At 58.1% G+C, this 56,401-nt stretch carries 53 protein-coding genes, 1 tRNA gene and 1 pseudogene (1 of these 55 cut by a window edge); 36 read left to right on the forward strand and 19 right to left on the reverse strand.

Going from position 1 to position 56,401, the window contains the following annotated elements:
* Window positions 1-566: 566 nt before the first annotated feature.
* Together FZZ85_RS02620 and FZZ85_RS02625 are read right to left on the reverse strand one after the other, a co-directional pair.
* Window positions 567-1,184, reverse strand: a complete 618-nt coding sequence (locus tag FZZ85_RS02620; RefSeq protein ID WP_226412463.1) for a DUF2939 domain-containing protein — start codon at window positions 1,182-1,184, stop codon at window positions 567-569.
* A 115-nt stretch (window positions 1,185-1,299) separates the two neighbouring features.
* A complete protein-coding gene (locus tag FZZ85_RS02625) occupies window positions 1,300-1,413 on the reverse strand; it encodes a hypothetical protein (RefSeq protein ID WP_370631116.1) in 114 nt (37 codons plus the stop codon).
* Window positions 1,414-2,347: 934 nt separating this feature from the next.
* Here FZZ85_RS02625 and FZZ85_RS02630 point away from each other — a divergent pair.
* The gene (locus FZZ85_RS02630) at window positions 2,348-3,043 is read left to right on the forward strand and encodes a ParA family protein (protein WP_226411986.1); all 696 of its coding nucleotides are present in this window, start codon (window positions 2,348-2,350) and stop codon (window positions 3,041-3,043) included.
* A gap of 76 nt (window positions 3,044-3,119) precedes the next feature.
* On the opposite strand, the gene FZZ85_RS02635 is transcribed toward FZZ85_RS02630, so the two are convergent.
* Window positions 3,120-3,575: a cupin domain-containing protein gene (locus FZZ85_RS02635; protein ID WP_226411988.1), complete on the reverse strand. Its 456-nt coding sequence runs from the start codon at window positions 3,573-3,575 to the stop codon at window positions 3,120-3,122.
* A 1,529-nt stretch (window positions 3,576-5,104) separates the two neighbouring features.
* Between FZZ85_RS02635 and dapF the strand changes: the two genes are divergently transcribed.
* The 5 genes from dapF to dacB all read left to right on the forward strand — a co-directional run bounded on the left by dapF (window position 5,105) and on the right by dacB (window position 9,972).
* Complete coding sequence (gene dapF / locus FZZ85_RS02640) at window positions 5,105-6,211, forward strand: diaminopimelate epimerase (RefSeq protein WP_226411990.1); 1,107 nt, start codon at window positions 5,105-5,107, stop codon at window positions 6,209-6,211.
* Window positions 6,198-7,370 carry an aminotransferase class V-fold PLP-dependent enzyme gene (locus FZZ85_RS02645; protein WP_226412467.1) on the forward strand — a complete coding sequence of 391 codons (1,173 nt, stop codon included), beginning with the start codon at window positions 6,198-6,200 and terminating at the stop codon, window positions 7,368-7,370. The genes dapF and FZZ85_RS02645 overlap by 14 nt, the downstream gene beginning before the upstream one ends.
* 12 nt (window positions 7,371-7,382) lie before the next feature.
* On the forward strand, window positions 7,383-8,099 hold the full coding sequence (locus tag FZZ85_RS02650) for a DUF1995 family protein (RefSeq protein WP_226411992.1): 717 nt from the start codon (window positions 7,383-7,385) through the stop codon (window positions 8,097-8,099).
* 104 nt (window positions 8,100-8,203) lie between these two features.
* On the forward strand, window positions 8,204-8,668 hold the full coding sequence (locus FZZ85_RS02655; protein ID WP_370631117.1) for a DUF4330 domain-containing protein: 465 nt from the start codon (window positions 8,204-8,206) through the stop codon (window positions 8,666-8,668).
* Entirely contained in the window at window positions 8,665-9,972 is a 1,308-nt protein-coding gene (gene dacB, locus FZZ85_RS02660) for a D-alanyl-D-alanine carboxypeptidase/D-alanyl-D-alanine-endopeptidase (protein WP_226411996.1), read from the forward strand. The genes FZZ85_RS02655 and dacB overlap by 4 nt, the downstream gene beginning before the upstream one ends.
* On the opposite strand, the gene FZZ85_RS02665 is transcribed toward dacB, so the two are convergent.
* Window positions 9,917-10,936, reverse strand: coding sequence for a hypothetical protein (locus FZZ85_RS02665; RefSeq protein WP_226411998.1), 1,020 nt, complete (start codon window positions 10,934-10,936; stop codon window positions 9,917-9,919). The genes dacB and FZZ85_RS02665 overlap by 56 nt on opposite strands.
* A gap of 1 nt (window position 10,937) precedes the next feature.
* The gene (gene coaD, locus FZZ85_RS02670) at window positions 10,938-11,429 is read right to left on the reverse strand and encodes a pantetheine-phosphate adenylyltransferase (RefSeq protein ID WP_186493222.1); all 492 of its coding nucleotides are present in this window, start codon (window positions 11,427-11,429) and stop codon (window positions 10,938-10,940) included.
* A 71-nt stretch (window positions 11,430-11,500) separates the two neighbouring features.
* Between coaD and FZZ85_RS02675 the strand changes: the two genes are divergently transcribed.
* The 7 genes from FZZ85_RS02675 to FZZ85_RS02705 are packed head-to-tail and all read left to right on the forward strand — an operon-like array spanning window position 11,501 to window position 17,612.
* On the forward strand, window positions 11,501-11,983 hold the full coding sequence (locus FZZ85_RS02675; protein ID WP_226412000.1) for a flavin reductase family protein: 483 nt from the start codon (window positions 11,501-11,503) through the stop codon (window positions 11,981-11,983).
* A gap of 9 nt (window positions 11,984-11,992) precedes the next feature.
* Window positions 11,993-13,978, forward strand: coding sequence for an excinuclease ABC subunit UvrC (gene uvrC, locus FZZ85_RS02680; RefSeq protein WP_226412002.1), 1,986 nt, complete (start codon window positions 11,993-11,995; stop codon window positions 13,976-13,978).
* Window positions 13,975-14,262 (forward strand): hypothetical protein, encoded by a 288-nt coding sequence (locus FZZ85_RS02685; RefSeq protein WP_226412004.1) that lies wholly within the window; start codon window positions 13,975-13,977, stop codon window positions 14,260-14,262. The genes uvrC and FZZ85_RS02685 overlap by 4 nt, the downstream gene beginning before the upstream one ends.
* Before the next feature lie 2 nt (window positions 14,263-14,264).
* On the forward strand, window positions 14,265-15,761 hold the full coding sequence (locus FZZ85_RS02690; protein WP_226412006.1) for a cryptochrome/photolyase family protein: 1,497 nt from the start codon (window positions 14,265-14,267) through the stop codon (window positions 15,759-15,761).
* A 35-nt stretch (window positions 15,762-15,796) separates the two neighbouring features.
* Window positions 15,797-16,369, forward strand: coding sequence for a protoporphyrinogen oxidase HemJ (gene hemJ / locus FZZ85_RS02695; RefSeq protein WP_115023060.1), 573 nt, complete (start codon window positions 15,797-15,799; stop codon window positions 16,367-16,369).
* A 13-nt stretch (window positions 16,370-16,382) separates the two neighbouring features.
* Complete coding sequence (locus FZZ85_RS02700) at window positions 16,383-17,030, forward strand: PHP domain-containing protein (protein WP_226412008.1); 648 nt, start codon at window positions 16,383-16,385, stop codon at window positions 17,028-17,030.
* 27 nt (window positions 17,031-17,057) lie between these two features.
* A complete protein-coding gene (locus tag FZZ85_RS02705) occupies window positions 17,058-17,612 on the forward strand; it encodes a hypothetical protein (RefSeq protein WP_226412010.1) in 555 nt (184 codons plus the stop codon).
* Here the strand turns inward: FZZ85_RS02705 and cobN are convergent.
* Window positions 17,602-21,330 (reverse strand): cobaltochelatase subunit CobN, encoded by a 3,729-nt coding sequence (gene cobN / locus FZZ85_RS02710; protein WP_226412012.1) that lies wholly within the window; start codon window positions 21,328-21,330, stop codon window positions 17,602-17,604. The two genes, FZZ85_RS02705 and cobN, sit on opposite strands and share 11 nt — an antisense overlap.
* Window positions 21,331-21,396: 66 nt before the next feature.
* Here cobN and FZZ85_RS02715 point away from each other — a divergent pair, with 66 nt between their 5' ends.
* From FZZ85_RS02715 to FZZ85_RS02725, 3 genes are all read left to right on the forward strand, one after another.
* A complete protein-coding gene (locus tag FZZ85_RS02715) occupies window positions 21,397-22,311 on the forward strand; it encodes a branched-chain amino acid transaminase (RefSeq protein WP_226412014.1) in 915 nt (304 codons plus the stop codon).
* A 63-nt stretch (window positions 22,312-22,374) separates the two neighbouring features.
* Window positions 22,375-26,001: a methionine synthase gene (gene metH / locus FZZ85_RS02720; RefSeq protein ID WP_226412016.1), complete on the forward strand. Its 3,627-nt coding sequence runs from the start codon at window positions 22,375-22,377 to the stop codon at window positions 25,999-26,001.
* Window positions 26,002-26,047: 46 nt separating this feature from the next.
* Window positions 26,048-26,320, forward strand: a complete 273-nt coding sequence (locus FZZ85_RS02725) for a DUF4090 family protein (RefSeq protein WP_226412018.1) — start codon at window positions 26,048-26,050, stop codon at window positions 26,318-26,320.
* 34 nt (window positions 26,321-26,354) lie between these two features.
* Here FZZ85_RS02725 and FZZ85_RS02730 read toward each other — a convergent pair whose 3' ends face one another.
* Window positions 26,355-26,585: a hypothetical protein gene (locus tag FZZ85_RS02730; protein ID WP_226399776.1), complete on the reverse strand. Its 231-nt coding sequence runs from the start codon at window positions 26,583-26,585 to the stop codon at window positions 26,355-26,357.
* Window positions 26,586-26,696: 111 nt separating this feature from the next.
* Here FZZ85_RS02730 and FZZ85_RS02735 point away from each other — a divergent pair, with 111 nt between their 5' ends.
* Complete coding sequence (locus FZZ85_RS02735; protein WP_226412020.1) at window positions 26,697-27,092, forward strand: DUF2237 family protein; 396 nt, start codon at window positions 26,697-26,699, stop codon at window positions 27,090-27,092.
* Here FZZ85_RS02735 and FZZ85_RS02740 read toward each other — a convergent pair.
* Entirely contained in the window at window positions 27,074-27,802 is a 729-nt protein-coding gene (locus FZZ85_RS02740; protein WP_226412022.1) for an SDR family oxidoreductase, read from the reverse strand. The two genes, FZZ85_RS02735 and FZZ85_RS02740, sit on opposite strands and share 19 nt — an antisense overlap.
* Before the next feature lie 76 nt (window positions 27,803-27,878).
* On the opposite strand from FZZ85_RS02740, the gene FZZ85_RS02745 reads away from it, so the two are divergent.
* From FZZ85_RS02745 to FZZ85_RS12145, 4 genes and pseudogenes are all read left to right on the forward strand, one after another.
* A complete protein-coding gene (locus tag FZZ85_RS02745) occupies window positions 27,879-28,559 on the forward strand; it encodes a SpoIID/LytB domain-containing protein (protein WP_370631119.1) in 681 nt (226 codons plus the stop codon).
* On the forward strand, window positions 28,556-28,762 hold the full coding sequence (locus FZZ85_RS12140; RefSeq protein ID WP_370631120.1) for a hypothetical protein: 207 nt from the start codon (window positions 28,556-28,558) through the stop codon (window positions 28,760-28,762). The genes FZZ85_RS02745 and FZZ85_RS12140 overlap by 4 nt, the downstream gene beginning before the upstream one ends.
* Complete coding sequence (locus FZZ85_RS02750; RefSeq protein WP_226412024.1) at window positions 28,752-29,597, forward strand: DUF4922 domain-containing protein; 846 nt, start codon at window positions 28,752-28,754, stop codon at window positions 29,595-29,597. The genes FZZ85_RS12140 and FZZ85_RS02750 overlap by 11 nt, the downstream gene beginning before the upstream one ends.
* A 606-nt stretch (window positions 29,598-30,203) precedes the next feature.
* Window positions 30,204-30,344, forward strand: a pseudogene (locus FZZ85_RS12145) (sigma factor-like helix-turn-helix DNA-binding protein); the annotation flags it as partial.
* Here FZZ85_RS12145 and FZZ85_RS02760 read toward each other — a convergent pair.
* Complete coding sequence (locus FZZ85_RS02760; protein WP_226412026.1) at window positions 30,329-30,514, reverse strand: hypothetical protein; 186 nt, start codon at window positions 30,512-30,514, stop codon at window positions 30,329-30,331. The pseudogene FZZ85_RS12145 and the gene FZZ85_RS02760 sit on opposite strands and share 16 nt — an antisense overlap.
* Before the next feature lie 155 nt (window positions 30,515-30,669).
* On the opposite strand from FZZ85_RS02760, the gene FZZ85_RS02765 reads away from it, so the two are divergent.
* Entirely contained in the window at window positions 30,670-32,196 is a 1,527-nt protein-coding gene (locus FZZ85_RS02765) for a DUF3370 family protein (protein WP_226412028.1), read from the forward strand.
* Window positions 32,197-32,274: 78 nt separating this feature from the next.
* Window positions 32,275-33,222 (forward strand): molecular chaperone DnaJ, encoded by a 948-nt coding sequence (locus FZZ85_RS02770; RefSeq protein WP_226412030.1) that lies wholly within the window; start codon window positions 32,275-32,277, stop codon window positions 33,220-33,222.
* A gap of 255 nt (window positions 33,223-33,477) precedes the next feature.
* Here the strand turns inward: FZZ85_RS02770 and FZZ85_RS02775 are convergent, their stop codons facing one another.
* From FZZ85_RS02775 to FZZ85_RS02785, 3 genes are all read right to left on the reverse strand, one after another.
* On the reverse strand, window positions 33,478-33,606 hold the full coding sequence (locus tag FZZ85_RS02775; protein ID WP_226412032.1) for a YqhA family protein: 129 nt from the start codon (window positions 33,604-33,606) through the stop codon (window positions 33,478-33,480).
* Window positions 33,599-33,748 carry a hypothetical protein gene (locus FZZ85_RS02780; protein WP_226412034.1) on the reverse strand — a complete coding sequence of 50 codons (150 nt, stop codon included), beginning with the start codon at window positions 33,746-33,748 and terminating at the stop codon, window positions 33,599-33,601. The genes FZZ85_RS02775 and FZZ85_RS02780 overlap by 8 nt, the downstream gene beginning before the upstream one ends.
* A gap of 591 nt (window positions 33,749-34,339) precedes the next feature.
* Window positions 34,340-34,834: an allophycocyanin subunit alpha-B gene (locus tag FZZ85_RS02785; protein ID WP_226412036.1), complete on the reverse strand. Its 495-nt coding sequence runs from the start codon at window positions 34,832-34,834 to the stop codon at window positions 34,340-34,342.
* A 100-nt stretch (window positions 34,835-34,934) separates the two neighbouring features.
* On the opposite strand from FZZ85_RS02785, the gene rlmD reads away from it, so the two are divergent.
* Complete coding sequence (gene rlmD / locus FZZ85_RS02790; protein ID WP_226412038.1) at window positions 34,935-36,332, forward strand: 23S rRNA (uracil(1939)-C(5))-methyltransferase RlmD; 1,398 nt, start codon at window positions 34,935-34,937, stop codon at window positions 36,330-36,332.
* Here the strand turns inward: rlmD and pheT are convergent.
* Window positions 36,322-38,745, reverse strand: a complete 2,424-nt coding sequence (gene pheT / locus FZZ85_RS02795) for a phenylalanine--tRNA ligase subunit beta (protein WP_226412040.1) — start codon at window positions 38,743-38,745, stop codon at window positions 36,322-36,324. The genes rlmD and pheT overlap by 11 nt on opposite strands.
* A 126-nt stretch (window positions 38,746-38,871) precedes the next feature.
* Here pheT and rpmG point away from each other — a divergent pair, with 126 nt between their 5' ends.
* From rpmG to FZZ85_RS02810, 3 genes are read left to right on the forward strand one after another with little or no spacing between them, the layout of a single operon-like run.
* On the forward strand, window positions 38,872-39,072 hold the full coding sequence (gene rpmG, locus FZZ85_RS02800) for a 50S ribosomal protein L33 (RefSeq protein WP_028952014.1): 201 nt from the start codon (window positions 38,872-38,874) through the stop codon (window positions 39,070-39,072).
* A gap of 38 nt (window positions 39,073-39,110) precedes the next feature.
* Window positions 39,111-39,332: a 30S ribosomal protein S18 gene (gene rpsR / locus FZZ85_RS02805; RefSeq protein WP_006041316.1), complete on the forward strand. Its 222-nt coding sequence runs from the start codon at window positions 39,111-39,113 to the stop codon at window positions 39,330-39,332.
* Between the two features lie 10 nt (window positions 39,333-39,342).
* Window positions 39,343-41,373: a ribonuclease catalytic domain-containing protein gene (locus FZZ85_RS02810; RefSeq protein ID WP_226412042.1), complete on the forward strand. Its 2,031-nt coding sequence runs from the start codon at window positions 39,343-39,345 to the stop codon at window positions 41,371-41,373.
* Here FZZ85_RS02810 and FZZ85_RS02815 read toward each other — a convergent pair.
* A complete protein-coding gene (locus FZZ85_RS02815) occupies window positions 41,361-43,148 on the reverse strand; it encodes an FAD-dependent oxidoreductase (RefSeq protein ID WP_226412044.1) in 1,788 nt (595 codons plus the stop codon). The two genes, FZZ85_RS02810 and FZZ85_RS02815, sit on opposite strands and share 13 nt — an antisense overlap.
* Before the next feature lie 86 nt (window positions 43,149-43,234).
* Here FZZ85_RS02815 and metG point away from each other — a divergent pair, with 86 nt between their 5' ends.
* Both metG and lptC read left to right on the forward strand, forming a co-directional pair.
* Entirely contained in the window at window positions 43,235-44,779 is a 1,545-nt protein-coding gene (metG, locus tag FZZ85_RS02820; protein ID WP_226412046.1) for a methionine--tRNA ligase, read from the forward strand.
* A gap of 7 nt (window positions 44,780-44,786) precedes the next feature.
* On the forward strand, window positions 44,787-45,932 hold the full coding sequence (lptC, locus tag FZZ85_RS02825) for an LPS export ABC transporter periplasmic protein LptC (RefSeq protein WP_226412048.1): 1,146 nt from the start codon (window positions 44,787-44,789) through the stop codon (window positions 45,930-45,932).
* Here the strand turns inward: lptC and FZZ85_RS02830 are convergent.
* Window positions 45,877-46,527, reverse strand: a complete 651-nt coding sequence (locus FZZ85_RS02830; protein WP_226412050.1) for a cofactor assembly of complex C subunit B — start codon at window positions 46,525-46,527, stop codon at window positions 45,877-45,879. The two genes, lptC and FZZ85_RS02830, sit on opposite strands and share 56 nt — an antisense overlap.
* A 47-nt stretch (window positions 46,528-46,574) precedes the next feature.
* Here FZZ85_RS02830 and FZZ85_RS02835 point away from each other — a divergent pair, with 47 nt between their 5' ends.
* The 6 genes from FZZ85_RS02835 (at window position 46,575) to FZZ85_RS12150 (ending at window position 51,045) form a co-directional block, all read left to right on the forward strand.
* On the forward strand, window positions 46,575-46,997 hold the full coding sequence (locus FZZ85_RS02835) for a tellurite resistance TerB family protein (protein WP_226412052.1): 423 nt from the start codon (window positions 46,575-46,577) through the stop codon (window positions 46,995-46,997).
* Between the two features lie 33 nt (window positions 46,998-47,030).
* Window positions 47,031-47,702, forward strand: coding sequence for a photosystem II repair protein Psb32 (psb32, locus tag FZZ85_RS02840; RefSeq protein WP_226412054.1), 672 nt, complete (start codon window positions 47,031-47,033; stop codon window positions 47,700-47,702).
* A gap of 13 nt (window positions 47,703-47,715) precedes the next feature.
* Window positions 47,716-48,864, forward strand: coding sequence for a proton extrusion protein PcxA (gene pxcA, locus FZZ85_RS02845; protein WP_226412056.1), 1,149 nt, complete (start codon window positions 47,716-47,718; stop codon window positions 48,862-48,864).
* Between the two features lie 13 nt (window positions 48,865-48,877).
* A complete protein-coding gene (gene cobU, locus FZZ85_RS02850; RefSeq protein ID WP_226412058.1) occupies window positions 48,878-49,435 on the forward strand; it encodes a bifunctional adenosylcobinamide kinase/adenosylcobinamide-phosphate guanylyltransferase in 558 nt (185 codons plus the stop codon).
* A complete protein-coding gene (locus FZZ85_RS02855) occupies window positions 49,432-49,923 on the forward strand; it encodes a tRNA (cytidine(34)-2'-O)-methyltransferase (protein ID WP_226412060.1) in 492 nt (163 codons plus the stop codon). Before cobU ends, FZZ85_RS02855 begins: the two co-directional genes overlap by 4 nt.
* A 501-nt stretch (window positions 49,924-50,424) precedes the next feature.
* Window positions 50,425-51,045 carry a peptidoglycan DD-metalloendopeptidase family protein gene (locus FZZ85_RS12150; protein ID WP_370631121.1) on the forward strand — a complete coding sequence of 207 codons (621 nt, stop codon included), beginning with the start codon at window positions 50,425-50,427 and terminating at the stop codon, window positions 51,043-51,045.
* A gap of 62 nt (window positions 51,046-51,107) precedes the next feature.
* Here the strand turns inward: FZZ85_RS12150 and FZZ85_RS02865 are convergent.
* Together FZZ85_RS02865 and FZZ85_RS02870 are read right to left on the reverse strand one after the other, a co-directional pair.
* A tRNA-Met gene (locus FZZ85_RS02865) sits at window positions 51,108-51,181 on the reverse strand.
* 48 nt (window positions 51,182-51,229) lie between these two features.
* Window positions 51,230-51,538, reverse strand: a complete 309-nt coding sequence (locus FZZ85_RS02870) for a hypothetical protein (protein ID WP_226412064.1) — start codon at window positions 51,536-51,538, stop codon at window positions 51,230-51,232.
* 121 nt (window positions 51,539-51,659) lie between these two features.
* On the opposite strand from FZZ85_RS02870, the gene FZZ85_RS02875 reads away from it, so the two are divergent.
* Window positions 51,660-52,262 (forward strand): peroxiredoxin, encoded by a 603-nt coding sequence (locus FZZ85_RS02875; RefSeq protein ID WP_226399823.1) that lies wholly within the window; start codon window positions 51,660-51,662, stop codon window positions 52,260-52,262.
* Window positions 52,263-52,266: 4 nt separating this feature from the next.
* Here the strand turns inward: FZZ85_RS02875 and FZZ85_RS02880 are convergent, their stop codons facing one another.
* Entirely contained in the window at window positions 52,267-55,050 is a 2,784-nt protein-coding gene (locus tag FZZ85_RS02880) for a UPF0182 family protein (RefSeq protein ID WP_226412066.1), read from the reverse strand.
* On the reverse strand, window positions 55,047-56,401 hold the 3' portion of the coding sequence (ftsH, locus tag FZZ85_RS02885) for an ATP-dependent zinc metalloprotease FtsH (RefSeq protein ID WP_226412068.1). The gene runs 445 nt beyond the window's last position; 1,355 of the gene's 1,800 nt are visible here — the last part of the coding sequence; its start codon lies beyond the right edge, outside the window — the gene reads right to left on this strand; its stop codon occupies window positions 55,047-55,049. The genes FZZ85_RS02880 and ftsH overlap by 4 nt, the downstream gene beginning before the upstream one ends.

Here is a 56,401-nt window from a genome sequence, read left to right on the forward strand (position 1 = left end):
CCTTTGGACTGCTGTGGGTGGCAGACAGGACCAACCCAGCGGTGCATGCCTTTGACATGTCAGTGCTCGCAGCACTTCATGTCGAGTGGCTTGCTCCAATGATGGGGATCGCTTGAGTAGCCAACCCCATATCAAAGGGGGAGCCGAAGTTGAATAATACTGCCGGAAATAATTCTTTGGTAGAGGCGCATTTTAGACATGCTATTGTAACTGGTGTTGTACCTAAGCATTGAATAAAATCGCTGTTACTATTTCTGCCTCTGCATTAATTTTAGGAATTGCCGGGTGCGCCCAGTTGGATCAAAGCATTGCCGACTGTAATAATTTGAGAGAAGAAATTATTGAGCTATCTGAAGAGGATAGGCAGTCGCGAGGGTTTGCACTCGTTAAAATCAGACAGCCCAAGACATTGTCTAAATCTGACCATTTAATATCTTGTAGCGGCTCGGCTCTATGGACCGATGGAGACAAAACTTCCATTACTTATAAGAGTTACATCGATGAGGACGGAGATCGAATGATTGAATATGAGGTTAATTGATGTTCAGATTTCCGACTGCAGGCCACTAATTATCCATCAATCTTTCCACTAAAGAGTTGGGAAGTCTGATCCCGTTAACCTTCCAATCTCCTAGGCCTTTGCGTCGCATGTAGAAGGAAACTGATTCATTGGGAATATCTGAATCACTCACTTGAACTTCAAATTCATTGATGCCAACGTATTCAGATTTTACTTGGATGCTTTGGACGACATCCATCTCTCGATTTGTATCGCTACTATCACCAACAAAAATCAAGTGTTTTGCTATTGAGCCAATGTCTTTCGAGGCTTCGTCTGTTCCTATTGACATTTCTCGGTCAAAGAAAAAGAGCTGAAGCCCAGCTGGAGAAATTACTTGATCAATAATTGGATCCACAATGGCATTTGCCATCATTATTCCCATCGCAGCGAAAGGGTTGCCTTCAAGTTCGATTGCTGCACTTTTCGTCACGGCAGCCTTTGCAGTTATTTTGATATCTTCTCTTAATTCAGGAAAGTCAACAAGCTTTTCAATTTTTCTAGTGTCTTGATCTTTAAATGCTTGCGTCAAATCTCTCAATGCAATCCATGGGGATGCAAATGCGTAGCAGCCAGTAATGACACTAGCTGTGATGGCTGAGTACCCAAAGATCTTTTTGATCATGCTCAAGGGCACTTTTACTTCCTCAGCATTTTAATCCAAACGAACCAAAGGATCCCGACTGGCACAACGATGACCAGTAGCTGAGCAATCACAAGCCGTTGAACCTCTGGATCCATTACTGCCCTACCGCCCAAGGACACTTATAGGCATACCTCCAGTAGATCTTGGCGTGACCGGTGGCGACCATCTCTTGCTGAACGTTGATCGTCCCAAGGAACAGCTCTGCCACGGTTCGTCTGTAGCGGTCTTCGGTGATCCGACGGATCCAACCTTCTTGCCCACCACTAGACCTCTCAGATGGTCTCGAGCAGCTCTGGCTGGCACCAGCTCAGCTCTCTTCCCAACCAGTTCAGGAGTGTCGATGCAGGCGAGTCGAACCCGCTCTCCCGTTGTCGTAGTGCAGGTATCGCCGTCGTAGCAGTTTGCGATCACAACGGATGCAAGAGCAGCAAAAAGCATCAGTGACGTAGGTGGGTGTGACCAATGACTGGTTCACCTCGACAAGGACCTTTGAATCCTTTATCAGGGGAGGACCCTGCGGAGCATCCGCTGTCTATTCGGTCTCTCTACGTCTTGATTGTCGTAGTCCTCAGCGCATGGGTGCTGGGAGCTGCTCTCCGTTTGAGCTCTGAGTTGGCCGGATGATGAGTCCGCTGAGCGACGGCGGCTCTGTCTTTGGGTGCCCGTGGCGGCATCTACATCCTTGGCGGTGCGGAGGCGAAGGATCGACCTGTTGCCTCATCTATCAGCACAGGGATGACAGGAGGCAGAGATGGGGTGATCAGCGATATGGGCGCATAGCTGAATAGGGTCCCCAGATCTTGGGTCCAGCTAAGCCGTGGTCAAGAACCCCATCTTTCAAAAGGCTTGGAAGGTCATCACCTGGCGGTGGAGGTTGCAGCTGGCGATCAATGCTCCCTTTGGACTGCTGTGGGTGGCAGACAGGACCAACCCAGCGGTGCATGCCTTTGACATGTCAGTGCTCGCAGCACTTCATGTCGAGTGGCTTGCTCCAATGATGGGGATCGCTTGAGTAGCCAACCCGATAACAACGCAGGACCCGAAGCTGGGGGGCACTGACAGGTCTAAAGCAGTATTAAACGCAAGTATTGCCTTCCAGAGAAAAAACGCGATCCTGCGAACAAGTCATTAGCTGCTGCCTGATGTTCATTACTGTTTTTGGTCAGAAAGGTGGTGTTGCAAAAACATGTAGCAGCGTTCACATAGCCGCCAGCTGGAGCAATCAGCAAAAACGGGTCGTCCTGGTTGATGCCGACCGCAACAGATCAGCCACTGCCTATGGCGCCAGAGGACTTTTGCCTTGTCCAGTTGTACCGATTGAAGCAGCAGCTAAAGCAACTCGATTGGCTGAGATTGTTATTACAGACGGGCAAGCAAGTAGCAATGAAGAAGAACTGAAGAACTTAGTAGAAGGTGCCGACTTTATTTTGCTTCCTACCACTACACAAAGTAGATCAATTGAATTGACAATTGAGATGTCGCAGACAATAAACAAATACAAAATACCCTATGCTGCGATTCTTGTAAAAGTTGACTCCCGCAAAGAAGCTGTAGTTAAAAACGCCAAAGAATGTCTTGAAGGATTCGACATCAAGGTCCTCGACGCACAAATTCCATTGCTAAGCGCATTTGAACAAGCAGAAACAGAAGGAGTCACTGTTGATCAAGCGATTGACAAACGCGGGCGTGCAAATCCACGCCGAATGGCTGGATGGTCTGCTTATTGCTCGGCCTGCAAAGAGATCGAAGATCTATACGAGGAGCACAAAGAACTGAATCCAATTCAGTCGCCGATTGGATGGGACTTCACACCCATGGAACAGCGTATTGCCGCTTGAGGATAGCTGGCACCTGAAATCTGATAAGAATTGATTTTGGGTTGAGTCAGTATTTAATTAGACCATGACGGTGAATTCAGTCAAGGAACACTGTTGTTGGCATGTCTTCAGCAGAGGTCACTGTCACCCAAAGGATAGTCGGCTTGTTGCCAACGTTCTCACTGTAGTGAGGCGTATCAACTCCTTTTAAAAAGGCTTGGCCAGGCTTGAAAATATTCTTGATTTCGCTTCCATCGGACATCACTCGAGTATTCCTCAATGAGCCGGAGTTCACTCCTTGCACATAGACCATCATCGGAGCTGGATGCTTGTGCAGCGGAATCTTTCCACCAACTGGAATTTCAACTCGATAAAGTCGCATCTCTGCCTTGCCATCAGGATATTTGAGAAAAGCTCCCTCAAGCGTTTTAGACGCCGTAAGAATCTCATTAATTACAGGCTTCCCCGAAGTAACTCCAGGCTCAGTCGATTTGTTCGGACTGCAAGCAGACACAAGCAAAGAGATCATTCCAAGTGCAATTGCGCGCTTCATGTGGTCAATTCTTAGAGGGGTGTCCATGATTCTGACCACATTCGCCCATAAGACCACACCTTGTAATCAAGGAGAAGGGGAGCTGTCTCCTGCCTTGTAGGCAGTACAAATTTCTAACTCGACTTCAACGCCAATTTTTCTGTTTCCATGCGCCACTCAACGAATCCCGACAGAAATTTCATAACCCCTTTTACGTATAGACACGGCTGCAAAGATCCCCATACCCCCTTCCGCTCTATGGCTCAGAAGAAGCTCCCCAGCCAGGATCCACTGTTGCCATCCAACATGATGCAATTCCTTCTAGAGCTGATCCGCAGCGCCCCACGTAGGCGCACATTCAGCCTTGAGGTGTGGTGTCTGTAGAGATTGCGTTCTGCACTCCTGCTGATATTGGGAGCTGCTCTGCGTTTGAGCACTGATCTCAATGCCTTTCCCAGGAATGACCGTGGTTCTTGCTGTTTGGGCTACTTCTCGACACCACCGCAAATCTCAGGGCTCCGATTTGGAACCGATCGATAGATCAAAAACAGACCCCCAACGACAACAGCCGTGATTGCAGTTACAGCACTTAGCTGGATCAATGCCAGCAAAAGAATGAAGTCGCCAACCATTTGCTCTCCTTGCCTCTCCTTCATCACTAGACACGAACGTCGCCTGTCAGGGCAGTGGCAACCGAACTTCACACTCAGATTTCACAGAACTATCTCAAGCTCTTTTAAGGAGGACCTAGGACGCTGCAGCCCCAAACCCCTTTCGCAGTAGTGCTCATATCTCCCACAGGATTCACGAACCAGTGATTGCCTAAAAGCCCCTTCGATCGGTTGGGCTGACTTCCAACAGCCTTAACCGAAGCAATGACGTGGGGCGACGGAACCGCGAGGAGAACAGCGTTCTCCCCGAGCGATACGGTATCCGTCTCAGCAAGCTCGCTGCGATACACAGGCTTGTTGCAAATGCACTAACTCTCTTCGGAGATCTGAAGACCGCAGAAAGCTCCACCTGGCAATCGCTCGTGCCAAGGGAGCTATTTCTGCCAGTTACCAGGTCGCTCTCCCGGTACTGCCTGGACAGTGACACGTGATCCGCATCTGCTGCCTGGGCACCAAATATGGGGGCAAGCGTCGATTTTGGCAGCGGTTTGTCCAGGATTTCTCAGTCCCCTGAAATTCCAGTTTGAGAACATGCGCTCTATGTCGCTGACACCCGACGAGACGGCTCACGGTTTATTCGAGAGAGCTTTCAAACGTCGATCAGGTTGGGCGTTTTACAAATTGCGTGCTGCACTCCTGCCGGAACTGCTGCAGAACCAGTCCTTGTCTGGCTTCTTTTGGCTCAGTTGGTATAGAAGGTCAGAAGGGTTGGTATCAAAGATTTTTTAAACTGGATGCACCACCGGATTGAGCGGCGCGGTCGAGTCGACAGCCGGTATGCGTGAACTCAGCTCACGCGATCTGTTGAAGGCCATAAGCGCCCGATACAAACCAAATACCAACCGCTCAAAACCCTCCTAATCCCAGCCATATAAACAAATGCTCCAGTTCAGCAAATATCAGGGGCTTGGCAACGATTTCCTGATCCTTGAAGGGCGACAGGGACAACTGCCCGATGCCATCAGCAATCCGGATCCCACCTGGGTGCGGCGCATCTGTGATCGACGCTTCGGCGTGGGCGGCGATGGTCTGATCCTGGCGCTTCCCCCACAGACGCAGGGGGAACTGCGGATGCGGATTCTCAATGCCGATGGCAGTGAGGCCGAAATGTGTGGCAACGGCATTCGCTGCCTGGCCCGCTACCTCGCCGACACCGACGGTGATGCGCTCGGCCGCCGTTGGGACATCGAAACCCTGGCGGGAATGATCCGCCCTGAACTGATGGCCGATGGCCGGTTGCGGGTGGACATGGGCCCGCCCTTCCTCACTTCCGAAGGCATCCCCACAACTTTGATGCCCGAAGACGGTCTGCCGCAGGGAGTGCTGCTGCTGGAGGGCGAGCAGCTGAAGGTGGCTGCCGTTGGCATGGGCAATCCCCATGTGGTGGTGCCCGTCGACGACCTCGCCAGCGTTCCCTTTGATGCCTGGGGTGCTGCTCTGGAGGTGCATCCGGCCTTCCCGGCCAAGACCAACGTTCATTTCCTCCAGGTGCATAGCCGTGAGCGGCTAGAGATTCGGGTCTGGGAAAGGGGTGCAGGACCGACCCTCGCCTGCGGCACCGGTGCCTGCGCCACTCTCGTGGCGGCAGTGTTGTTGGGCCTCGCCGATGACTGCGCCGAGGTGCTTCTTCCCGGAGGACCGCTGATAATCGAATGGCGAGATCGTACCGGTTCCGTGCTGATGACAGGACCCGCCGAAGCGGTGTTTGACGGGGTGCTGACGCCCGATCTGGTGCCTGCAGGTCCATTGACGGCGTCGATCAGCGAAGCCCCTTCTGCTCCACCTGCGCAGACGGCCGCAGCCGATTTCGATTGCTCGAGGGATTGCGCTGACGAATGTCAGCGCCCCGACCGCTGCCTCCGCGATGAGGCGCAGCAAAAGGTGCAGGCCTTCCTCAGCAGCACGTCCCTCGACTCGATGCTCAATCTCGCCAGTGAGTCCCTGGAGCAGCGCACCAAGGCGCGGTTCGAGCGTGGAACACCCTGAGATCTATCTGGATGCAGCTGCCACGACACCGCCCCTGCCGGCGGTGATTGCGGTGATGCAGCAGCTCCAGCAGACAGCCTGGGCGAACCCAAGCAGCCTTCATGGGGCCGGGTTGGCAGCTGCGGAAGCTCTCGAGCGTGCCCGTTGGCGCATTGCCGAGCGCTTTGCTGTCAGTCCTGATCAGTTGATCGTCACTTCAGGGGCGACGGAATCCGTTCACCTCGCCCTGCTCGGCAGTGCCAATGGTCTTGTCCCGGGCCGGTTGGTGATCTCTTCCGTGGAGCATCCGGCGGTATTCGCTGCGGCCCACCAACTCGAAGCGCTGGGCTGGAGCATCGCTGAATGGCCTGTTGATGGCCAGGGCATTGTGCGGCTCGACCAGCTCGAACAGCTGTTGTCTGCTCCAACCCGGCTGGTCTCCCTGATCGCAGCCCAGGGCGAGGTTGGTGCGTTGCAACCAGTGAGCAGGATTGCAAAGGCCTGCCGCGAGCGCGGCATCTTGATCCACAGCGATGCCACGCAACTGGTACCCCAAGGTTGCTTCCCTTTCGAGCGGCTTGGGGTTGATCTGCTGACCCTCTCGGCCCACAAGTTCTGTGGTCCCCGGGGTGTGGGCCTGTTGATTCGTGGCCCTGGTGTGGCGCTTTCACCCCTCCAGGGCGGTGGCGGTCAGGAACACGGCCTGCGCTCTGGCACCGAACCCGTTGCTTTGGTCAGCGGCATGGCCGAAGCCCTGATGGCCCTCCCCAGCTTTGACCCCGCCAGTCACCCTGTCCCCCCGGGCTGCTCGTTGCAGATCCGTCGTCAACGGGATCAACTGCTCGAACGCTTACTCGAGCTGCCCCAGCTTCAGCTCTGCGGCCCTCCTCTCGATCAGCGTCTGCCTCATCACATCGCGCTGATAGCAACCACCGCCGATGGCCAGCCCCTGCCGGGACGCGATCTCGTGCGACGGCTGGCAGCGGCGGGAGTGGCCTGCAGCAGTGGCAGTGCCTGCAGCAGTGGGAGCAGTACTGACAGTGTTGTGCTCACAGCCATGGGAGTTCCCGGGATCGCACGAAAGTCGGGCCTGCGGTTGTCCCTTGGCCCCTGGCTATCGGATCAGGATCTCGATGCTGTTCCCGACCGTTTTGCATCCGTGCTGCAGGCTTTTCCCTGACATGCTTTGGCGATGACTCAATCCGATACTCCCTGTCTCGCCCTACCCGCGGATCTGCTCGCGGCCGAGGAGGCCATGCTGCAAGCCGCCCTGGCAGCCGTTGGATCCGGCGACGGTCAACGCTGGGCCGCAAGCCTGCGCTTTGAGGGGCTTCGCCTGCTCCCGGTGGCGGTGCGTTTGGCCCGCGCGCTGATCGATGCCGGTCAGCAGTTGCTGATGGTTTGGCCCGATGCCGGTGCTGCCGCCCTGGCCCGGCGTGATGCGGAAGACCTCAAGGAGGTCATATTCGATTTCAATCAGCTCAAACGTGCGGAGAGCGACGTTCCAGACACCCGCCTGTTACTTGCGGTGAACCCCTCCCCTGCCGATTACGAGGAGTTCCAGGCGTTGTGTGAGAACCACTCCGGAGTGGTTTTGATGCTGAATGGGCGTCTTGAAGACGCCGCCGTTGGCATCGGGAGCGTGGCCCGGGAGCGCCGTAAGGGTTTCGTGGCCAGCTGGCAGCAGGCCTATTGGCTTCAGCCCTTGGAGGGAGGAGCGCTCATGCGCAGCTTCCCCGATGACTGGCGTCTCTATCGCCAGGATCCCGATGGTTACCGGCAACTTGAGGTGCTTCCCGAACGTCCGGATCCCGACACCACAGCAGCGCTTCTGGCCGGTGAAGATCCTGACAGCATCAAGCAACAGCTTTACGGAGTCGACCGCTTCATTGATGGTCTGCGCAATTGACCCGCGCCTGGCTTGATCCAGGCTCAGACTCTCTATAAGGTTCGAGCTCAGGCTCCCTCTCGACAGTGCTCCACAGGCTGCGATCCCTTTCACCCATCGATGCCGTGGCCGGAGTCGTTGCTCTGGCAGCGCTGGCTGGGGTGATCTGGTCCCCCAAGCTCTCAAATGCGGTCGCTAAGGCCACGGGTGCCGTGAAGCCTGTGCAGGTCAGTGTTGATGTGCATCGTCTCTACAGCGCTGATCCCGAGCAGCTGTTGAATTCGGCCAGAGAGGAAGCGGGCCTCAACATCGTGATCCGCAATCAACCGGCCGGTCGGGTGACCCTCGTGTCGGTGGATGACCTCACCAACCCCCTGACGGCGGTGCAGCCCGATGGTTCGGTGGTGCTAGCGGATGCCCCCAGCACGGCCCTGCCCCGGCATGCCCGTTTTGTGATGGAGGCCCAAGCCGAGATCAAACCCTCCGGCGTTGTGATTGGTGGCACCAAGCTCAAGGTGGGAGTGCCCGTTGAGTTGGAAGGACGCCTTTACCGCTTGAACGGTGTTGTAAGCGGAGTCATGCCTCTGTGATTCGTTCTGCCCTGGTCACCCTGCTGGTGCTGGCGCCCCAGTTGCCCCTCAGGGCTGCCCCTCCACTGTTGGCACCACCTCCGGTGGACCAGCGTCAGGGCCAGGCCATGCTCAGCGGCGGTGCGCTTTGCCCGGCCTTGCAGACGGCCTTGAAATCAGCGGTGGGGACGGAAGAGCGGCTCTGGAGCGTCAGCGTTCTCGATCAACGGGGGCAGTTGCTGGCTGATCTGAACGGGGGAATCCCCCGGATCCCTGCATCGAATCAAAAACTGGTTAGTACGGCCTTTGCCCTGGATCGCCTCGGCCCCGACTTCCGTTTGAAGACCCAGCTGTTGCGTCACCCCGACGGATCACTGGAGGTCGTGGGGGAAGGCGATCCCGACCTGAGCATTGCCGAGATCCAGAAGTTCGCCATGGTGGCTCTCGGCCAGGGCGGCTCACGCAGCACCACCAGCCTCGCCGCAACACCTGTTCAGCTGATGGTTCGGGAGGAACCGCGTCAGCGCTGGTGGCCCGCCGATTGGGATCCAGCGGATCGGTCCTACGCCTACGGCGCTCCGATCACCCGTCTTGCCCTCACCAGCAATGCTCTGCACATGGCGGTGATGGATCCAGCGGCACGGCTACAGCGCATTCTCAACTCCACAGTCCGCCAGCAGGGAGGGCAGATCCATCTGCAAATGGTTGATCAGCAGACCCGGGAAGAGGCCCTTGCGCGGAGTAGGGGAACGAGCGCAGTTCTGCACAGCGAGGATTCCGCACCGATGCACGCCCTGCTCAGCTTGGCCAACACGGAGAGCCATAACTTCACCGCTGAGGTGCTGATGCGGGAGGCGGCCGAGGTTTGGGATGTGAATCGTGCGTCCATCGCCACCACCCGCTGGTTGCAAGCCCAGGGGGTCCCGATGATGGGTCTTCGGCTGCGGGATGGCAGCGGACTTTCACGGGGCAACCGTCTCACCAGCCGTTCCTTGTCCGTGCTGCTGTGGCGCATGGCGCAACACCCCCTGGCGGCCTACTACCAGGCCTCAATGGCGATTGCTGGCCAAAGGGGAACGCTGCGCAACTATTTCCGCGGCAGCTCGCTTCAGGGTCGCTTTTGGGGAAAATCCGGAACTCTCAGCGGCGTTCGTTCGATCTCCGGCATTCTTGAAACCGGCGATGGACCGCGTTACGTGAGCATGATTGCCAACGGGTCCTATGCACCCAATTCCGTGATGGGCCAGATCCTGCTGGCCAGCCAGCGGATCAGCCGTTGCCCCGCATGGACCGCAGCCGGGACGCTGCCCGGTGGGCCCGACTGAACGGCACGGTTTTGGCGTCGTCGGCAGCGTTGGCGGCAGGGGACGCTGAGCGAATCGTCTGAATCTTGGAGAGCTCCTGACGGCCGGCCATCACCACCTGGGCCATTTCCTTGAGGCGCACTTCCAGCTCACCCAGCGTCTGTTCGGCGTAACGGTTGGCGCCGTCCTGGACTCCGGCGGCCTCCTGGCGGCTGCGTTGGATCAGAGACTCACATTGCTGTTGGGTCTGCTGGCGGAACTGCAGTGCATCGTTGTGAATCCGCTCGGCCTCGTCCCGGCCTTCCTTCTGAATCCTCAGGGCTTCACGGCGAATCGTCTCCAGATCCTGCAGCGCCTGCTGCCGGTTGGCTTCATGCTGCTCAGCGTGATGGCGCTTGAGCTCTGCTGCGTTGGCCTCGATCTTTTGCATTTGCTGTTGGGCCTGTTGGCGGCTTGCTTCGAGTCGCTCAGCGTGTTGACGCTTCAGCTCAATCGCCTCCTGATCCAGTTGTTGGCGACGCTCCAGGCCTTCCTGCTCCAGCTGCTGGCGGCGTGAGGCGAACTGCTGCTCCAACTGGGCCAGCTTGCTTTGCATCTCCTGTTCCAACTTCGCCCCCTGCTCCCGCGTTTTCTGCAGCAGCTGCTCACACTGCTGGCGGGCCTGCTCCCGCATTTCATTCACTTGCCGTTCCGCTTCCTGGCGGATGGCGACGTTGTTCACCAGCTGTTCGCGCTGACGCTGGGCCTGCTCAACGATCTCTTCGGCGTTCCTGCGGGCGGTGTTGATGAACTCGTCACGGCGATCCAGCAATTTGACCGCCCGCTCCAACTCCTTGGGCAATTCGTCGCGGACGGCATCCAGCAGCTCAACGGCATCGGTTTCGTTCACCAGACGTCCGCCGGTGAAGGGCATCCGGCTGCCCTCCAGCACAACTTCCTCCAACTGATCGAGTTGATCGAGAACGGAGAACCGGACGTCGTTCATATCAGCTGGCAGGGAAAGCCGAATTAAAGAGCCTGTTGAGGTCCTTCGCCACCTCTGGCGGGACCATGTGGTCGATCGATCCGCCAAAGCGGGCCACTTCCTTCACCACGGAGCTGCTGAGAAAGCTGTGGCGTGCCGTAGTGGCCATGAACACCGTCTCCAGATCGTCCGCCAACGAGCGGTTGGTGTGGGCTATCTGCAGTTCGTATTCGAAGTCACTCATCGCTCGCAGGCCCCTCAGGATCAGGTCGGCGCGATGGGTGACGGCACAGTTCACCGTGAGGCCATCAAAACTGATCACCTCAACTCCGGAGAGATGGCGCGTCGCCGTGCGGATCTGTTCGATCCGTTCGTCGACACTGAATGCAGGTCGTTTGCTCGGATTGCTGAGCACTGCAACGACCACCTCGCCAAACAGGCTCACCGCCCGCTCGATCAGGTCCATATGACCGTTGGTGAGGGGGTCGAAACTGCCGGGGTAAAGCGCCCGCATCGGGAATCAGCGATGGGGGCGGATCCTATTCAGTGGATCGCTGTTTAGATTTCAACCAACGCATTCGTGCCATGAGCCTCGACGCCGACGCCAAGAAGATCCTGCTCCGCAAGATCCCCCACGGACTCTTCATCTGCGGCGTGCGTAACGGCGATGAGGTCAACGGTTTCACCGCCAGCTGGGTGACCCAGGGATCGTTCGAACCACCGTTGGTGGTGATGGGTGTTCGGGCTGACAGCACCAGTCACGCCATCATCGAGGCCACTGGCAAGTTCTCCCTAAATGTGCTGCGGGCCGATCAGAAGGACCTCGCGGCCGTGTTTTTCAAGCCCCAAAAGGCGCTCGGTGGTCGCTTTGAAGCGGCACCCTTCGAAGAAGGTGAGCTTGGCCTTCCCCTCCTCACCGACGCCGTCGGTGGTGTGGAGTGCGCGCTCGTGGGTTCGATCAAGCACGGTGACCACACAGTTTTTGTAGGCGAAGTGAAAACGGCGCGTCTGATTGCCGATGGCGAGGCCCTGAACCTGGCCAGCACCGGCTGGAATTACGGCGGCTGAGCTGGCCTGGTGGATGCCACCTCCGGTGCACCGCTGCTGACGCAGCCCGAGCGTCTCGAACGCCGCCTCAAGGAGATACCCGCTGAGCCTGGTTGCTATTTGATGCGGGACGGCGACGACCGGATCCTCTACGTCGGCAAGTCGAAGGCGTTGCGCAGTCGGGTGCGCAGCTATTTCCGCAGCCGCCACGATCTGTCACCACGGATCCGGCTGATGACGCGCCAGATCTGTGAGATCGAGTTCATCGTCACCGACAGCGAGGCTGAAGCCCTCGTGCTCGAGTCGAACCTGATCAAGAACCATCAGCCGCACTTCAACGTGTTGCTGAAGGACGACAAGAAATATCCATACCTATGCATCACCTGGAGTGAGGCCTACCCAAGGATTTTCATTACCCGTCGCCGCCGTTTCCGCAGTCCCCTGGATCGCTTTTACGGGCCCTATGTCGATGTCGGGCTGCTGCGTCGCACCCTGTTCCTGGTGAAGCGGGTGTTCCCGCTGCGGCAACGGCCACGTCCGATGTACTCCGACCGGACCTGCCTCAACTACAGCATTGGGCGCTGTCCGGGGGTCTGTCAGGAAAAAATCAGCTCGGAGGACTACCACCTCACCCTGCGCAAGGTGGCGATGGTCTTTCAGGGCCGCAGTGATGAACTGCAGCAGCTGCTGCAGGAGCAGATGGAGCGGTACGCCGAGCGGATGGACTACGAGTCGGCGGCCCGGATCCGCGATCAACTTCAGGGGCTGGATCAGCTCACCGCCGATCAGAAGATGAGCCTGCCGGATTCCTCGGTGAGTCGGGATGTGCTGGCCCTTGCCTTTGATGAACGGTTGGCGGCCGTCCAGCTGTTTCAGATGCGCGCCGGGAAGTTGGTCGGACGTCTTGGCTACACCGCCGACGCTTCAGGCCTGGAACCAGGACTGATCCTGCAACGTGTGATTGAAGAGCACTACAGCCAGGTGGATTCCGTTGAGGTGCCCCCTGAGCTGTTGGTGCAGAACGCTCTGCCCCAGCAGAAACTCATGGAGGACTGGCTCTCGGAACAGCGGGAGCGTCGGGTGCAGATCCACTGCCCTCAGCGCCAGCAAAAGGCCGATCTGATCGAACTGGTTCAGCGCAATGCGGAGTTCGAGTTGCTCCGCGCCAAGCAAGGCCAGGAGAAGCAGTCGTTGGCCACGGAAGATCTGGCGCAATTGCTGGAGTTGCCGACCCCGCCGCGGCGAATCGAGGGGTATGACATCAGTCACATTCAGGGCAGCGATGCCGTTGCTTCCCAGGTGGTGTTTATTGACGGATTGCCCGCCAAGCAGCACTACCGCAAGTACAAGATCCGCAGCAGCAGCATCCGCGCTGGTCACAGCGATGACTTCATGGCGATGGCAGAGATCATGCGCCGCCGTTTTCGGCGCTGGGCCCGGGCCAAGGCGGAGGGGGTGGATGTGGGTGCCCTGCGTCATAAAGGCGGCAGCGCCTTGCAGACCGACGGCCTCAACGACTGGCCCGATGTTGTGATGATTGACGGCGGTAAAGGTCAGCTCTCGGCCGTGATGGAGGCCCTGCGGGAGCTGGATCTCCATGAGGATCTCAACGTCTGCTCCCTCGCCAAGCAGCGCGAAGAGGTGTTTCTCCCCGGCGAAAGCCAGCCACTGGAGAGTGAACCGGACCAGCTCGGGGTGGTGCTCCTTCGCCGCTTGCGGGACGAAGCCCACCGTTTCGCCGTCAGCTTCCACCGCCAGCAGCGTGGTGAGCGGATGAAGCGTTCACGCCTGTCGGACATCCCTGGGGTCGGTCCCAAGCGGGTTAAGGATCTATTGGCCCACTTCCACTCGATTGATGCCATCCAGCTGGCATCGCTTGAGACCCTGTCCAAGGCCCCTGGCGTCGGCCCGGCGCTGGCCCGCGACATCCACGATTTCTTCCACCCGTCTGAAGACGACACCGACGCTGATGCCAGGGCTGCTTTAGAAGAGCAGCCTCAGGAACTCTCCGCATGATCCGTCATCTCTGCATGGCTTTGGCAGGAGTGCTTCTGCTCGCCAGTCCGGTCTGGGCGTCCCCAGGCCTGTGCACGGGGCCCGTGTGTGCCGATGGCATGACCCGTAGTGCCAAGAACCACTGGCAGTTGGTGCTGCGGCTCAACGATCAGCAGGGCCATCGAGAAAAAGTGGTGATGAATTGCAGGGCCGGCCAGCTGAGCCCCATGGCAGGACCCGTAGATCGCGCCTATGCCACCGCCCTGGGCCGTCGTGCCTGCCGCCTTGCTGGGGAGGACAGCTGACCGTGGATCTCAGTCTCGTTTTTCCCCATCAGCTGTTTGAGCACCATCCCGCGATCCAGCCGGGGCGTGCCGTGGCACTGATCGAGGATCCGCTGCTGTTCGGTTCCGATCCCCGTTGGCCAATCCAGGTGCATCGGCATCGCTTGCTTCTGCATCGGGCGTCTATGAATGCCTATGCGGAGATGCTTCAGGCCAAGGGTTTCTCTGTGCTGCGGATCCTGCAGGGTCAGGCGGCCAGCACTGGTGTGATCCTCTGCGGGCTCCTCGATCAGGGCTACCGCTCATTTCATCTCGCGGATCCGGTGGACGATGTTCTGACCCGACGGATCTCCGCCTTCGCATCTCGCCATGACTGCGGTCTGGAGATCGTCCCCACTCCGATGCTGCTCACCCCAAAGGTCGTTATCGATGACCATTTTGCCTCCGGTAAGAAGCCCCTGATGGGTCGCTTCTACGAGATGCAGCGCAAGCGACTGGATCTGCTGATCGATCCTGATGGTGGCCCTGTCGGCGGCCGCTGGAGTTTCGATGCGGACAACCGCAAGAAGCTTCCAAAGGGAATCCTTGTCCCTGAGCTTCCCGCCGTACGTACGAGCGGCTCGATCGCCATCGTCGACACCGCTCGGCAGCAGCTGATCGAGGAGGGGGTTGCCGGCATCGGCAGCTGGGAAGGGTTCCATTACCCCGTCACCCATGGCGATGCAGCCCGTTGGTTGGATCAATTTCTCGATCAGCGGCTGCGCCAGTTCGGGGCTTACGAAGATGCGATCAGCACCCAGCACCAGGTGATGTGGCACAGCGTTCTCACGCCGATGCTCAACATCGGCTTGCTCACGCCGCAACAGGTGCTGGATCGAACGCTGGAACGGGCCGAGGCAGGTGATGTCCCCCTCAATTCATTGGAGGGATTTCTGCGTCAGATCATCGGCTGGCGAGAGTTCATGGCTGCGATGTACCGGCGCCATGGTGTTGAGATGCGTAACGGCAATTTTTGGGGCTTTGAAGACCGACCAATCCCTTCAGCTTTTTACACCGCATCCACGGGACTTCCTCCGATTGATGACGCTATCCGCCATGCCTTAGAGACCGGTTATTGCCATCACATCGAACGCCTGATGCTCCTGGGCAACGTGATGCTCCTCTGCGGATTCCATCCAACCCGGATCTACACATGGTTCATGGAGCTGTTTGTGGATGCCTACGACTGGGTGATGGTGCCCAACGTTTACGGCATGAGTCAGTTCGCCGATGGCGGCATCTTCACCACCAAGCCCTATCTCTCCGGGTCGAACTACGTGCGCAAAATGTCGGACTACCGCAAAGGTGAGTGGTGTGACACCTGGGATGGCTTGTTCTGGAGTTTCATCCATTGCCATCAAGACTTCTTCCGGCGCCAATACCGCCTTGCGATGATGGCTCGCAACCTGGATCGCATGCCATCCGATGTTCTAGTGGCCCATCAGCGTCGGGCCAGCGATTTTCTTGACGCTCTCACCTGAACCCTGCGTAATGTCGCTCCAGAGCAGTTGTGTTGATGACGTTTTCGCCCGAGGCCTACCTCTGGTTCAAGACCCTGCACATCGTTGGAGTTGTGGTGTGGTTTGCAGGCCTCTTCTATCTGGTGCGCCTGTTCATCTACCACGTTGAAACCGAGGAGCTGGCGCCGGAATTGCAGCAGCCGTTCCGCGATCAATACACCTTGATGGAGAAACGTCTCGCCAACATCATCACCACGCCCGGTATGGCGGTGGCGGTGTCGATGGCCATCGGGTTGCTGCTGGCCCAGCCCTCCTGGCTTCAGCAGGGCTGGATGCACGCCAAGCTCGCCTTCGTAGCTGCTTTGCTTGCTTATCACGTGTTTTGTTACCGGCTGATGGGCCAACTCCACGCCGGCACCTGTGCTTGGTCGGGCAAGCAGCTCCGCGCCCTGAATGAGCTGCCCACGCTGCTACTGGTGATCGTGGTGATGCTGGTGGTCTTCAAAACGCAGTTCCCCACCAGCGCAGCGACCTGGTTCATCGTCGCTCTGGTGGTCTTCATGGCGGCGTCAATTCAGTTTTATGCCCGTTGGCGTCGACTGCGGGCCGAAGCCTCCGCCAAAGCTTGAGATGAGGGCTGAGATGACCCATCCGCTCAAGGCTGTTGTCGACCAGGTGGGACCCTCGAGCTGCCCCACCACACACAACTTTCACTGCCATACCGTCTGCAGCGACGGCAGCCTCGAACCGCTGGCCCTCATTCAGCAGGCCACCGAGCGGGGGCTCCAGCATCTTGCGGTGACGGACCACCACAGCACCCAAGCCCATCAGGAGATCCAAGCCTGGCTGAAGCAGCAGCGCGGCACCGGTGCGGTGCTCCCCACGGTCTGGAGCGGCATGGAAATCAGTGCACTGCTGAAGGGATGCCTGGTTCATGTGCTCGCCCTTGGCTTCGAGCTGAACCACCCTGCGCTTCATCCCTACAACCGTGGTGATGCCGCTGTCGGTGAACCACTAAGGGCTGAGGCGGTTGTCAAGGCCATTCATGAAGCCGGTGGATTGGCGGTGTTGGCCCATCCCGCCCGTTATCGCCTTGGTCATGGCGTGTTGATCGATGAGGCGGCTCGTCTCGGTTTCGATGGCGGTGAAGCCTGGTACGACTACGACATGCAACCAACCTGGTCTGCCAGTCCCTTGATCTGTGAATCCATCGACCGTCAGCTGAGCAACCTTGGCCTTTTGCGTACGTGTGGCACCGATACCCATGGAATTGACCTTTGCGGCCGCTAAGTTCATCTCATCTCAGTTCCGGTCGACATGGGCTTCTTGGATCGTCTGCTGAAAAAGGATTCCGCAGAGTCCGACTCCACGATTCAGCCACGCAAGCCAGCGAAGGAGAAGCCGGCCGAGTTCTTTCTTGATGCAGATTCCTCATCCTCACTGGGTGATGTGAACTACATGCGTGAATCGAAGACGATTCGCCGAACCTTCCCGGGCACGGCCGCAAGCCCCGGAACTAAGGAACAGATCATGGAGGTGGCCGCTGAAACCGAGAAGCTCGAGAAGCGCAGCGAAGGCCTTGGGGGTGTGGTCAAGAAGGAAGAATCCGTCACCCTCAACGCGGGCATTCCCAAACCGGTGAAGAAAACCTTCGCTACGCAGGTGAGCACGGATGAGATGAGCAAGCGTCTCAAAGGCACGGCCATCACTGGTGTGAACACACCCGCTCCCGCAGATGCTGCTCCCGTCGGCCGCAAAGAAGAGTTGAAGCCCAAGGAGGAGCCGGTGGCCAAGGCAGGTTCTGCTGAGCCGTCCTCGAAGCCTGGATCGATCGATCCGTTCCGTCAGATGGTGCGTGACCTCAACAAATAGGGCTGCCCCGTTCAATCTGGGCTTCGCTGCTGTTCACAAGGGTTTGCAGGTGAAGTAGCTGCTCATCCCTTGCCGTAGCCCAAAGTCCTCGATTGGAGGCCTCCAGCAGTCGTTCGGCCATGTCCCTCAGCACCCAGGGATTGCTTGTCTTTAGAAAGTCAAGAATCTGCGACTGGCTTAGCCACTCATCACATAAAGCGCCATAACACCAATCGGGAACGCGATCGGTGGCGGCGTCGTAGGCAAACAGGTAATCAAGGCTGGCCCCCATCTCGAAGGCACCCTTGTAGCCGTGTCGCATCATTCCCTCGATCCAGCGGGGGTTGAGCATCCTGCTGCGCATCACCTTGTCCAGTTCCTTTTCGAGCCTGTGCAGGCGAGGCCGTTCGGAGCGGGAATGGTCCCCGAACCACAGTTGTGGACGTGCTCCTGATACCTCTTCTACCGCGGCACTCAGGCCACCCTGGAACTGGTAGTAGTCGTCGGAATCGAGCAGATCGTGCTCGCGGTTGTCCTGGTTATGGAGAACAACCTGCACTCTGCCCAAGGCCTGCTCCAGGCCGGAACGATCCAGGCTGGGGGCGGAGCCACCGTCGTACGACCACTGGCTCCAGCTGAGGAAGGCTTGGCCCAGGTCTGCTCGGGATTCCCAGGCACCACTGTCGATCAGAGCCTGCAGACCGGCTCCATAGGCACCGGGGGCGGATCCATAGATGCGGCCCTGGGGTCCCCCTTGACGGGTGAGTTCGGCAAGGGGGTTGATTTCATCCGGTTCATCGAGGGCCGCAATCATCGACTGGGCCTGATGCACCCAGCCCACCAATTGGGGAAAGGCATCGCGGAACAGTCCGGAGATGCGCAGCACCACATCCACCCGTGGTCGCCCCAGCAAGCGGGGCGGGATTACCTCCAGGTCCACCAGCCTTCGAGTAGGGCCATCCCAGACCGGTCGAACACCCATCAGGGCCAGCAGTTGGGCGATGTCTTCTCCGCCATTTCGCATCGTGGCCGTTCCCCAGACCGATAACGCCAGATGGCGCAGCGGCTCCCCCTGCTCCAGTAGATGGAGATCCAGCAACTGCTCCGATGAGCGTCGCCCCAGGTCCCAGGCGGCTTCCGTGGGCAAGCCCCGTAGATCGACGGAATAGAAATTCCGGCCTGTGGGCAGCACATCTGGGCGGCCGCGACTCGGAGCTCCTGAAGGTCCAGCAGCAATGCGCTGCCCCTGAATGCCTCGAAGGAACGCCGCTTTTTCGGCTGCGGCACAGCCGCTTAAGCGGGGCCAGAGGTCGTTGCGCAGGTTCAGCAGGCAGGGATCCTCCGGGTTCCAGGTCCGGAAGGGTTCCGCCATCCCTTCGCACTGTTCCCCATGAACGACCTGACGGATCAACAACTGAGCCTGTTGCTCCAGCCACGCACAACCATCTCCCACCCGTCGGCAGTTCGATCCGCCCAGAACCCTCAGGCGGGCCTGGTCCGCCTCCGAGAGCTTGTCGCCTTCGTCCTGTTGCCAGGGGTCAAAGCCCAGACCACCCTGCAGGGCCATGGCTTGCAGCAAGCCTGGCTGTCCCTGCCTGGGGGGACGGGCCAGGGCAACCAGTAGTTCGTCGGCAGCTTCTGCCGACGGCGCAACGCCGAAGCGATGCAGGCCCGTGCGGATCTGCGATTCCTTCAGCTCGCAGAGATAGGTCTCCGCCTGATCCAGACACCTCTCCAGCAGCTCCGGTTGTCGGCGAATCTCCTCTTCGCTGGGGATTCCAGGCCAGTTGAGGTCGAGCAAGCTGGCATGCACCGACTGTTCCAGCACCTGGGCCCTCTGCCCCCCCAGTTGGCGAACCTCCACCAGTTCATCGAGCAGCCCCTCCAACCGCTGCAGTGGTCCGTGCAACCCAGCACGACCCAAGGGCGGTGTGAGGTGGTCCAGCACCACGGCGTGACCGCGACGCTTGGCCTGAGATCCTTCGCCGGGGTCGTTGACGATGAAGGGGTAGAGATGTGGGATGGTGCCGAGAGCTAGGCCAGGGCCGCAGGCATCGCTCAACCCCACCGACTTGCCCGGCAGCCATTCCGCACTGCCGTGCTTGCCAACGTGCAGCATTACCTGGGTATGATGCACGCTGCGCAGCCATAGGTACTGGGCCAGATACCGGTGGGGTGGCGGTAGATCCGGTGAGTGGAGATCGGCGATCTGGTCGGCGTCATAGCCGCGATCCGGCTGGATCAGTACCACCACATGACCGAAGCGCAGGCCGTGAACGGCAAACCCCTGGTTTGGATCCAGATCGCAGGCGGTCTCCGGAGGCCCCCATCGGGATTCGATCAAGCGTCGAGCCGACTCCGGAACGGTGCCCCACCACTTCTGATAAGTGGTGAGGGGCAGATGATCCAGCGGTGGACGGTGCTGTCCCTCCGGTGCATTGGTACGACCGGCCAACAGTTGTTGCATCAAGTCATCGCCTGTACTCGGCAAGGCATCCGTGCCCAGGTCATGGCCTGCGTCCGCCAACCACCGGAGCATCCGCGCTGTGCTGTCCGGTGTATCGAGGCCAACACCATTGGCCACACGCCCATCGCGCACGGGATAGTTGGCCAACACCATGGCGATGCGCCGGTCGGCGCAGGAGGTCTGGCGCAGCTCCACCCAGCGACGGCTGTGTTCCACCAGCCAGGCCAGCCCCTTTTGATCCGGCTGTAGACAAGGAATGGCGGTAGCCAGAGGTCCACTCGCCTGCCGGTGCTCACGAAAACTGCAGGGCCGCGAGGTGATCCGGGCATCCAGCTCAGGCATCACTACTTGCAGGGATAGATCCATCGGATTGAGCCCCTGGCTGCTCTCCAGCCACTGGGTACGGCTGCGGCTGCTACTGAGCAGTTGCAACACCGGTCGATCCAGCAGATCCCAGAGCGGGCTGCCCAAGCCGGCCTGTTCTGACTGCACCGAGGCAAAGGACGTTCCTGTGATCACGAGCTCAGCGTTTTGCTGTTCCAACAGGTCGTGGACGCCGGCCTGCACCGCCGGGTCTCTCAAGCTGCTGACCCAGAGCAGACAGGGCCGCAGTCCCTGTTGTCGCAGTGCGGCCGTGAGTTCATCCGCCAGGTCTAGATCTCCGGCCTGAAACTGAGCTCGATAGAGCACCACCCCAACGGCGGTCCCCGGTTCATCGCGCCAATCCCAGGGCATCGGATCGGGGCAAGGCACCACCGCGACGCTGTCTGGTGATGGGGGGCTGCCCTCCATCAGGGCCTCGAGGACCTTCAAGAACTGCCCCATGTTGTCGATGCCGCCTTCCCTCAGCAGTGACGACAGCTGATCCGCTAGTTCAGCAGTGCAGGAGCCCAGCCCATGCAGTTCGTTGCTCTGATCGGCAGTTCCGGAAAGGACAATCAGTTGCCGCTGCGTCGCTTCGGCGCGCCAGCGCTGCAGTTGCTCTAGGCCGTAGCTCCAGTGCCCACGACTGCCGAGCAGCCGCACCACAATCAACCTCGCCGCCTGGGCGGTGGTGTTGAGGTAGTGGTCCAGCTGCGCTGGGTGGTCAAGGCAGCTCAGGGGCAATGCCCGGATCTGATCGTTCCAGGCTGGATTGCTAGGCAGGCTGGCGTCGAGGCAGCTGATGTCGGTGCCTGCGCTCGTGAGGAACAGCACGTCCGCGCCCGGCTGCTCGACCAGCACCACATCTTCCGGTGGGTCCAGACCCGGACAGGTGGCAAGGCGATGCATAACCCCATTCTCCGTCTTTGCGGTGACCGGTGGTGAGAAGATTCAGCGGTCGGGTCCATCACGGTGATGCATCAGTTCCTGCCCTATGCCTGGTTCCAGGGCCAGTGCGTTCCCTTCGAGGAGGCCAGGATCTCCATTGCCACCCATGCGCTGCACTACGGCACCGGTGCCTTCGGCGGCATGCGTGCTATTCCCGATCCCGAGAACAGCAACAAAATGCTGCTGTTCCGCGCTGATCGTCACGCCCGACGTCTCAGCCAAAGTGCCAGGTTGTTGCTGACTGATCTGAGTGAGGAGACGATCCTCTCGGCTCTCACCGCGATGCTGCAGGCCAACAAGCCTGACCAGCCCATCTATCTGCGGCCCTTTGTTTACACCAGCGATCTGGGCATCGCCCCGCGCCTGCACAACATTGAGACTGATTTCCTGATTTACGGACTCCCTTTGGGGGATTACCTGTCCCCGGAGGGGGTGAGCTGCCGAATCAGCAGCTGGACCCGCCAGGAGGACCGCTCTCTGCCGCTGCGCGGCAAGATCTCAGGCGCCTACATCACAAGTTCGCTGGCCAAGACTGAAGCCGTTCAGAGCGGTTTCGACGAAGCCTTGCTTTTGAACAGTCGCGGGAAGATCAGTGAAGCCAGTGGCATGAACCTGTTCCTGGTGCGTGATGGCCAACTGATCACGCCTGGAGTGGATCAGGACATCCTCGAGGGCATCACCCGCGCCAGCGTGATTGAGCTGGCCAAAGCGATGGACATCCCTGTGATTGAACGTCCGGTCGACAAAACCGAGTTGTTCATCGCCGATGAAGTGTTCCTTTCCGGCACGGCCGCCAAGGTGACGCCGATTCGTCAGATCGAATCCACGGTGCTGAATGCCAAGCGGCCTGTGATGGATGCGCTGAAGGCCAAGCTTGTGGGGATCACCGAAGGGCGGGACCCCGCCTATGAGCACTGGGTGACTCGAATTCCGATTTCCTGAAGGAACAGCCTGAAGTTCGTCCTGAGCTTTTCTTAAGATCAGACCCTCTTCTGGGGTGCATTGATGGTGGTGACGCAGGCAGATCGGCAAGCCACCACCTCTGCATTTCTCAATTACATGCATGGGCCGCAGCGCCCTGTGCTGGTGTTCGACGGCGCCACAGGCACCAGCCTTCAGGGTCTGGGGCTAACCGCGGATGATTTCGGTGGTCCTGAGCTGGAGGGCTGCAACGAGAATCTTGCGGTCACCAAACCGGATGCTGTCAAGGCTGTACATCGCCAGTTCCTCGAGGTGGGCTGCGATGTCATCGAGACCGACACCTTCGGGGCTGCATCAATCGTGCTGGCGGAATACGGCCTGGAAGACAAGGCCTTCGAGCTGAACAAGCGGGCAGCCGAGCTGGCCCGGGAGATGGCTGATGAATTCAGCACTCCTGAGAAGCCTCGCTTCGTGGCAGGTTCCATGGGACCCACCACCAAGCTGCCCACCCTCGGCCACATTGATTTCGACACAATGCGGGACTCGTTCCGCGAGCAGGCTGAGGGACTGATCGCCGGCAACGTCGACCTGTTTATCGTCGAAACCTGTCAGGACGTGCTGCAGATCAAGGCAGCTCTCCAGGGCATCGAAGAGGCCTTTGCCGCCACAGGTGAGCGGCGGGCCCTAATGGTGTCGGTGACGATGGAAACCACGGGCACCATGCTCGTTGGCACGGATATCGCTGCCGTGGTGTCGATCCTTGAGCCGTTCCCGATCGACATTCTCGGCCTGAACTGCGCCACCGGTCCGGAGCAGATGAAGGAGCACATTCGCTATCTCTCCGAGCATTCCCCCTTCACCGTCAGCTGCATTCCCAATGCCGGTCTGCCGGAAAACGTTGGCGGTGTGGCCCATTACCGCCTCACGCCAGTGGAGCTGAAGATGCAGCTCATGCACTTCGTTGAAGACCTCGGCGTTCAGGTGATTGGTGGTTGCTGCGGCACCACTCCCGCCCACATCGGCAGCCTGGCGGAACTGGCGCAGGAGCTCAAGCCCGCACCGCGCCCCTCCCGCTGGGATCGCGCCAGCGCAGAAGATGTACGCCCCAGCCTCAATTACGAGCCCGCCGCGTCATCCATCTATGGCGTCACGCCATACCACCAGGACAACTCTTTCCTGATCATTGGTGAGCGGCTCAATGCCAGCGGCAGCCGCAAGGTCCGCGAACTGCTTGCAGAGGACGACTGGGACGGGCTGGTTTCGGTGGCCCGCGGCCAGGTGAAGGAAAATGCTCACGTGCTCGATGTCAACGTCGACTACGTCGGTCGCGATGGCGAACGGGATATGCACGACCTGGTGAGCCGTCTGGTCACCAACGTCAACCTGCCCCTAATGCTCGACTCCACCGAGTGGCAGAAGATGGAGGCGGGCCTGAAGGTGGCTGGTGGAAAGTGCATCCTCAACTCCACTAACTACGAAGACGGTGACGAGCGCTTCTTCAAGGTTTTGGAGCTTGCTCGCCGCTACGGCGCCGCTGTTGTGGTCGGCACGATCGACGAAGACGGTATGGCCAGAACGGCCGAGAAGAAGTTCGCGATCGCCCAGCGGGCTTATCGCGATGCCCTGGAGTTCGGGATCCCGGCCCACGAGATCTTCTATGACCCTCTGGCACTTCCCATCTCCACTGGCATCGAGGAAGACCGTCTAAATGGTCGCGCCACCGTGGATGCCATCCGGATGATCCGTGAGAACCTCCCTGGTGTGCACGTAGTGCTCGGGGTCAGCAATGTAAGTTTCGGCTTGTCACCGGCGGCCCGGATCACCCTCAATTCGGTCTTCCTCCACGACTGCTGTGAAGCCGGCATGGATTCGGCCATCGTCAGCCCCGCCAAGATTCTTCCGTTGATCAAGATCAGCGATGACCACCACAAGGTGTGTCGAGATTTGATCAATGACAACCGCCGTTTCAAAGACGGCATCTGCGTCTACGACCCGCTCACCGAACTCACCAAGCTGTTTGAGGGAGTAAGCACCAAGGAAGCCCGTGCTTCTGGCCCCTCACTGGCAGATTTGCCCATTGAGGAACGGCTCAAGCAGCACATCATTGATGGGGAGCGCATCGGCCTTGAGCCCTCTCTAGACGAGGCGCTGCAGACCTATCCCCCTCTGCAGATCATCAACACCTTCCTGCTTGATGGCATGAAGGTGGTGGGTGAATTGTTCGGCAGCGGCCAGATGCAGCTTCCCTTCGTTCTGCAAAGTGCTGAGACGATGAAATCCGCTGTGGCTCACCTGGAGCCGCACATGGAGAAAGGAGAGGGTCAGAGCACGAGTAAGGGCAAGTTCCTGATCGCCACGGTGAAGGGTGATGTCCACGACATCGGCAAAAACCTGGTGGACATCATTCTCACCAACAACGGTTTTGAGGTGATCAACCTTGGCATCAAGCAGAGCTGTGACGCGATCGTTGAGGCCCAGCGTGAGCACCAGGCCGATTGCATCGCCATGAGCGGTCTGCTGGTGAAATCCACGGCCTTCATGAAGGACAACCTCAAGGCCTTCAACGATGCGGGGATTGATGTTCCTGTGATCCTCGGCGGTGCGGCCCTGACACCGCGCTTCGTCAATAAGGATTGCCGCGAGGTTTACGACGGCAAAGTGATCTACGGCCGTGATGCCTTCGCTGATTTGCGCTTCATGGATGCGTTGATGGACGCGAAGCGGAGCGATAACTGGACCAACACCCAGGGCTTTCTGGCTGATGCCCCACAAGGAGTTGGCCTGGATGAAGAGTCGACAACCTCCGAGACCGTTGAGGAGACATCCGCCTCCACAACGGATGCTCCAGTAGTGGATCTGCCACCGTTGAGCTCGGATCGTTCGGTCGCCGTCCCCGCTGAAAGCGCACCGGTGCCGCCCTTCCTGGGTTCTGCTGTGATCACCGAGGCCGACATCGACATCGCTGAGGTCTTCCGCTACCTCGACCGCAATGCTCTCTTTGCCGGCCAGTGGATGCTCCGCAAAACTAAGGAACAGAGCCGTGACGATTACGAGGCGATGCTGGCGGAGAAGGCAGAGCCCGTGCTGCAGGAGTGGATGCAGCGCTGTATTAACGAGTCACTTTTAACCCCCCGGGCGGTTTACGGCTACTTCCCTGCTGGCCGTGATGGCAACAGCCTTCGGGTGTTCGATGCTGATGGCACGCGGCAACTCGGACGTTTTGATCTTCCCCGTCAGCGTTCTGGCAACCGCTACTGCATTGCCGATTTCTTTGACGATCTGGACTCTGATGGACGCCCTACGGACGTGCTGCCGATGCAGGCTGTGACCATGGGCCACAAGGCCTCCTTGGTGGCCCAGGAGTTGTTCAAAGGCGATCGCTACAGCGACTACCTGTACTTCCACGGCCTTGCGGTGCAGATGGCCGAAGCGATGGCTGAATGGGTCCACGCACGCATTCGCTACGAACTTGGCTTCGCTGATGCTGACGGCATGGCATTGCGGGATGTGCTAGCCCAGCGTTATCGCGGTAGTCGTTACTCCTTCGGCTACCCAGCCTGCCCCAACGTCTCTGATTCCAGGCAGCAGCTGGAATGGCTCGGCGCCGACCGGATCGGTCTCAGCATGGACGAGAGCGACCAGCTCGAACCGGAGCAAAGCACCACAGCATTGGTGGCTCTCCATCCCCAGGCGCGTTACTTCAGCGCCTAAGCCTGAGGGGGGTCCCATAGCCTGAGGCGCCCTGTTTCTGCTCACCATGGCCATTGCCGGACCGGATGGTGTCGATGCCGCCATCACAGCGGGTGTCGATCTTGATGGAAGTCCCATACCTGAAGCGATGCTCGCTCTCTACAACCAGGTGATGGATCTGGAAAGTCAGCGCGCTCGCAGTGGTGTTCTGAAATCGATGCGCAACCGGGTGGTCAAGACCGGAGCCAAGCATTTCGACCAGGAAACGCTCAATAAGAGGCTCCAGGAGGCCGGATGGGACGGTCTGAAGGACAAGGAGATCGCTTTCTTCTACGGATGATCTCCTGCTGACGGAGACACAGCCTCTGCCGGGCTCAGTCCTGGCAGAGCTTTTCCATTGTGTCGATTACCTCTTGCTGAAACGATTCCAGGGCATTGGACTCGCTCAGATCAAGGCCTTCGCCAGCAGCGTTCTGGGCCAGGTCCTGGAAATGAAAGGCTCCCTCTCCATTGGCCAGGAACTCGATCGCCGAGCTTTCTCCGCTCTCGCGAAACGCATCGCAGAGCGCCAGAAACGCAGCGTCTTCAGTGAACTCCCAATCCATCGAGTGGACATGACTGAAAGACCTTTAACCCGCTCCCCCAGGGGTTCGTCAACTGTCTGAAGTCAAAATGTGCCAGTCCTTGGGCAGACTCCCCCTTGATTCAGCGCTCAGATGTCCAGCAGTAGCCCCGAATTTCCGCCGGCCAGGAACGTTCTTGGCGACCCATTACAGATCTGCAGTTGTGAGCCGATGACGGGTTGGTATCGCAATGGTCTCTGCCAAACCGATCCATCGGATCTCGGCCAGCACAGCATCTGCTGCGTGATGACCGAGCAATTTCTTAGTTACAGCAAGGCCCAGGGCAATGATCTGACCACTCCCATGCCCGCCTTTCAGTTCCCGGGCTTGAAACCTGGGGACCACTGGTGCGTCTGTGCGCCGCGTTGGAAGCAGGCCTACGAAGATGGCGTCGCACCGCTGGTGCGCTTGGAAGCAACGGAAGACACGGCCCTGAACGTGGTCAGCCTTGAGCAGCTGAAGCAGCACGCTTACCAATCGATCGACTGACCGTCCCAGGCGAGAAAAGCTCCTGACTGTTCTGGGGTCTGTTGCAGCAAAACCTCCACCAACTGCTGAGCGGCCCGTTCGGGGGAGAACAACTTGTCCGGTGCCACGAAGTTCTGGAAAGGACGGGACAGGGCTGTGTCCGTCGTGCCTGGATGTAGCAGGCTCACAGTGGCCATCGGCCAACGGCGGGCCCATTCAATGCTCAAGCAGCGCAGCAGTTGGTTCTGAGCCGCCTTGGCCGCTCTGTAGCCGTACCAGCCACCGGTACGGTTGTCGCCAATGCTGCCCACGCGAGCGCTGAGGCTGGCGAAATGGAAGGGTTGATCCCGCTGCAGCAAAGGCTCGATCGCTTTGGCCAGGAGGATCGGAGCCATGGCATTGATGCCGAATTGCTGCTCCAACTGGTAACGCTCGACCTGTTGAAGACGTTTTTCCGGTTGAAGTTCAGGCCCATGTAGACGGCCGCTGCAGTTGAACACCAAACGAAGCGGCAGGCTCTCAGCACGCAGGCTCATTCCCAATCGATCCAGGTCGCTGTCGTTTTCGAGGTCAAGCTGCAGTGAGGACTCCGGTGGTCCATGGCGTCCGGCTGTCAAAACCTTCAGATGAGGGCAGCATTTCTTCAGTTGCGCCGCCACTGCTGATCCGATTCCACCGGGGCCAACCACCAGGGCCAGGCCAATCCAGTTGGTCGAGGTTGTTTCGACCATGTGATCTTGCTGCGGAGTGGAGACCGTCTAGCGGAAATCAGGCATCATCGGCTGGAGGCTCTGCTAAGCAGCTCTGGTGCCGCTTCACCGTTACTTCTGGCCCCCTGCCGTGCTGGGAAGCCTGCTCATGGCCGCTTTGATCGGCTGGTTGACTAGGCCACTCCGGCAGCGGCTTGATCAGCCAACCTCAGGCCTGCTTGAGCTGCTCGAGACCGATTCAAGCGTTGGTTCCAGTGTTGTCCTCAGGGTGCCGCCGGTTGCTGATCCTGATCACGTGCCCCTGGAGATCCGCGACGGTTTGGTCAGCCAAAGTCCCATCTCATCCTTCCAGCCAGGCCCCGACGTTCTGTGTCGCAACCAGAACGGCTCTTTGATTCCTTCTCAACAGCTGGGTAAAAGGATTGCTTCATCCACCCCAACGGAGATTCATTGCTCCGGCGGGCCTGTTCAGATCAACCAGCACCATTATCGAGGCGATGTATCGCTGCTCAAAGGCCAAGGTGATTGGCTCCCTGTGGTCTCCCTTGACCTGGAAACCTATGTGGCCTCAGGGGTTGGCGCCGAAATGCCGAGCCAGTGGCATCAGGAAGCCCTGAAGGCGCAAGCCGTTGCAGCTCGCTCCTATGCGGTGGCGCATCTCGCCAGAACCGCAACAACGGCCATCACCTTGGGGGCACAACCCGTTGGCAGGTATTCGCAGGGGACAAGAGCACCTCACAGGCGAGTCGCTCAGCCACTCGGGAGACCCGGGAAATGATCCTCAGTTACAGCGGTGGCATTGTGGAGAGCCTTTATGCGTCAAACGCGAAGGTCAGTGCTGAAGCCCATGGCCATCGCGGCGCCAGCATGAGTCATACCGGGGCACAGCAACTAGCCAGTCAGGGACTTCCCTTCAATGCCATCCTCGGCAGCTACTACGCAGGAGCCTCGCTGGCACGGTTGACTTGGCATGACCAGTGAACTGCTTCGAAAAGCGACAGAGGTCACGGTCGCAGCGACAGCATCCGGAGCGTTGGTGCCGCTCGACACCTCGTTGACCCACCTCATGGGGGAGGGAGGAAGCCGCTTTGAGTTACGGCATCTCCTCAGCGCCACACCAAAGCACCTTCGAGCATCGGGTCCCAAGCCGAATCCATTTCTCCCCTGGGATCAACGTCTGGAAGTTGATCGGATTGGTGATTCCCACGTCGTGATCCTGAACAAATATCCAGTTCAGACTTCCCACATGTTGCTTATCACTCAGGACTGGCAACCCCAGAGCGGTTGGTTGTCCATGGAGGATTGGCAGTCCCTCGCCCGGATTGATGCGACGACGACGGGGCTGTGGTTTTTCAACAGTGGTCCTGATGCCGGTGCGAGTCAGCCGCACCGGCATCTGCAGTTGTTACCCCGTGCAGCAGGGGAGCGCATCTGTGCTCGGGACGATTGGTTTCGACGCTGCGCTCAGGACACAACCACGTCTGCTCAGGATCCTCTGTTGCGCAGTTCACGGGTCGCAGCGATCAGTTCAACCCAGACGGGTGAAACGCTGCAAGAGCTCTATCTCTCTCTCGCAGAAGACCTCGGCCTGGGTTACCCCACCACCGACGACTGCCCTCGGGGGGCCTACAACCTGCTGCTCTCAAGGGAGTGGATGGCCATCGTTCGCCGCAGAAGGGAGGGCATTCGTGGTTTCAGCGTCAACGCTCTCGGCTTCGCCGGATCCTTGTTGAGTACCGAGGCCTCCGATCGGCAATGGATTCAGGATTCAGGACCAGAGGCCCTGCTTCAAGCCGTTGTTGACGCTGACGATTGAATCAAAGCTCCGTGACAAAGACGTCACCAGCCACGCATCAGTGCAGTGGTGCCACGGATGCCGTGGCTTGCTTGTCTCGGCCAAAGCTGTAGTTGCACTCACAACCATCCGTTGGACAGGACCTGCCTTAAGCGTCGAACCCCTCAGATCCAGGACAACCTGCATCTGGTTCAACTCATTGCCCTTCATTACGCCCAGCAGACAGCCCTAAAGAAAGACGATCTCTTACAAGTGGGACGTCTGGGCCTGATCAAGGCTTGCAACCTCTAAGACGCCCAGCGGGGGGCAAACTTTCCAAGCTTCGCCAAGCCGCACATTCGGGGAACCATCCTTCTTTTCCTTCGCGACAGCGTTGGTTTGATTCGACTCCCAAGGGCCGTTGAGGAAAGGGCCATGCGGATAATGCGCAGCCCCGGGGGCTCTTTTCTGAGCCCAGCCGATTCACTTGTGGTTGACCAGTACCGCAACAAGCAACACTGGGTGGAATTCAACGACGATCTGCTAATTAACACCCCGGAAGTTATCTAATTGCTCGAACGTTCAAAAGCCTGTATCAGGGTGAAAAGGCTTTTCTGCAAACTTGAATAAGACGACCAATGCGCCTTAAAGAGGGTCGTCATCGATGGGATGAGTCTGAGGCAAATAGCTCAACATCTTGGGATTTCAGCGATGACTGTTCAGCGTCGAGTTAAGCGCGGCCCTAACAGCCTTTCCAAAGATTTGAACGCTGCTCAGCTGGACGCCTGAGCGTCGCGATCCATTTGTTCTTGGAGAGTTTTGATGGCGGCATTGAGGGCCGACAGCTGCCGTTCTGCACCATCACGCCAGAACCGCAGCATCGACAACTTCCTTTCCTGATGCTGGCGGTGCAGGGTCTGGTGATCGGTGCTGGTGCTGCAGCAGAAAGGAGGAAGCATGTCAGCGTGTCAAATCAGATCAATCCTGACGGATTTCAAGGTCTGGCGCGACTCTCTAATCACTTGGCTCTGGCAGGAGCTGGAACTACGGTGTGGGTTCACGACATCCACACTGTGGTGTTGACGTCCTTGCGCACACCACAACAGTAAGCCGCATGAGTCTCAGGCGAGTCCCGTTATTGGTCTTGGCCTGTGTCTCGGTTGTGGGACTTGAGTTTGGACTGCAGTGCCGTGCTGAGGCTTATGTCGCCTTAATGGCTGGTCAGCGCGCACGCCCCCTCAACGGAACCTTTAATAACGTCCCGGTTCTGCATTCCAATCAACCGGAGATCGTCACCGGACCTGGAATCCTGGTGAACACCGATGTCGGATCTGCTGTCGCAGCCGAGTCAAATCAGCCGCTGCGCAATGCCACTTACACCTTCAATGGTGAGTTCGGCGTTCATATGCATCACAAGTACTACCCCCAAGACCAGTTAAAGCTCGGTGGACCACGATCCAGGGGCCTGATGACCTTGGCTCTGATCGCGACGAATCCAGGACCGACGTCGATCACGCTGGATTTCGACCGTGGTTCGGTCAAAAATAGTTTTGAAGCGCCATATCACCCGAATCGTCTTATGGGGGTCAAACCCCTTGGGAAGCGCCCCTGGAACACCGGTCCTGGCGATGCCACCGCCGTTCAACTGCTTCGCGGAGAACTGGATCGCAAATTGCCCGAACGCGTCGTGATCCCTGCTGGAGGACGTCGTGTTGTGTTGCGCACTGTTCTCCCCGCCCGCGGCATTGCCAACGGGCTGTTGAAGGGACGCAGCAATGGTCCTTTCACGATGGCTGTTGTTGCTGCTGAGCAATCAGCGCAGGATTCCGATCTCTTTGCGGTTCTGCAGTCAGGGCGTCTAGCCCCTGGGCGCATTTACTTGAATCGGATTCGAGAGATTCAGCTGGGTCAAGTCTTCTCCCGGGTTGCCGGCGTTGCCCTTGGCGATGCCTACAAGGCAGAGATCAGCCATGACCTCAACCAGGGTCCACTGCATGTGCCCCTAACAAGCACGAAGCGGCATCACTTCGGCACCAGCGATGTTCAGGTCAATCCGTTGACTGCACGGATGATCGACTCTGCTCTGAATAACGTTGGCACCTATGGGGTTCGCTACGACGTAACCCTGAATGTTTCGGGGACAGGGCCCCATCAACTCGTGCTCAGTCACCCGGTTTTGTCTGGCAAGAAGACCTTCACTGCCTTTCGAGGATCGCTTCAGATTGTTCAAAATCGAACCCTTCAAGAGGTTCACGTTGGCATGCGCTCAGGCGAGAGCCTGGCCTTGGCTGATCTCAATCTGGCACCTGGCACTCGCAAGGTGGTGAAGGTGAGTCTGGTTTATCCAGCAGATGCCACCCCAGGCCATCTCCTCAGTGTTGTTCCCATTCAGCAGCTGGCCATGCTTCATAGACACCAGCAACAGCAGCGAAATGCCCAGTTAAAAATTGCGGAAACCAAATCACGGAAGGTGGGGCCGAAAACCGCTCCCCCACCTCCTGAGACAAAGCCCATTGTTGTGAATCCTTCTCCTGGGAAGCCAGCTCCTGTCATCCCTGCAGTGCTCCCCGTCACCACACCGCGCTACGGCGATGTGATTCGATCTCAACAGCAATGGTTGCTGCAGCTTCAAGGTCGATAACCTTCCCAAAGGTGGATTGAACTTTTGAGGGGCGAGGACTCAAAACGTCAACGCATCTCCGTGGAGATGTCAGAGCCCATGGTCGCCTTGATTGACCAGCTCAAGGGTGAATACGGAGCACGTTCCCGTGGGCGTGTGCTCGAAATGTTGTTGCAGGATCTGATTGACCCTGGCGATTCAGCTTCGGATCCTGAGGTCACTCCCCTGGTGGACGCTGCTGAACCAGCGTCCACCAACAGGTCCGATGAAGTCACCAGTCTCGTTCTTATCTCAACGGGCAACCATCAAGAAGGCCTTGAAGAAACTCCAACCTCAGCTTCTGGGCTTCCCTCTGGGAGTGGTTCCTCGGGCATCGATCTACCGGGGTTCGTCAGTAAGCGCACCAGTCAGCTCAAAGCAACCCTTCGTTCTACGCAGCAACGGGAATCTCTTCAGAACGATCCCCTTGTCTCAACGGTGGACCCCGCTGAATTAAAGGAGGCCAGTGCTGCAGCTGAAGAGCACTGGAGGTCTCTGTATGGCCAACCACCGGGTCCAACCGTGATTGAAGCCGCCATGACCTGGTTGGCGCGTGATGTCTGGTCCAGCACCGATGCGAGTGATGGGCGTCCATTCACATGGTCTGCAGCCAACGCGGCCGTTGAGACGCTCTGTGTCGGTTGGGAGTCCAGTGATCCATCGCTCGGGCGGGTGATGGTGGTGGCAGGTGCTCTTGAGGATCCCTTTGCCACGTCCTCATTGGCGGAGCGCATGCCGACTCTGATCCGTCGGTTCGTGAACCGTTTCCGTCGCAGCCGGCAGGTCACCTCCTTCGAAACCCTTGAATCAACAATGACGGTGCACGGAGCTCTGAAGCTGTTAGGTCTGTCAACGCAAGCAGGTACCTCGGTCACCCTCAGCTCGATTCGGGAGGCTTACAAACAAAGGGCTCTTGAAGAACATCCCGATGCGGGTGGCTCCACCGATGCGATGCGTCGACTCAATGAGGCCTATCGGTTGCTTCGCGAGCTGTACCGGAACCGATGACTAGTTGTCGCTTTATAGACGCGCCATAAGACCAGCCTTGAGTCTTATTTGAGATGAATGTGTTATTTCTCCTGGCTGGTTCCGTGGCTGCGAACAATCAACCAAGCGCTGAGGGCCATCATGGCCACAGAGCCGCACAGCGCAGCAGATCGGTGGCGTTGTTCACTTCGAATCCAATAATCTTTCTGAACGCAGCGAAAATCAGGCAAACAATAGTCACATTGGACAGGTCTTTTTTCAGGCTTAGCAGGCTGTTCACCGAGAGAATGTTGGTGTGTTGCTCTGCACCACCCTCAAGGTGTGCACAAGGTCTGAGATCACCAGTTCATAGATGCCGTAGCCAAAGATCAGCAGGGCAATGCCGATTACGAAGTGATCAACCACTCACCATCTGGGCGATTGTTATGGCAGCAACGCTCTTAGTGCTGAAGGGCAGGCGCATGATCACCAGAAAAGCATTGAAAACTTCAATCGTCCCGATCACAAAGCATCCAACCCTTCCGAGCAGGCTCAGCACCACCGGCACAATATTGATCAACCGGGATTTCCAGTTCAGCCGCTCAAACCGTCGTTCAATCCATCGCGCAGATATGGCTCATTCCGATCAACGCAATCGCAAGTCTCGGATGTGACCCAAAACGAGCCTCTATCCAAGTCTTACATAAGACAAGTGCTAATCGTCAAGATTCAAAAATTGCCCTGTTTTACTTGTTGAATGCAAAGCGACCAGGGTCGTTGCTCTTCGCTCGATAAATACTTTCTTTGATGCTCCTTGCAATGGTCCATGGCCAGTCCAGGGAACATTTGAGACCAGTAAAATGTAGCTGCCTCAGTACTTTTGAGGCTCGCGTACCTGCTGTAAAGACAGGTACGCAACCTAGCCTGTGTCTTTTTGGGCTTCGAAAGCCTTGATGAAACTCAGTCTCTGTTCGATCGAATGGGAATTGTTTCGGGACTCATTAAGTGTCCTGTCTTGCAACTACGAGACTGAAGTCGTGCGTATTAGGTCTTAGATGAGACGCGTATCTGGTCCCATAGCTCGTCTTAAGTGCGACAGCTTGACAATAAAAAAACCGGGCTCGAAGGCCCGGATCTTTTGAGGACGTTGATCTTTGATTCAGGTGGATGTTTGCATGCCCTGAATCAAGAAGTCGAAATAGGGAGACGTGAGCTTCTCCTGCTGTTCCGACAACAGAGTCAGAGAAGCTTCCTTCATGCACTTCATCGCTTCAACCATGCCAGGCATCGGAACACCGAGACTGTTGTACATCTCGCGTGCGCCCACTAGACCTATCTCCTGGATCATTTCGGTGCTGCCGGCAAGAACTCCGTAGGTGATCAGACGGAGATACCAGCTGTAGTCACGCAGGCATTGAGCGCGCTGCCGCTGACCGTATGCGTTGCCGCCAGGAGCGACGTACTCCGGTTTGCGACCGAACAATTGCTTGGCGGATTCGTCGACGATCTTCTTTTCGTTCTCGGTCAGAACCTTGACCACAGAAACGCGCACGGCGCCTTGGTCGAGGAAATCCACCATGGTGCGAAGTTCTCCGCTGGTGGGATACCGCAGATCGTCATCGGCCTGGAGGATGAGATCCCGGACAACGCTCATGGAACTGGGCAGGCTTCGTGGAGTTTAGTGGTCTCGACCCGTTCACCAGCCCCTTCACTGCCCGGGTGTTACGCCATTGCAATGGCAGGGAACCGAGAGCATGACCAAAGTCGACAGCCCGAACACCAGTGAACCGCGGCCTGGGCTCACCATCGAGCTTGAAGCTGTTGACCTCGATCGTGACGGTAAGGGTCTGGCCCGTTGGAACAACTGGGTGATCGTTGTTCCTGGTCTCTTGCCGGGGGAGCGTGCCACGGTTCAGCTGCAGCAACGCAAGAAGTCGCGCTGGTTGAGCCGTCGGGTGGATCAGATCTCGTTTTCCGAAGATCGGCGCCGTCCACCTTGCATCCTTGCCGATGACTGCGGTGGATGCACTCTGCAGCGCCTGGATGACACCGCCCAATCTCGTTGGAAAGCCAAGCAGATACAACAGACCATGCATCGCATCGGCGGCATTGACGCTGCCCCCGCGGCAACTCTTGTTGATGATGAACGCTGTTTCGGTTACCGCAATCGAGCCCTGATCCCGCTGAAGCGGGAGCAGAACGGCCGCCTGAAAGCCGGTTACTTCCGACCGAAGACCCACAAGATCGTCAACCTGAACCACTGCCCAGTGCTCGATCCACGCCTGGACGTGTTGGTGGAACCACTCAAGCAAGACCTGGATGCAGGTGGGTGGCCGGCTGACCATGACCTGCTCGAAGCCCAGGGCCTGCGTCACCTCGGGCTTCGTCTAGCCAGCGTTAGTGGTGATGTGTTGATCACCTTGATCAGCAGTCATGCCCAGCTTCGTGGCCTTGAGGACCTCGCGCATAGCTGGGTGCAGCGTTGGCCCGCGGTGAAAGGGGTCTGCCTCAACCTTCAACCCAAGCCCAACAACCTGGTTCTCGGTCGAACCACCCATTGCCTTGCCGGTGTTCCCACCATTGAGGACCAGTTCTGTGGCATCAAGCTCTCCCTCAGCAGCACCACCTTTGTTCAGGTGAACACGCCGCAGGCGGAACGAATCGTTCAGCTGCTCAGCGATTGGCTTTCGCTTCAGTGCGCTGGCGGACGTGTGGTCGACGCCTATTGCGGCGTGGGGACCATTGCCCTGCCCCTGGCCAAGGCCGGTTTTGATGTTCAAGGTCTGGAACTGAACCCTGACTCGGTGGAGCAGGCCCGGTTGAATGCAATGCACAACAGCCTCTCCTCCCGCTGTGCATTTCATGCCGGCGATGTGGCAGACCTCCTCGCTGCGCAGCTTGAGGACTGTCAGGCACTCGTGCTGGATCCACCGCGCCGGGGTCTCGATCGACGCGTAGTGGAAAGCATCCTTGAGCAGCCCCCTGGCGTGCTGGCCTACCTCAGCTGTGATCCCGCCACCCAAGCGCGGGATCTGAAAGCATTGCTACAGCCAACAGGCCCCTACGGGCTGGAGATGCTCCAGCCCGTGGACTTCTTCCCCCAGACAACGCACCTTGAGTCGTTAGCGCTGTTGAAACGGATCAGCTCCTGAGCTCCGCCTGAAACTGCTTGCTCAAAGAGGCGCGCACTTTGTCGTGAACCGGTTGAATTTTGTCGTCGGTGAGTGTTTCATTCTTGCCGCGGTAGCGCAGACGGAAGGCTTGGCTCACTTTGTTGTCGCCAAGCTGTTCTCCCTCAAAGCGATCCACCAGTTCCACCTGCTCCAGAAGAGGTTTGCCCGCTTTGCGGATGGCTTGGATCAGATCGGCAGCTTCACAGGATCGGTCGACCACCACGGCAAGATCCCGCTCGCTAAAGGGCACGGTTGGGTAGGGCTTGAAGGAGGGCGTCCAGCGGTTGCTGCGTGTGGCGGCATCTAGCAGTCGCGCAAGGTCAAGTTCAAACAGATAGGTGGCTTCAGGAAGATCGAGCTCCTCAGCCATGGCTGGGTGAAGCTGACCGAAACAACCCAAGGGGCGTCCCTCCAACACTAGGGTTGCGGCCCGACCCGGATGCAGTTGTGCGTCGTCTGTCAGGCGGCGGTCAGACAGCTCCAGCTGCAGGGCCTCCATCACCCTTGTGAGAACGCCACGGGCCTGGAAATAGTCAGGCGCCTGCGGCTTGCCGCTGGTGGCCCAGGTGGAGAGGCGTCGATCTCCGCAGATCACGCCACCCAGAATGGCGGTCTGGCTGACGGCCTCAGCGGATCCGCTGTAGGTGTTGCCAATCTCGAAGACGGAACACCCCCGCTGCGACGCCTTCAGATTGCGAACACAAATCTGAAGGTGCTCTTCCCAGAGGTTGGTGCGCAGATGGCTTGTGTCGGCCAACAACGGATTGCTGATGGCGATGCGCTGTTCCTGCTCGGAACCAGGAACGAGAGACACAGTGGTGACCTCCTGTAGCCCTGTGGCACAGAACAGCTGCCGCAGGCGCCGTTCCGCCTGCTGGCGCGGTGTGAGGGCACCGGGCTCCAGCGGATCCGGCAGATGGGACTCAAACCGATCGAAGCCCACAAGACGAGCCACTTCCTCGATGAGATCAACTTCACGTTGCAGGTCTTGCCGTCTTGAGGGCGGTGCAATCACCTGCCATCCCTGCTCATGGGCAGAGAGCCGACAACCCAGGGCTGATAAGCAGTTTTCGATGCTGGTGTCATCCAGATTCTCCGGGCCATCAGCAGCATCGAGGGGGCCAAGCAGTTGATGGAGGGCAATGCGCCTCAACAGCACCGGTTCCGCTTCTACAGGACCGGTACCGCCTACCCAACGCCCCTTCTCAGAGCAGGGAAACTCCTGACTCAACAAGGCCGAGGCACGGGCCGAACAGGGCAGGGTCATTTCAATGGGTAAGCCCTTTTCGAAGCGACTGCTGGCATCAGTTCGCAAGCCCAGGACCCGGGCGGACTGACGAACCCGCGGTGGTGAAAACAGGGCGGATTCCAGCCAGATGTTCCGGGTTTTGGTTGTCACCCCACTCTCGAAACTCCCCATCACACCAGCGACAGCAACAGGCCGGTCATGACAGGTGACGACCTGAACACGGCTGTCGAGGCTTCGCTTCTGATCATCCAGACCAACGAAAGTTTCCCCGTCGCGAGCGGGACGGACAGCAAAACTCTTGGCATCCACTGGTAGGCCGGTCAGTTGTTCCAGCACATCAGCATCAAAGGCGTGGAGGGGCTGCCCCTGCTCCAGCATCACCAGATTGGTGACGTCAACCACGGCATTCACGCTGTTCACACCACCGCGCTCAAGACGCTGCTGCAACCAGGTTGGTGAGGGCTTGGAGCCATCCACACCCTCGATTTTTGTGATCGAGTAGAAGCAGCCGTCCAGTTCTGTGTTCAGCGGATTGATGCTGGGATTCAGATCCAGCTCGGGCAGGCTCAAGCTGCCACCGGTCAGGGCCGCCACCTCCCGAGCGATACCCACCATGGAGAGGCCGTCGGGGCGATTGGCGGTGATTGCCAGCTCCAGAACGGTGTCGTCGAGTCCCAGTAGGGGTGCCACAGGCGACCCGGTTGGTGGCAGCGATTCCTGAAGCTCGTCAAGTATGGCGATGCCATCGGATTGCTCCGTGAGGCCAAGCTCCGTCAGGGAGCAGATCATTCCGTTACTGGCGACACCCCGCAATTCGCCGGCTTTGATCGTCAAGCCAACGGCGGGGAGGCTGGCTCCGACCATCGCCACAGGAACATGTATGCCGGCACGAACGTTGCTGGCACCACACACGATCTGGATGGGCTCCTGCGCTCCGACATCCACGTTGCAGACGCTGAGCTTGTCGGCATTGGGGTGTTTGTCCCGCTCCAGCACATGGCCGACAACCACGCCCTTGGCCCGGGCGCTGAGGTCATCGACGTCGTCAACCTCAAAGCCCGCCATCGATAGGCGCTCGGACAGATCGTCCACGGACTCATTCACCTGGACCAGCTGCTTCAACCAGGAGATGGATACCCGCATCGGATCAAAGCCAGACAGCGCGCGATCTTAGGAAGTCCCCTAGGGAGAGCTGCTGTACCCAGGTCGGGTCAGGAGGTAAGCTCGATGTTTGTAATTTCGCTTCGCACCTGCGGCGCTACGTCCTTTATGGCCAAGAACAAGGGCGTCCGGATCGTTGTCACTCTTGAGTGCACCGAATGCCGGTCCGTTCCCGCTTCCGAAAAGCGATCCCCTGGCGTGTCTCGTTACACGACCGAGAAGAATCGCCGGAACACCACTGAAAGGCTTGAGCTGATGAAGTTCTGCCCTCAGCTCAACAAGATGACTCTCCACAAAGAGATCAAGTGAGTTTTTTGCTCATTCAGCCTTTCAACTGTTCCTGATTCATGTCCAGCTCCTTCTTCAAGAAGCGTCTTTCGCCGATCAAGCCCGGTGATCCCATCGATTACAAGGATGTGGATCTTCTCAAGAAGTTCATCACCGAACGCGGCAAAATTCTTCCCCGTCGCCTCACCGGCCTCACCGCCAAGCAGCAGCGCGATCTCACCAACGCCGTCAAGCGTGCCCGCATAGTTGCCCTTCTGCCGTTTGTGAACCCCGAAGGTTGATTTTCGGGCGTTGAACAATCCAATTCAACCCGGAGAAACCGTAGCGGTTGTTCTCAAGGGTTCTCCTCTTTTCGGCCGTCTTCTGTCCATCAAGGGCAGCAAGGCGGTTCTTTCTTTTGGTGGTCAACGTCGTGACCAGGGCCTGCCCCTACGCGATCTGATTGCCATCGATCCGGAGCATCTATTCGATGGCAGTGAACTACCTGCCCCTGAGCAGGTGCAGGACAGCGCTCCATCAGCGCGGGCCGTCGTGGAGGCCTGGCAGCTGCTGGAAATGGATCAACCGGGGGGAATGGCTCGACTGAGCCTCTGCGAGCTTGGGGAGTTGGTGTTGACCCCGTTCAACCTCGCTGGTCTGGCAGCGCTGTGGGCCTGGCTGCATGGGAACCAACAGTTGTTCCGCTGGCGTCGTGACCGTTTGATCCAGCCACTCTCCCGCGAAGAGAGGGCCAGCCTGCGGCGCCAACGCCGAGCTGAGCGGCAGGCGCAACAACATGAACAACGGCAGCTCGCGTTGCTGCGGGCAGAGCGAGCCCTCAGCGACGATGAACGCCTGGAGCTGGACCCGGTTTGGGACGAGCGCTTCAGCCACTGGATTCAATTACTGAAAGACAATCCCGCTGCGGTGGGTTCCGACCTGGATATCCAGCAGTGGTCGTCACCGTTATCGATCGGATCGGATGCAGCCGATCTGCGGCAGTGGTTGATCGTTCGTGGGTTGCTCGATCCGAATGAGCCCATTGGCCTGAGGGGCAGCGTCTGGTCCCGCCGTTTTCCCTCTGATTTGGTGGAGGAAGCGAATCGTCTTGTTGCTCTATCGAATAAACAGCTGCCTGGTGATGAGCAACGCATCGACCTCACTCACCTGGCCACCTACAGCCTGGACGATGCGGGCACCCGAGAAATTGATGACGCGCTCTCGCTGGAGCGTCGTGATGGCGTCGATTGGATCTGGATCCACATCGCTGATCCCAGCCGTCTGATCGACATTGACTCCCCCCTTGATCAGGAAGCCAGACGTCGAGCCACCAGTTTGTATCTGGCGGAGGGTGTGATGCCCATGCTCCCTCTGGAGCTGGCGGCCGGTCCCCTCAGTCTTCGGGCTGGGCAGCGCTGTGCCGCCCTGAGTGTGGCCGTTCACCTCGATGCCGATGGTGCTGTGGTGGAGCAACGGATTGCTCGCAGCTGGATCCGACCCCGCTATGGCCTCACGTACAGCGATGGCGACGAGCTAATCGAGTTCGCACCTCCAGGAGATGAGGCCCTTTCGGATCTTTCGGGACTGTTGATGCAGCGCATGCGCTGGCGACGCTTCAAAGGGGCCGTGATGTTCGACCGTCCCGAAGGACGCTTCCGCCTCAGTGATGGGGCGTTGGCGCTGCAGGTGATTGACCCGTCACCCTCCCGCCTGATGGTGAGTGAAGCGATGCTGCTGATGGGCGCTGTTGTAGCCAGCTTTGGGCAAGAGCACAACCTGCCGCTGCCTTTCCGCAGTCAGCCTGCGGCGGAGCTGCCCTCCAGCGAGGAACTCGATCGAATCCCCGAGGGGCCAGCCCGTGATGCGGCGATCAAGCGCTGCTTGAGTCGTGGCGTGCAGGGAACGAGACCCATGCCGCATTACAGCCTCGGGCTTGAGGCCTATGTGCAGGCGACATCACCGATTCGACGCTATGCCGATCTCGTGGCCCACCGCCAGATCATTGCCCAGCTTTCGGAGATTGCACCGATGGATGAAGAGCATCTGGGGGAAGTGATCGACGATCTCGATGATCCATTGCGCCAGTCCATTCAGATCAGCCGTGAGGATCAGCGCCACTGGCAGCAGGTGTGGTTCGCTGAGCATCAGAGCACCGTTTGGTCGGCCGAATTCCTGCGCTGGTTGCGTCCGCAGGATCGCTTGGCCCTGGTTCATGTCAGCGACCTGGCCATGGATCTGGTCGGTTGTGTCTCTGCCTCAGACCCTGAGCCCGGCGATGCTCTTGAACTCAAGGTGGGTCGAGCTGACCCCGTACGCGGTGAGCTGCAGCTTCAGTTGGCCTGATCCAGAACCCCGGTGATCCGTACCCATGGACCCCATGGGTTTTGCACGCCGCGCATACTCACCCTTTGGCCGGCGTGATCCGAGGCGGAAAGCCAGCGGTGAATGGCGGGTTCCAGCGTGATAAGGGGCCAGCCACCTTCTGCTGTTTTCAATTGGTAGCCCTCCTGAAGGTTGCCTGTGAGCACGCCACTGAGGCTGACCTCATGAGGCTGGTTTGGCGCCTGGTTCACGCCGGGGGGAATGAGCGTGCTGGCCCGTGGGCCTGAAAGGCAGCCCGTCGCATCCAGGTGTTCAGGCTGAGCCAAGCCCTGCTCCTGAGCTGTAACCCAGTACGGATGCCAAAGCGGCCAGTCCCAGATCGGGAGCACCGCTGCAGGGGCTTGGGGCTCGTGGATCAGGGCTGACTGGATCGCCTCAACCGCCAGATCACCAAGGTCACAGCCCTGGCGAACGGCCATGGCCGCTGCAACACCCGCCACCTGGCCCAGATTGAGGATTAAGGGCTGCAACCGCGTTGCCCCATTGGCCATGTGGCTGACGCTGAAGCCTTTCTCCGCCATCACAAGGTTGGGAATCGATTCTGAGATCAAGGCATCGAAGGGGATGCAGAAGGGTGTACCGCTCCAACGCCCTCCCCAACGCACACTTTTCGGTGCGAGGGGCCAGTCTCCACAGGGGTAGTGATGGTCATTGGCGTAGGTGCCCAAAGCGATGCTGGTGCAACGTCCCTGGGCATCGATCGGGAGCGGTCCTCGCAGGGCTCCCTTGGACATCGGCAAGAGGTCGCGTTCCGTGACCGTTGATCGACCCATCAGCCTCCGACCTTCCCGCCAGTACGGCATCAACGCCAGGCTGGGGTCTTCACCAGGAAAAGCCTTCCCCTCAGCGATCCAACCGCCGCTGCATTCCGACAGTGCCTCGAGAAAATCCTTGCTGTGCCTCTGCATCTCTTGGGCCAGCTCTGCACGAACCTCGGCATCCGAACTGAGAGCTCGATCGAGACCTTGGTGCCAATCGTTGCCATCAAGGGGCCAATTCAGCATGACCAGGCCGCTGGGCAGACGGCCATAGGTGATGGTTTTCTCGAGGCCGAAGCTGGCGATGCTCCGATCAAACGGAGTGCGCGGGATCGCATTGGCACGCTGCGGGGCGAGTTTTCCATGCAACTGACCCATCACCACCCAGGTGGGTGACTGAATTGGTTGTTGTTGAAAGAACGCTTCGCTCTCAAGCCGGCACTGATCGGGTGCGCTGGGTTCATTCCAGATCTCCTTGGCTTCCCAACCCCAGCGAAAAGGAGCCGATGACAGGGCAAGCAGATCACCCAGGTCGCTGCCGTCAACAAACACTTCGGCAGAGAAGGTTTCGACACCATTTGCGCTGTGGATGTCCACGGAATGGAGGCGCCCCTGCTTGCTGTGAACCTGCTCAAGCCTGCAGTGGGGACGCCATTCCAGCTTGGGCTCGGCCGTCACCCAGCGTTGCAGGATCCGTTCGGCCGTTTGCGGCCTGTATCCAAAACAGCTCACCCAGTTCTGGTCGAGCCCGCTCGGCTCCTCCAAATCCAGCTGCCGCAGAAATGCGCCCCAAATCCCGGTCTGCCAACAGGTCAGTTCATGGCCATCTGGGGCGCAGACTCCTGCCGAACTAACCATGCCCCCCAGCCAGGGGCCGGAGGTAAACAGTGTCGTGTCCGCTCCTGATCTTGCGCTCTGCAGAGCAGCAGCAACGCCTCCGCAGCCACCACCCCAAACCACCACGTCGCGTTGGGTCATGGCGAGTGCGGTTTGGTGTGGAGCGCGATGGGCATGCTCGTTAGAGTCTGTCGTCGCTGCGGTGCAGCGGAGTTCGAACTTTTCTGATGTCCTACACCCTTACGACTCCGCTCTATTACGTCAACGATCGTCCCCATCTGGGCAGCACCTACACAACCCTCGCCTGTGACGCCCTGGCTCGCTTCGAGCGACTCCGGCTGCAGAAGGTGACCTTCGTGACCGGTGTTGATGAGCACGGTCAGAAGATTCAACGCACTGCAGAACGTCAGCAGCTGAGCCCGCAAGATCACTGCGACCGCGTCAGCAGCCGCTACCGCGATCTCTGGAATCAGTGGGGGATTTCCGACGATCGCTTCGTGCGCACCACCAACCCGCGCCATTTGGAGTTGGTGGTGCAGTTCTACGAACGGGTCAAGGCATCCGGCGACATCGTTGTTGGCAAACAGACCGGCTGGTATTGCGTTGATTGCGAGGAATACAAGGACGATCCGGCGGAAGCGGAATCGCCTTCCTGTTCGATCCACCGCAAGCCTCTGGAATGGCGCGATGAGGAGAACCTCTTCTTTAGGCTCTCCCGCTATCAATCTGCCATTGAAGAGTTGGTGGCTCGGGATGACTTCATCGCGCCTGCCAGCAGACGACAGGAAGTGCGCAATTTCGTCGCCCAAGGCTTGCGCGACTTCTCCATTTCACGGGTGAATGTGTCCTGGGGCCTTCCAGTACCCGACCATCCCGGTCACACCTTCTACGTCTGGTTTGACGCCCTGCTGGGCTATCTCACAGCACTTCTCGATGACGGCGAAGCGGTGTCACTGGATCGGCTTGCCTCCTGCGGTTGGCCCGCCTCCGTTCACGTGATCGGTAAGGACATTCTTCGCTTTCATGCTGTCTTCTGGCCTGCCATGTGCATGTCTGCAGGGCTGCCGGTACCGCAAAAGGTGTTTGGCCATGGCTTCCTCACCCGGGAGGGCCAGAAGATGGGCAAATCCCTTGGCAACGTGCTGGACCCGGAACTGTTGCTTGAGCGATGCGGCACCGATGCCGTTCGTTGGTATCTCTTGCGCGACATTCAATTCGGAGACGACGGGGATTTTCAACAACAACGATTTCTGGATCTGGTCAACAACGACCTCGCAAACACCATCGGCAACTTGCTCAACCGCACCTCGTCGATGGCCCGCAAGTGGTTCGATGACGGCGTTCCCCCGGCTGGAAAAGCCTCAAGTGCCGACCATCCCTTGGCTATCAAGGCTGCGGAAACTGTCAGGACGGTGATTGAGGCGATGCCGCAGCTTGCGTTCAAGACCGCGGCCGAGTCGATCCTTCAGTTGGCAATTGCTGCGAACGGTCATCTCAGTGACACGGCGCCTTGGAGTCGCATGAAGGAACCCGGTCAAGAGGCGAGCGTTGCCGAAGATTTGTTTGCTGTGCTGGAAACCACCCGCATCGTTGGGCTTCTGCTTGCACCGCTTCTGCCTGAACTCAGCGGGCGGATTCTTGCCCAGCTTGGGCAGAGCTTGGATCCAAACAACTGGTCGAATCAGCTCAATTGGGGCAGGCTGAGCAGCGGTTCTCCGCTGCCGAAACCAACACCGGTGATGCAGCGGTTGGAACTGGATGAACCGCTCTAAACAAATAATGCTGGGTCGCTTGTTGCGTTTTGGGCTGACGGCATCCCTTGTGGCAAGTGCATTGCTGACCGCTTGCGCGACTCGGCGGCCGATCACGGTTGAACCCACGCCTTCCTTCGTGTTCCGATCGCTGGATTTGAGTCAACGGACTGACGACGGCAACCGTGACTGGGATCTCATCAGCCCCGAGGCGCGGTACGACTTGAGCAGTCGAACCATCCGTGCACGACGTCCTGAGGGCGTTCTCTATCGCGACGATCAACCGCACTACCGGATCACTGCCGATCTCGCCACGGTGTTGAGGGATGGAGGGCTCGTCGTTCTTGAAGGATCGGTGCAGCTGCGGCAGTTGAACCAACGGGGGCTGACGATTGAGGGAGACAATCTGATTTGGACGCCATCGCAGTCGCGGATGGTGATCAATCAACGGCCAATGGCCAATGATGGACAGACGCAAATTCGCTCCCGCGAGCTGGCCTTCCAGCAGGACACCGAGGTGCTCGTGTTCAGCGGCCCAACCCAGCTGAACCGTGTTGATGGAACAAGTGCTGCTTCCACAGTGGTGCGAGGTGGCAGCGGAACCTGGAATCTGAAGAGTGGTTTGATGCAGGCACCCGGTCCGGTGGAGGCCGTGCGAAGTGATGGCCGGACGCTCAACGCATCTGGGCTCGATGGCAACACCCGCAAGGGCTACCTCGACCTTCAACAACCGGTCATGCTTGTGCTCGAAAGCGAACGGGGCCGGATCACTGCCGGACGGACGCGTTGGCTGTTTTCTGCGAAGCAACTTCAATCCGATCAACCCGTTCAGGCTGATTTGAAAAACAGCAAAGCGCAGGGCGGCGGGTTCAAGCTTGATGAGCGCACTGGCACCGTGACCATTTCCAGGGACTGTCGCGTGGAGCAGAAGTCGGAAACGCTTACGGCGCGGCGGTGTTCATGGAACTGGCGCAGTGAACGGGTTGTGGCTGATGGAGATGTGGTTCTTCAGCGGACCAAGCCTGAGCAGATCACGCGGGCATCACGCATGGAGGCCAAAATTTCTGATGGTGGAGAGTTGCGTTTCGGCCAATCCGGAGCGAGGGTTGAATCCAGGATCAAGTTGAGTCCGGGGTCACAGAAGAAACCTCGCCGGCCCCAAGTGTCGTTCTGAGCCGCTGGGTCCAGCCCTCAATCCATCTCTCATCCGAGCGGGTGAAACAACGGGGCGACCAGCCCCCCACGATCACGGCTCCTTCCTTTCCCATAGGGCATACAACGATGGCAGGGAGTGACGGCAGCATCGTGTCGAATTCCGCCCGGCCCGGAAAGAGTGTTGTGTTCACCAGGGAGATGGTTTGGTCACGCTCCAGGGCCCGTTTGGTGATCGGCCCTGGCTGAAATGAGTCCTGACTGATCAGGCCTCGACGCAACACGACCTGCTTGCGCCACAGCACGAGCACAGATGCCGCTGGCGTTGCCGTCAGCAGCATGTGGCTGCCCCAGGCCAGCTCCTGTTGTTGGTCCTCGCTGAACTGATCCGCCATCACCAGTCCCTGCTCTCCCTTCAACGGCACCTTCTCAGTTGATTTGGGATTGGCCCGTGTCCAGAGCACCGCCACCAACATCAACCCAACCGCTGCCATCCCCGCCAGAACCTCTGCTCTTTGCAGTTCGGGTGTCACGGTCTCCGCTAACCCCGCATTGGTCACGGTTAGACCCAGCAACAAGAGCGCACACATCAGAACGGCTCGAGCGGGACCTGGCATCAACGATGGGTGCTGTCAGAACACAATCATCCTGCTCAAATACAGACATGTACGTCTCTGCCATGACGACTCCCGAGGCTTTTGCCGCTATTGCCCTCGCCGCTGTTGCCTGTGACGGAATGTTGGGGCGGGATGAAGCCCATGCCTTGCGCTGTCAGCTGGAGAACCGATCTCTCTACAGCGATTGCTCTGAAGCTGAGATGGGTGAATTGTTTGATCGCCTGCTCCTGCTGTTGCGGGAGCAGGGCGTTCAGGGCTTGATTGCCTCCGCCTTGCCGCAGCTCACTCGACCACAGCAGCAGTCTGCCCTGGCTGTGGCGGCGCATCTGGTGCATGCTGACCGCAAGATCACAGCGGAAGAGATCGACCTCCTGGATCAGCTCACCCGTCAGATGACTCTGCCCGACAACGAAGCCTGCATGATTATTGAGGCAATTGCAGCCCTCAACCGCGACATGCTGGACAGCTAACGGCAGACTGAGGGAGTCATAACGCTTGAAGGGATGCCTCGTTCCGCCAGACGCCTGTTGGCCAGCCTGCTCAGCTTCGGGTTCTGTCTTTTTCTCTGTGCCCCTGCCAGTCTGGCGATCTCACCTGCCGCGCTGGGTGAAACCCTGCCAGATGCGCTGGTGATCGACGATGCCGACGTGTTCAGCCGCGCCAGCCGTGGTGAATTGGAAGTCAAATTGCGCAGTTTTGATGATCAACGGGTGGATGCCCGCTTGATCACGGTACGGCGTTTGGATTACGGCATCAATTTGAACAGCTTCGGTGAGGATCTTCTCGAGATGTGGAGCTCGCCCACCGGCAATCCATTGCTGTTGATGTTGATCGAAACTTCCAACAAGCGTTCCGCCGTTGTCGCAAATCAGGAGCTTGAAGCACAACTTCCTTCGAGCCTGCTGAAGAGCACCGCACGGACAACGATGACTGTGCCCCTGCGCGAGGGCGATCGTTACCGCCAGGCCTCTGTTGATGGCCTTGCCCGACTTTCAGTTGTTCTCTCGGGTGGGGAAGATCCAGGCCCTCCGAAGGAAATCGAACGGATCACACTGCCCACCAACATTCCTACCAAGGCTGAAACTGCTGAGAGTGATGCCACCAAGTGGGTGATCATTTTGTTGGTGCTGGGAACGATCATTCCGATGGCCACCTGGTGGGTTTTCTCGCGCTGATGACCTGACTGCGATGAGCCGCCGCAACTGGATTAACCTGTTCAGCAATAGCCAATCCATCGAACTCTCGAGTGAACTTGAGCGTGGCTATGAGGCGGCTCTTCTCATCCAAAGCTTGGAATTAGAGTATTACGGCGACCGGCAGATTCGGCCGGACCTTAAACTTTCCGTTCCTCGTTCTGTTCAGGCTTCGATTCTTCGTCGCTTCAAAACGGCTCTGGCCATCTGCCGTAATTCAGCAACCAATCTCTCGGGACAACGGGGTCAACTTGATTCCCAGGAGCTGCGTCAACTCCAACTGATTGAATCTGTTGTGAGCCGTTATGGATCGCAACCATCCAGCGGTTCGCCGTCGATCAGCCGCTCACCGAATGCCCTGCCTCGTTCGCTTCTCGGTGTCTTCGACAGCATTCGACTTCAATTGGATCCTTCAACCGAGGACAACTTGGTTGCCGGCTATCGACGCCGACGGGACAGCACGCTGATTTCACTGAGGGTTCTGCTGCTTCTCGTTCTTGTTCCCTTACTGGTTCAGCAGATTGCGGGGACTTATCTGATCTCCCCTGCAGTGAATCAGCTTTCACCTGAACTTCCTTTTTTGAGTTATCCCAAGCCTCAGTTGGAAGAGAAGGCAGCTGAAAAACTTCGGCTCTACAAGCAAGAACTGGAATTCGATGCCTTCCTCAAAGGTGTCCAGCCCCTGGATGATGGCGCTTTGCGCGACAAGCTCACCGAAAAGGCGACGGAGCTCAAGCACGATGCTGATCAGGAAAGTCTCAAAGCAATCAAAAACGTTCTTGCGGATTTGACCGGTCTGATCGCTTTTGCCGTGGTGTGTTTTATGAGCCGCGATGAACTGCGGGTTCTTCGAGGATTTGTGGATGAGGCTATTTACGGGCTGAGTGATTCTGCCAAGGCCTTCGCCATCATCTTGTTCACCGACATCTTCGTTGGCTACCACAGCCCGGAAGGTTGGTCGGTGCTGCTGGATGGAATTGCCGACCATTTCGGCCTTCCCTCCAGCCAGAGTTTCGTCAATCTCTTCATCGCGACATTCCCAGTTGTATTAGCGACAATCTTCAAGTATTGGATTTTCAGGTATCTCAACCGTGTCTCTCCTTCTTCCGTTGCGACGCTAAAGGGGATGAATGGCGGTGGTTGATCCCACGTTCCATATGGAGCCACCCGTAGCCGGTCAGACCAGCCGCTTGATCCTTGTCAGCGGACCAGCCCGTAGTGGAAAGAGCCGTTGGGCTGAGCATCTTTTGCATCACCACCCTGTTGTGACCTACATCGCCACAGCTTCCACCCGACCGGATGACCCTGATTGGCAGAAGCGACTGGAGGTCCACCGGCAGCGTCGACCCGACCACTGGAGCGTCGCTGAATGTGGAGCAGAGTTGGTAAAAGCCATCAACAACCTTGATCCAGGCCAATCTGTTCTGATTGACGCGCTTGGAGGATTCGTTGCCCATCACTTGGACCTAAGTGCCTCGGAGTGGGATCACCTCTGTGAACGGTTGATCGCCTCGATCAGGTCATCGCACTGCATCTTTGTTCTGGTGATCGAAGAGACAGGCTGGGGCGTTGTTCCCCCAACACGCATCGGTGGCTTGTTCCGGGATCGTCTTGGAAGCCTTGCGCAAGCGCTTGACCGCGTCGCCAACGCCGCCTGGCTGGTTCTCCAGGGTCGCGCTCTGGACCTTCATGCTCTAGGCCAGGTGGTGCCATGACTGGGTTTGCCCCCCTGCGTATTGCCCTGTTCGAGCCCCAGATTCCACCGAACACCGGCAACATTGCCCGTACTTCGGCAGCCTTCAGAGTTCCGTTGACCCTGATTGAACCCCTTGGCTTCAAGGTGGATGACCGCAGCGTTCGCCGTGCCGGTCTCGATTACTGGCCCCACGTTCAGCTTTCGATTGCTTCGAACTTCCCGGAGTTTCAGGCTGAGCTTCGACCTGAGCAGAGGTTGATCGGTTGCAGTCGTCGTGGTGGTTCATCGCTCTCGTCATTTACGTTTCGAAGAGGGGATGTTCTGCTGTTTGGTCGGGAAGACACAGGATTGCCGGAACCGGTGCGTGAAGCCTGCGACAGCATCCTCACGATTCCAATGCCTGGAGCTGCTGATGACGCTGGCCAGGGAGGCGTACGCAGCCTCAACCTTTCGGTGGCTTCTGCATTGGTGACCTACGTCGCTGGAGAGCAGTTGCGGTTGTGGTGATCCCACCACTGCTCCACCCCCCCTTGCGCCAGGATGTTCGGCTCGTTACTTTCAACGCGTCTCAGGGTTTTCATGCGCGCATCGCTTGCTTTGGCAGCTGCATTAGCCCCTGTTGTGTCATTGGGTATGTGGAGCACCCTGCCCGGTATTGCCGATAACGCCACCTTTAATCTGGCCGAGCTGCCACCACTGCCTTCTCTCGAGCTTTCTGATTCCATCACCCTCAGCAGCAAAGCTAAAGCGACACCCCCGGTTTGGTTCAAGGTTGTTCGGGCTACGTCCCTGAGGCGTTTCTCTAAGCAGTTCAAGCTTGATCCTGAAGTTCTGGCCACGCTGAATAACGTGCCTTCCTCTCATGTTTTTGAAACAGAGAGTTGGCTCTCCATGCCTGGCTCTTCCAGGAGCATTGCTGTGACGTTGTCGTCACTCAAACGGACCAGTGAACGTCAGACGCTTCCAGTTACTGCGCCGCCACCGGTCGGGACCCTTGCCAAAATCCAGATGGGAGATTCTCTGGGTGCGTTCCTTAAGCGCCACGGTGTCACCCAAGAGCAGCTCAAGACCTGGAATCCTGGGCTTGAACTCAGTGGCTTGACTGTTGGCCGGGAACTCCAGATCGCCCAGGCTTCCTCAGGGCAGTCACTTCTTGCTGTTCGTCCGCTCCGGAGTGGAGGTGCTGCTTGGCCTGAACAAACTCTTCTGCCGATGGCCGACCAGCCCGACCACCTCAAACCACTAATTGTTGGTTATCAGTGGCCAACCAAGGGTGTTTTTACCTCCGGGTATGGATGGCGCTGGGGTCGGATGCATAAAGGCATTGATATCGCCAACAACACCGGGACCCCTATCGTTGCATCGCGTGATGGGATCGTCTCCTTCTCCGGCTGGAGCGGTGCCTATGGCTATCTGGTCGAAATCGCCCACAGCGATGGTGAATTCACGCGTTACGCCCACAACAGTCGCCTTCTGGTTAAGAAAGGTCAGGTTGTACCCCGTGGTGCTCGCATTTCACTGATGGGAAGCACTGGACGAAGCACCGGACCTCACCTTCACTTCGAAATTCGTCGCTCCGGTGGCGCCGCTCTCAATCCTCTGGTCAAACTGCCGGCACGAAAAGCCTGAACCAATCAAGCTTTTAGCCAGGCCTCTAATGAGCAGGTTGCTCGCCAGCTTGAATCATTGAATGTCAGAGGGGAGACTTGAACTCCCGACCTCAGGGTTATGAATCCTGTGCTCTAACCAGCTGAGCTACTCTGACGCAGGCCCCTTTAGGCCAGTGACCATCATACATCTCAGGGGTTCAGCCTCAGCGCATGTCGATGGCATTCAGGCGGTCCCGGAAGGATCTCGGCTGGTCATCCCTCGTAAGAGGCGTCACCGTCTCAACAACAGGTGTCGGTGCAGGTAAAGGTGCTGGTTCGGCAACCCTTGAGGGGGACGACCGTCGGTTTGTTCCGCGATTGCCTCCCAAGCTTTTCAGCTGCCCAGTGCGCTGGTCTCGATCCAGGGGTTTCTTGCGCAGATCTCCTTTCAGCTGGTTCAGCAGACGGAAATGTCCGGTAGAGCTGAACTTGCGCAGGAGAGCTGGGTCCCAGCTGGTGAATCGGTCAGTCATCGTCTGAGTTTATGGCGAAGGGGGGCCACATCCGTGATAGGTTGAAACATGAATCTGGAAGTCGATTCGACTACGTGTTAAGTCGATTGCGGCCTTCAGCTCACTCATTCTCTCCCCGAACATGACCGACACCGGTTGCTTGCGTGTGGGCCAGCAGGCCCCTGATTTCACAGCCACCGCAGTGGTGGACCAAGAGTTTAAGGAAGTCACCCTGTCCCAGTATCGGGGCAAGTATGTGGTGCTGTTCTTTTATCCGCTGGATTTCACCTTCGTCTGCCCGACTGAAATCACGGCCTTCAGCGACCGCTACGCCGATTTCTCCAGCAAGAACACCGAGGTCCTCGGCGTTTCCGTGGACAGCCAGTTCAGCCACCTGGCCTGGATTCAGACCCCTCGCAATCAGGGCGGCCTGGGCGATATCAACTATCCCCTCGTTGCTGACCTGAAGAAGGAAATCTCCACGGCTTACAACGTTCTTGATGACGCTGAGGGTGTTGCCCTGCGCGGTCTGTTCATCATTGACCCCGATGGTGTGATCATGCACGCCACCATCAACAACCTGCCTGTTGGTCGCAACGTTGATGAGACTCTTCGGGTTCTGCAGGCCTTCCAATACGTGCAATCAAACCCCGACGAGGTTTGCCCTGCCAACTGGACTCCTGGTGAAAAGACCATGAAGCCTGATCCCAAGGGTTCGAAGGAGTACTTCTCCTCCATCGGCTAATCCCTCAGTCAACCAAATTGGTATTTCCTTTAGCTCTGCCCGTCAATCGGGTAGAGCTTTTTTTCATGAGTTGATCCAAAGCGAGATTTAAGTTCTGGTCCATGGCAATCAACCGTCCGTCACTGACAACAATTCTGGCTAAAGAAGGTAGCCCCACCTTCCTGGTGCGCAAATACACCGGTTCCACGTAAAGGAGTCCGGAGCCAACGGGAAGCACAAGAAGATTACCTTGCACGAGTTCTAGATCGTCCTGATCCCAAAGGCCAAACTGCTCGCTCACATCTGGATCCTGATGAATAAGCGCCTGAACTTGTTCCGGGCCGAGGATAATTTTGTCCTTCGGAAAATCGATCAATTCCAATTCACCATAGTGATCACCGTCATTTCGAGCCACCAACCACGCTGTGAGATTTGGCCTGGCTAGCGGGGTAAGCGGTTGGAGTAGAAGAAATTCGGAATTGTCGTTGCCTTGAACCTGTGCCGTGATGTGATACGGCTCAACATCAATTTTTTTCCCCCCATAGATCTCACTAGGAACCTGCCAAACATCATCGCCGTTGTAGAAGATTTGGGGATCGGTAACGTGATATCGCTTCAGTTGATTCACTTGAACATTGAAGAAATCCTCAGGAACTCTGCGGTGATCACGAACAAGTTGCGGCATCGCCTGCATTGGCTCAAATAAATCTGGGAAGATGCGAGTCCAGGCGCTCACAATCGGATCTTCGGGTTCTGAAATGAAGAACTGAATGCTGCCGTTGTATGCATCGACGATTGCCTTCACTGAGTTTCTTAAATACCGATCATGATCATCTGGCGAGACTGCCGCGCTATAGGCCAGGGTCGTGCTGTGGGTGTACCCCTCAACGACCCAATACTGATGTTGTTGGCGTTGATCCGATATCGCGTGGGTCGTGTTGGAACTGTCGAGCTCAGAATTGGGAATGGAGATGAGATAGGGCTCACCACGAAAATCAATGAAGGGTGCAATCGCTTTGACGCGGCTGCGCACGTCACGCCTGATCAATAGTTTGGAATCAACGTTGATCGCGTTTGTGAATAGCAATCTAGGTTCACTCAGATAAACCGCTGCTGCCCACCGTTGGAGCCAAGATCTAATTGATACCCCACCTGATCCCTTGTAGTGCGTCATCACATTGGTATCCCCTTCGGGGTAATCAAATTCCGCGATATCTGTCGGAGCGATGGCATAGGGGGAAGGGAGCATCCCGTAATAGAGCGCAGCATCGCCGACGGGAATTTCTTCCTGAACCTCGGATCGATCTATACCCAGTGCTGGATTTCCAGCAATTTTCGTTTCCGTGCCCAAACCTTTGATGAAATAAGAGGGGAGACCATCGTCCCTGCGTTCATTCACCGGACTAACGGTGAAGCCATAACCGTGGGTGAAGATGAAATGACGGTTCTGCCACGTTTTGGATCGACGCGGCAATGCGGATTGATCCAATTCACGCGCCGAGACAATTACTTGCTGGGATGAATCGCTTTCTTGATTCAGCGGATAACGATCAACCGCTGCATTGGAAAAGCGGTAGTAGACCCTCAGCTGTTGCAATTGGCGGTTTGCCTCAAGCAGTGGACCGCTGTCCCAGAGGCGAACATTTTCGAGAGTGCTGGCGCCTTGCTCACGATCAGCGGCGCTGAACCTTGAGGGGTCATCGACTCGACTCTTGATTTGATCCAAATGGAAGCCCCATTGCGTGGCCTCAATGGCATTTTTGAGATAACGCTCTTGCAAAGCAAATTCTCTAGGCCGCACTACGAGCCAGCGGGTCAGAGGTGTGGCGACCATTTCCAGCGCCACGATCGACGCCAAGGTCAATGCAAGTCCCTGACGCAGCCGTCGCCGACAGGGCAACAGAATTGCAACAGCGATCAGCACGAGTAGGAGTGTGGCGACAGCACGCAACGGCAGGGTGAGGTGAGCCTGCAGCCATCCCGCCCCGGCAACCAGGCCGTGCTGGGTCCACAGGAGCTGATGCCTCGATAACCACACCAGACCCGCTGCTCCAAGCAGCAGAAGCGCTGACAAAGACCTGATTAGCTGAATCTGTCGCCACGAAAAGATTGGACTGGCCCAGTCAGAGATTGCTTTCGAACCAGCCAGAAGACGCCAGAGCTCAAAGACGAGGGTGAATGCGGTACCCAAGATCAGCAGTTCCAGGGCCAGATGCAATCCGGCAAAACGCCCCAACCCAAAGCTGAGATCGGCTGCAAGCAAGGGGTCTTTTGTGGATTCATCAGGAATCCAGAGGGCCAGCGACCAGATGCTCCAGGCGCGGCTCACGACAACGACCAGAGAGCCTGCAACCATCCGTGCCAACCATGGCCTCAACAGCGGCCAGGCCATCGCCAGAGCTATCACTGACGCCTGAACGACTCCTGTAGCTGAGTCGATTCGAATATTTGGCCCAAGTTTTGACCGCCACTCCCCCAGCTGAAACGGATCATTGATGGCCAGCGCCAATAGATCCATCGTTAGCGATGCACTGATCAGCACCACACCAGCACTGATCAATAGAGCGAATCCGTAGGACCATCCGGTCAGGCTCATCCCTTGGGATGTGCTCGACGTCTGTTGTTTGAATTGCCTGGACCAGGACCGGGCTACCAGCAGCGGCAGCATGGCCAACCCAGCGAAGAAAAGCTGCAGAAACCAGCGCTTTAGAAGAACGTCAGTCCAGGCGAACTGATCGAACCAGAGCCACTCGATCTGCATCCGGGCTGCAACAACAACCAGCGGCAGCAGAAGGAGGAGGCGTCTCATGGGAGGCCAGCGATGTCTCGGAACCGATCACCGTTGATCGTTTCCTCGGCAATCAAAACGTCCACCAGTTGATCCATCAACTCACGGCGTGGCTCCAGCAAAGCGATGGCCTGTGCCAGAGCACTCTTGGCGAGCTGGCGGATTTGAGTATCGATGGCCTGGCCTGTGGATTCGGCGTAACTCGGCCGTTGGTTGAACCAGTCGCGTCCAAGAAACACTTCCGTACCCGGGCCTTCAAGGGCCATGGGCCCGAGGTTGGAAAAGCCGAAGCGAGTCACCATCTCTCGTGCGAGTTGCGCCACCATCTGGAGATCTCCACTGGCCCCCTGGGTGATCTCGAGCGATCCGAAAACCACCTGCTCTGCTGCCCGCCCACCGAGGGCCACCACCAGATCAGCCAGGCAGGACGAGCGGGTAATCAAACCGGAATCCAGCACTTCCTCATCGGGCATGAAACGTGTGTAACCACCGGCTCCGCCACGGGGAAGAATCGTGACCTTGTCCACAGCGTTAGCAGCCGGCAGAAGACTGGCCACCAGGGCATGGCCAACTTCGTGGTAAGCGATGAGCCGTTTTTTGGCGCTGTCCTGCAAGGGGCGATTGCTGAGTCCCATGGTGATCCGCTCCAAGGCCCCCTCCAACTGGAACTCACCGATGCGGAGCATGTTCTGGCGCGCCGTGAGGATCGCCGCTTCGTTCAGCAGATTGGCCAGATCAGCACCGGAAAATCCAGGGGTTCGGCTCGCCCAATCAGATAGCGAAACCGAGTCATCGAGGGGTCGTGTTCGCGCATGCACGGCGAGAATGGCCTCGCGACCTCGGCGATCAGGAAGGCCCACCTCAATACGCCGGTCGAAGCGGCCTGGACGCAGCAATGCGGTGTCAAGAACGTCGGCACGGTTTGTGGCCGCCAGCAGGATGACGCCCGAGTTCTCCTCAAAACCATCCATCTCCGTGAGTAGTTGGTTGAGGGTCTGTTCGCGTTCATCGTTGCCGCCACCGATGCCAGCACCCCGCTGGCGACCAACCGCATCAATCTCATCGATGAAAACAATGCAGGGAGACTTTTCCTTGGCTTGGCGGAACAAATCGCGAACTCTGCTGGCGCCGACACCCACGAAAAGCTCAACAAACTCTGAAGCCGCGATCGAGAAGAACGGCACGCCCGCCTCCCCAGCAATCGCCTTAGCAAGAAGCGTTTTCCCGGTTCCCGGGGGGCCGACCAACAAAACCCCCCGCGGGATCTTGGCGCCAAGCCGAATGAAGGCCTCAGGCTGCTTGAGGAAGGTGACCACCTCCTCAAGTTCAAGCCGCGCATCGTTAATGCCGGCCACGTCTTCAAAACGAATCT

The sequence above is a fragment of the Synechococcus sp. MU1642 genome (assembly GCF_020514115.1).
GTDB lineage: Bacteria > Cyanobacteriota > Cyanobacteriia > PCC-6307 > Cyanobiaceae > Parasynechococcus.

Coding starts and splice junctions, on each gene's coding strand:
- hemJ (WP_115023060.1), top strand. CDS start 15,797: ATGACGTTTTCGCCCGAGGCCTACCTCTGGTTCAAGACCCTGCACATC.
- psb32 (WP_226412054.1), top strand. CDS start 47,031: ATGCCTCGTTCCGCCAGACGCCTGTTGGCCAGCCTGCTCAGCTTCGGG.
- pxcA (WP_226412056.1), top strand. CDS start 47,716: ATGAGCCGCCGCAACTGGATTAACCTGTTCAGCAATAGCCAATCCATC.
- rlmD (WP_226412038.1), top strand. CDS start 34,935: ATGACCAAAGTCGACAGCCCGAACACCAGTGAACCGCGGCCTGGGCTC.
- lptC (WP_226412048.1), top strand. CDS start 44,787: ATGCTGGGTCGCTTGTTGCGTTTTGGGCTGACGGCATCCCTTGTGGCA.
- FZZ85_RS02750 (WP_226412024.1), top strand. CDS start 28,752: ATGACCAGTGAACTGCTTCGAAAAGCGACAGAGGTCACGGTCGCAGCG.
- FZZ85_RS02675 (WP_226412000.1), top strand. CDS start 11,501: ATGAGCCTCGACGCCGACGCCAAGAAGATCCTGCTCCGCAAGATCCCC.
- coaD (WP_186493222.1), bottom strand. CDS start 11,429: ATGCGGGCGCTTTACCCCGGCAGTTTCGACCCCCTCACCAACGGTCAT.
- FZZ85_RS02815 (WP_226412044.1), bottom strand. CDS start 43,148: ATGACCCAACGCGACGTGGTGGTTTGGGGTGGTGGCTGCGGAGGCGTT.
- FZZ85_RS02735 (WP_226412020.1), top strand. CDS start 26,697: ATGTCCAGCAGTAGCCCCGAATTTCCGCCGGCCAGGAACGTTCTTGGC.
- FZZ85_RS02835 (WP_226412052.1), top strand. CDS start 46,575: ATGTACGTCTCTGCCATGACGACTCCCGAGGCTTTTGCCGCTATTGCC.
- FZZ85_RS02880 (WP_226412066.1), bottom strand. CDS start 55,050: ATGAGACGCCTCCTCCTTCTGCTGCCGCTGGTTGTTGTTGCAGCCCGG.
- FZZ85_RS02870 (WP_226412064.1), bottom strand. CDS start 51,538: ATGACTGACCGATTCACCAGCTGGGACCCAGCTCTCCTGCGCAAGTTC.
- rpmG (WP_028952014.1), top strand. CDS start 38,872: ATGGCCAAGAACAAGGGCGTCCGGATCGTTGTCACTCTTGAGTGCACC.
- FZZ85_RS02875 (WP_226399823.1), top strand. CDS start 51,660: ATGACCGACACCGGTTGCTTGCGTGTGGGCCAGCAGGCCCCTGATTTC.
- FZZ85_RS02760 (WP_226412026.1), bottom strand. CDS start 30,514: ATGCTTCCTCCTTTCTGCTGCAGCACCAGCACCGATCACCAGACCCTG.
- FZZ85_RS02715 (WP_226412014.1), top strand. CDS start 21,397: ATGCATCAGTTCCTGCCCTATGCCTGGTTCCAGGGCCAGTGCGTTCCC.
- FZZ85_RS02650 (WP_226411992.1), top strand. CDS start 7,383: ATGACTCAATCCGATACTCCCTGTCTCGCCCTACCCGCGGATCTGCTC.
- FZZ85_RS02620 (WP_226412463.1), bottom strand. CDS start 1,184: ATGATCAAAAAGATCTTTGGGTACTCAGCCATCACAGCTAGTGTCATT.
- pheT (WP_226412040.1), bottom strand. CDS start 38,745: ATGCGGGTATCCATCTCCTGGTTGAAGCAGCTGGTCCAGGTGAATGAG.
- rpsR (WP_006041316.1), top strand. CDS start 39,111: ATGTCCAGCTCCTTCTTCAAGAAGCGTCTTTCGCCGATCAAGCCCGGT.
- metG (WP_226412046.1), top strand. CDS start 43,235: ATGTCCTACACCCTTACGACTCCGCTCTATTACGTCAACGATCGTCCC.
- FZZ85_RS02730 (WP_226399776.1), bottom strand. CDS start 26,585: ATGGATTGGGAGTTCACTGAAGACGCTGCGTTTCTGGCGCTCTGCGAT.
- FZZ85_RS02725 (WP_226412018.1), top strand. CDS start 26,048: ATGGCCATTGCCGGACCGGATGGTGTCGATGCCGCCATCACAGCGGGT.
- FZZ85_RS02765 (WP_226412028.1), top strand. CDS start 30,670: ATGAGTCTCAGGCGAGTCCCGTTATTGGTCTTGGCCTGTGTCTCGGTT.
- FZZ85_RS12150 (WP_370631121.1), top strand. CDS start 50,425: ATGGGAGATTCTCTGGGTGCGTTCCTTAAGCGCCACGGTGTCACCCAA.
- cobN (WP_226412012.1), bottom strand. CDS start 21,330: ATGCATCGCCTTGCCACCTGTCCGGGTCTGGACCCACCGGAAGATGTG.
- metH (WP_226412016.1), top strand. CDS start 22,375: ATGGTGGTGACGCAGGCAGATCGGCAAGCCACCACCTCTGCATTTCTC.
- FZZ85_RS12140 (WP_370631120.1), top strand. CDS start 28,556: ATGATCCTCAGTTACAGCGGTGGCATTGTGGAGAGCCTTTATGCGTCA.
- FZZ85_RS02740 (WP_226412022.1), bottom strand. CDS start 27,802: ATGGTCGAAACAACCTCGACCAACTGGATTGGCCTGGCCCTGGTGGTT.
- FZZ85_RS02785 (WP_226412036.1), bottom strand. CDS start 34,834: ATGAGCGTTGTCCGGGATCTCATCCTCCAGGCCGATGACGATCTGCGG.
- FZZ85_RS02705 (WP_226412010.1), top strand. CDS start 17,058: ATGGGCTTCTTGGATCGTCTGCTGAAAAAGGATTCCGCAGAGTCCGAC.
- FZZ85_RS02665 (WP_226411998.1), bottom strand. CDS start 10,936: ATGAACGACGTCCGGTTCTCCGTTCTCGATCAACTCGATCAGTTGGAG.
- FZZ85_RS02830 (WP_226412050.1), bottom strand. CDS start 46,527: ATGCCAGGTCCCGCTCGAGCCGTTCTGATGTGTGCGCTCTTGTTGCTG.
- FZZ85_RS02685 (WP_226412004.1), top strand. CDS start 13,975: ATGATCCGTCATCTCTGCATGGCTTTGGCAGGAGTGCTTCTGCTCGCC.
- FZZ85_RS02630 (WP_226411986.1), top strand. CDS start 2,348: ATGTTCATTACTGTTTTTGGTCAGAAAGGTGGTGTTGCAAAAACATGT.
- FZZ85_RS02635 (WP_226411988.1), bottom strand. CDS start 3,575: ATGAAGCGCGCAATTGCACTTGGAATGATCTCTTTGCTTGTGTCTGCT.
- FZZ85_RS02700 (WP_226412008.1), top strand. CDS start 16,383: ATGACCCATCCGCTCAAGGCTGTTGTCGACCAGGTGGGACCCTCGAGC.
- dapF (WP_226411990.1), top strand. CDS start 5,105: ATGCTCCAGTTCAGCAAATATCAGGGGCTTGGCAACGATTTCCTGATC.
- cobU (WP_226412058.1), top strand. CDS start 48,878: ATGGAGCCACCCGTAGCCGGTCAGACCAGCCGCTTGATCCTTGTCAGC.
- FZZ85_RS02770 (WP_226412030.1), top strand. CDS start 32,275: ATGGTCGCCTTGATTGACCAGCTCAAGGGTGAATACGGAGCACGTTCC.
- FZZ85_RS02855 (WP_226412060.1), top strand. CDS start 49,432: ATGACTGGGTTTGCCCCCCTGCGTATTGCCCTGTTCGAGCCCCAGATT.